Genomic DNA, 52,183 nt, shown 5'->3' with positions numbered 1-52,183 from the left:
CCGGAGGCCAGGGCGGGAGCCGGAGGCCAGGGCGGGAGCCGGAGGCCAGGGCGGGAGCCGGAGGCCAGGGCGGGAGCCGGAGGCCAGGGCGGGAGCCGGAGGCCAGGGCGGGAGCCGTAGGCCGGGGGCCAGGGGCCTGGGAGCCTCAACTGCGCGGCGGGGTGGGGCCGATGCGGAGCTCGAAGTCTCCGTCGTACTTCTCGTTGCCGGCGACCACGGCGAGTTCGACCACCTCCTCACACCGTTCGCCGCGCACGATCAGCGGGTCGTGGCGCAGATCGCGCATCAGGGCGGCGCACATGCCGATCATCACCAGGACGAACGGTGCGGCCACCAGGATCGTCAGGTTCTGCAGTCCGGCGAGCGCGTCGCCCTGCCCGCCGCCGATGAGGAGCATCACGGCCGCGACGGCGCCGGTGACCACGCCCCAGAAGACGACGACGAACCGGCTGGGTTCCAGGGCGCCGTTCTGGGAGAGCGCGCCCATCACGATGGACGCGGCGTCGGCGCCCGAGACGAAGAAGATCCCGACCAGGACCATCACCAGCAGGCTCATCGCCGTGGCGAGGGGGAACTGCTGGAGCACGGCGAAGAGCTGTCCCTCCGGCGTCGTCTCCGCACCGAGCCGCCCGCGCTCCTGGAGTGTCATCGCCGTGCCGCCGAAGACGGCGAACCAGCACAGGCTGACCGTGCTCGGCACCAGGATCACCCCGCCGACGAACTGACGGATCGTGCGCCCTCTGCTGATGCGGGCGATGAACATGCCGACGAACGGTGTCCAGGAGATCCACCAGGCCCAGTAGAAGACCGTCCAGGTGCCCAGCCATTCGGGGACGCCCGTGCCGCTGGAGGCCTCGGTGCGCCCCGCCAGCTGCGGAAGGTCCCCCGCATACGCGGCGATCGACGTCGGGAGCAGGTTGAGCACATCGATGGTCGGGCCGGCGATGAAGACGAACAGGACGAGGAGCACCGCCAGCACCATGTTGGTGTTGGACAGCCACTGGACGCCCTTCTCGACGCCGGAGACGGCGGAGAGGACGAACGCGAGGGTCAGAACGGCGATGATGCCGACCAGGAGTGCCGTGCTGACCTCGTCCATCCAGCCCAGTTCGGTGACGCCGCTGCCGATCTGGAGCGTGCCGAGCCCGAGGGAGGCCGCGGACCCGAAGAGCGTGGCGAAGATGGCCAGGATGTCGATGATCCGGCCGCCCGTGCCGTGGGCGTGCTTCTTGCCGATGAGGGGTTCGAAGACGGCGCTGACGGTCTGGCGCCTGCGCCGCCGGAAGGTGCTGTAGGCGATGGCGAGTCCGACCACGGCGTAGATGGCCCAGGGGTGCAGCGTCCAGTGGAAGAGGGTGGTGGCCATGGCGGTCTCCATGGCCTCGGCGGCGTCGGCCGGGCTGGTGCCGGGCGGCGGTGTGGTGAAGTGCGCGAGGGGTTCGCTGACGCCGTAGAACATCAGACCGATGCCCATGCCCGCGCTGAACATCATCGCGACCCAGGACACCGTGCGGAACTCCGGCGCCTCGCCCTCCTGTCCGAGCGGGATCCTGCCGTAGCGGCTGATGGCGAGCCACAGCGCGAAGATCACGAAGCCGGAGGCGGCGAGGACGAACGCCCAGCCGCCGTTGTGGATGAGGCCGGACAGCATGCTGCCGGAGACGCGCTCCAAGGTGTCCGTGGACACGGAGCCCCAGATCACGAAGGCGAGGGTGAGAACCGCGGTGACGCCGAAGACCACCCGGTCCGTCGGGGCGCCCCGGGAGTTCGCGGACAGGCCGGGGAGGTCCGCCGTCATCGGCTCTTCTCCCCGGCCGCCCGGTTCTCGTTCGTCGTGCGACTCGTCGTGCGGCACAGGTGGCACCTTTCGGGGGTTCGCGGAGCCCGGATTCGCTCTCCTTGAGCCCTCCTACCACATGTGACACAGGTCTCCTGGTATCAACAAGCGGTCACCGGCTGCCCGGATGTGAGGTGATATGCCGCCCTCTCGTCGAGCAGCAGCGCCGCGAGGGCGCGCCGGGACTGCCGCAGCGGTACGTACGCCCCGTCGCGGCCGGGCTTCGACAGGACGCCGTGCAGGGCGAGTTCGTCCTGCACGTCCGCGTACTGCGCGGCCGTGAGCCGGTAGCCGCAGGGCGGGTCCTGAAGAGTCTCCTCGGGTGCTGCCGGGTCGTTGTCGGCGCCGCCGAGATACACCGGTCCGCGGTCCATGAGGCCTGCGAGGCGTGCGGCGCCGGTCGCGGTCCCGATATGCGTCCGCCGCTCGTCGACGAAGCGGAACGCGCCGTCCAGCGCGGCGAGTTGGGTGTTGACCCGGCGCCGGTTGTTGAGTGCGGGATCGTGCTTCTCCGCGTCGGTGAGGGCGTCGATGCGGGTTTCGACGAGGAGCCCGACCGCGTGCTTGAGCCCGGCGGTGTTGCGCAGGATGCGTTCCTGGCCGTCGCCGGCGACCTGCTTGACCGGCTCACCGGTGACGGGGTCGGTCCAGATGCCGTAGATGCCACTGCTGAATCCGGCGTCGTGGGCCGCGGGCCGTACATACCTCTCGGAGAGGGTGTGCGCCTCCTCGTGCACCTTCGCCCGGGTGTTGAGGTTGCGCGGCCACAGGGCGAGCAGTTCCTTGTCGTAGTAGGACGGTGTCGCGTTGTACTCGTGCAGGTCGTGGACCACGTCGGGCCGTTGGTCGCGGATGACGGCGGCCAGGGCGCGGCCCTCGGCGGTCTTGAGCGCGATGTGGTCCCGGTTGATGTCGATGCCGTCCGCGTTGCCGCGGGTGTCGGCGGCGCGGCCGTCGGGGTTGGCGGTGGGGACGACGAGCACGGTCGTACGATCCAGGAAGCGCCGGGTCTTCGCGTCCTCGGCCCCGGCGAGATCGCGAACCGTGGTGAGGCAGGCCTCGCGGCCCGAGGGCTCGTCGCCGTGCTGCGTGCAGATCAGCAGCAGGGTGTTCGCGGTGGGCCGGTCGCCGCCGATACGGGCGAGTTGGAGCGGGCGGCCCTGTGCGGTCGTGCCGATGGTGCGCAGCGAGACCCGGTCACTCGCCCGGTCGACGGCGGAGAGGAACTGCCACTCCTCGGGCTGGCTGGTCCAGCGCGCGCCGCGCGAGGCTTCGAACCCGGTGCGGGGAAGGGGCAGGCTGTGCGCGTCGGGCGCTGCCCGGGCTGTTGCTGTCCGGGCGGGGGCCGCCGCCTCGGCGTGCGCGGCCGCCAGAGGTACGGCGAGTGCGCAGACGGCCACGGCGACGGCGCGGAGACGGCGGTTCATCGGCTGCCGCCTCCCGGGATCGGGTGGATCGGACGCGGTTCGGCGACACCGTCGAGCCGGGATCCGCGCGGGGCGCCGGCCGGCGGCGGCGCGGTGCCCGTCGTGGCGCTCAGGAACGCGTGGGCGCCGCCGGGGATCGGCAGCCGTGCGGCGGTGCGGGCCAGGTCGAGTGTGAGGCTCGGCCGCGTGGACTGGGGGTACCCCCCGCTCGCAGAGCTCGGGGGAGGGTCGATGAGGCCCTTGTCGGTGCCGCCGATGATGAGGGCCAGCCGGTGCCCCGCCGGCACGACATGGTCGGTGGCGTGCAGATCGAGGGTGATGGTGTACGCGGTGCCGGGCGTCAGCGGGCGGCCCGTGGCGGCGGATGCGTGGTTGCCGAGGTCGGCCCAGCCGCGGCTGACCACGGTGTGCTCGACGGCGGTCGTACGCGCCACGGTCTCCTTGAAGCAGGAGCTGTCGCCGGTGGTGCTCGCCCCCCAGCAGGTGCGCTCGGGCAGGGTGGTGATGCCTTCGCCGGCGGCGGTGTAGTCACGGATGGTGTCGGGGCCGAGGTCGACGAGGACCGCGGACAGATGCGCGGTCGTGGTCGTCGGGGTGGCGGTGACCGTGACCGTGGAGGAGCCGGAGAGCCGCAGTGCGCGACTGAGCGGTGGGGTGACGAATCCCGCCTTGGCCGGGGTGGAGCGGTCGATGTCGGCGGCCCAGTCGGTCTCGCCGAGGGCCGGGTCGTCGGTGAACGTCTCGATGGCGCCGGGCCGTGCGGGCTTCAGGACGAGGGTTCCGACCCCGGGTGCGGCGCCCTTGCCGGGGCGGATCGTGGTGACGGCGGTGGAGCGGGGCGGCCAGACGCGGTCGGTGGACCACTGGTCGGGGTCGCGTTCGATGTCGGCCATCGGCTCGCGGTCGATGCCGTTGTCGTAGCCGAGCAGGTAGTGGTCGAACCAGCGGTGCAGGGTGGCGACCCACTCGGCGCGGCGGAAGTCGAAGGGGTCGACGTGGCCGGTCCGGGACAGCCAGACCTTGCGCTCGACACCGTGTGCGGCGAGGGCGTCCCACCACTGGCCGAAGTGCTTCGGGCGGACGTTGAGGTCCTGCATGCCGTGGACGGCGAACACACTGGCCCGGACCTTGCGGGCGTCCGGGACGTAGTCGCGTTCGCTCCACAGCCCGGTCCAGTCGCCGGTGCGCGGCGCCTCGTCGACGAGGCGCCGCTGGACGGCCTGGCAGCGGGCGCGGGCGTCGGGGCTGTCGACGTAGTCCGAGAGCCAGTCGGGACCGGAGTCGTAGAGCGGGGCGCCTTTGGCGAAGTAGTAGTCGTACCAGGAGGAGATGGCGGCGATCGGGACGACGGTCTTCAGTCCTTCGACCCCGGTCGCGGCGACGCCGTTGGCGATGGTGCCGTCCCAGCTCTTGCCGATCATCCCGACGTTGCCGGTCGTCCAGCCGGCCGCGGCGCGCTCCGCGCCGGTGCGGCTGGTGTAGGCACGGGCGCGGCCGTTCAGCCAGTCGACGACGGCCTTGGCGGAGTGGATGTCGGAGCGGCCGCCGACGTCCACACAGCCGTCGGACCGGTTGGTGCCGGCGAGGTCGACGGCGACGAAGGCGTAGCCGCGCGGCACGAAATAGTTGTCGTAGTAGAGCGGGAACTGGACCGGGTTCCCGTTCGCGTCGTAGGTCTTCTTCTGGCTCTCGTTGCCGCGCCCACAGCAGGAGTAATACGGGCTGGCGTCCATGATGACCGGTAGCTTCCGGCCATGCTGCGCCGCTTCACGCGGCCGGACGATGTCGACCGCGACGCGGTCGGTCCTGCCGTCCCCGTCGCCGTCGAGCCGGGTGTCCACCCATACGGACTCACGGATCGCCTTGTCGTACGAGTAGACGGGCCTGCTCTCGCGCGGCGGCGCGGCGCTCTGGGCGCCGGCCGGCGGGACGAGGGCGGCGGTCAGGGCGGCGGTGGCCGCCACGATGAAGGATCTGCTCGAAAGGCGGGTGCCCCGCGCACGTATCGGCATGGGCGGAAGGTACTCCGGTCAACTCCTGTGCAACAGAGGGCAGTCAGGGACGAAAACCGACCGGAACGGACCGATGGGGCGGGGCACATCATGTCGGCCGAATGGCGATCGTGTGACAGCAGGGGGCCATGGACATGACCGGGCGTAGTGACATGAACAGGGTTCGAAGAGATCATCCGCCCCGACGACTTGGAGCATTCGTGCACCGCAGAATCCTCGTCCCGAGCGTGCTCACGGCCTCACTCCTGCTGGCGATCCCGGCATCGGCCGCTGACTTCTCGCCCGGGGCCCCGGGCATCGGCGACCCCTACTACCCGGCCAGCGGCAACGGCGGCTACGACGTGTCGCATTACGACTTGAGGCTCAAGTACCAGCCGAGGACGGACCTGTTGGAGGGTACGGCGACGATTCTCGCCACCACGAAGCAGGATCTTTCGCGTTTCAACCTCGATTTCGGACTGAAGGTCGGCGAGGTACGGGTGAACGGGCGGAAGGCGTCCTTCACCAAGACCGGCGACCAGGAGCTGGAGATCACCCCGGCCTCGCCCCTGGAGAAGAACAAGCCCGTCGCGGTCGTGGTGAGGTACGCCGGCAAGCCGTCCGAGCTGAGCATCGGCGGCTGGACCGCCTGGCACCGCACCCCGGACGGCGGCGTCGCCGCACAGGAGCCGCACTCGGCGGCGTGGTGGTTCCCGTCCAACGACCACCCGCTGGACAAGGCGACGTACGACATCTCCGTGGCCGTGCCGGACGGCAGCCAGGCGATCAGCAACGGCGTGCTGCAGTCGCAGTCCTCGCGCCTCGGCTGGACCCGCTTCACCTGGCGGTCGAACAAGCCGCAGGCGACGTATCTCGCCACGCTCGCGGTCGGCAAGTTCGACATCACGACCGGCAAGACCGCGAAGGGCCTGCCGGTCCTCAACGCGTACAGCGTGGACCTGGGCGACAACGCGGGCGCCGCGCGCGCGAGCATCGAGCGCACGACCGAGGTCGCGGAGTGGCTGGAGGAGGTCTTCGGCCCGTATCCGTTCAACGCGCTCGGCGGCTACGTTCCGAACGTCACCAGCGGCTACGCCCTGGAGACGCAGACCCGCCCCTTCTACAGCCCGCGGCAGTTCGCCAACGGAGCGAACGTCTCGGTGGTCGTGCACGAGCTGGCCCACCAGTGGTACGGGGACAGTGTCTCCGTCAAGGGCTGGAGGGACATCTGGGTCAACGAGGGCTTCGCCCGCTACAGCCAGTGGCTGTGGTCGGAGAAGGAGGGCGAGGGCACGGCGCAGGAGCTGGCCGACCACGTCTACGCGCTGCACCCGGCGGACGACCCGTTCTGGACGGTGAAGCCGGGCGACCCTGGCCCGGACAAGCAGTTCGACATCGCCGTGTACGACCGTGGCGCGCTCGCGCTGCAGGCGCTGCGGGTCGAGATCGGCGACGAGGACTTCTTCGCGATCCTCAAGGGCTGGCCGACCGTCAACGCCCACGGCAACGGCAGTGTGGGCGACTTCCTGAAGTACGCCGAGACGGTCTCGGGCAAGCCGCTCGCCGCGCTCTTCGACACCTGGCTGTACGAGCCGTCGAAGCCGGCCGTCCAGGCGTCGGCGCGAGCGCGGGTCGCGGCGCGCGCCGACGCCCGGCCTGCGCAGCCGAAGTCCTGGAAGAAGATCGCCGCCACGAACACGATCCACGACCACGGTCGCGCCGGGCTCCAGGGGCACGGCGGCCACGACCACTGACGCGGCTGCTCGACGGTGCCGTCGCCCCCTCGGGGGGCGGCGGCGCCTGCGGTTACCCTCGTGTGGATACGGTCCGACGCGCCGACGAGGAGCATCCGTTGCCCGATCCGACCACTGGTGCCCGGCCCACGCTGGAGGCCGTCGCCGCCCGCGCGGGCGTCTCGCGGGCGACGGTCTCGCGTGTCGTCAACGGCGGGGCAGGTGTCCGGGCGCCGCTGGCCGACCGGGTGCGCGAGGCGGTGGCCGAGCTCGGCTACGTACCGAACCACGCGGCGCGGACCCTGGTCACCCGGCGCAACGGCGCGGTCGCGGTGATCATCGCCGAGCCTGAGTTCAGGATCTTCTCGGACCCGTTCTTCGAGCGGCAGGTGCGCGGCATCAGCCGGGAACTGGCGTCGCACGACTCGCAGTTGGTGCTGCTGTGGGTGGAGGGGGCGGACGACCACGACCGGATCGCCCGGTATCTCGGCGGCGGTCATGTCGACGGCGCGCTCGCCTTCTCGCTGCACGACGACGACGAACTCCCCGCCATCGTGGTGGAGTCCGGCGTACCCGCCGTCTTCGGGGGCCGTCCCGGCGGGCCCCGCGGTCGCGACCGGGCCGTGCCGTACGTCGATTGCGACAACCGCGGCGGCGCCCGCGAGGCGGTGTGCCATCTGGTCGGGCTGGGCCGCACCCGGATCGCGCACATCGCCGGCCCGCTCGACCAGACCTCCGCGCTGGACCGCGTCGACGGCTACCGCGAAGCACTCGGCGGGGCCGCGGGTCCCGTCGCGCAGGGGGCCTTCACCGTGGAGAGCGGGGCACGCGCGATGGCGGAGCTGCTGGACGGGCACCCCGACCTCGACGCGGTGTTCGCGGCGAACGACCTGATGGCGTCGGGCGCGCTGCGCGTGCTGCGCGAACGGGGCCTCAGGGTGCCGGAGGACGTTGCGCTCGTCGGCTTCGACGACGTGGCCTCGGTCGCGGAGGCCACCGATCCCCCGCTGACGACGGTCCGTCAGGACATCGAGGGCAACGGCCGGCTGATGGTGCGGCTGCTGATGGACGTGTTGAGCGAGGGGACCGGTGCGCAGGACGGGGCGCCGCAGTCGGTGGTCACCCCGACGACGCTGGTGCGCCGGGCCTCGGCGTGACCGGTGCGCCGTGCGGGCCGCGCTGGATCAGCCCGGCCGCGCGCGCCTTCCGCCGCGCCTCGCGGGCAAGCGGCAGATAGCGCAGCCGCTCGGGAAGGACGGGCACCACGGCCCGTACGGCGAGGCCGAGGCGCCGCAGCCGCCGCTCCTGTCGGTCCGTCCACGGCAGGCCGATGGCCGCGCGCGCGTCGGGTGGCATCAGCCCGATGGTGACGAAGCGCCGGAAGCGGAGGAACGGCGGCAGGATCACCGGCCAGAAGGCGCGCAGCAGCAGCCTGAGCGGGAGCGGACCGCGGTCCGGCGGCGGCAGGGGCCGGCCGGTCGCCACGAGCTCCCGGACGACGACGGTCGCTTCGAGGTCATCGGCGAGGACCTTGCGGTAGTACGGCCAGAACTCCTCGATCGTCTGCGGCATGTCCCGGTCCTGGATGCCGAGGACACGGCCGACCCGCAGCCATTCCGCGTACAGCCGGCGCTCCTGGGCCTCGGTGAGCGGGCGGTGCAGATAGCGGGTCGCGTGCCGGTAGACGGGGAAGCCGGTCGCATGGACCCAGGCGTAGTTCTCCGGGCTGAGCGCGTGGTAGGGGCGGCCGTGGGTGTCCGTGCCCTGGATGGTCCGGTGGAGCTGCCGCAGCCGCCGGCCCTCCTCGGCCGCAGCGTCGCCTCCGTACACCCACAGCTGGAGCGAACGCAGCGAACGTTCGCCCCTCCCCCAGGGGTCGGTGCGGAAGACGGAGTGCTCGTCGACCCCGGCGCCGACGGCCGGATGCGCGACCTGCATCGTGAGTGCGGCGGGCAGCATCAGCAGCCCGCGGATGTCTCCCGCGAGGCTCCACAGCACGCCGCCGGGCGGCGGTGGCAGGGGGTCCGGCCTGTACATACGCACGCTCCAGGTCTCGGCGGACGGCCCGGTACCCGGTCCCTCCGGATTCCAGTATGGGCGAGACCGGACGCGTCACCTTGCCCGTGCGGCAGGGCATGGCCAGGCAAGTTGTTCAGACACGTTCCGAGGATGGTGTCGCTGCGGCAAGGATGTGGGCACCTGGCGGTTACCCAAAGGTAACTCCCGCTGCTTTGATGTGCGCGCCGGTCAATCCCCCACCTTCCATCGGGAGTTCCAGTGCCGCACTCCGCGCTCCGCCGTGTCTTTGGCGCAGCAGTGTCCACCGCGCTCGCTGCCGCCGCCCTCGGCGCGGCGGCGCCCTCCGTCTCCGCCGCACCCGCGGCCGGGACCGCTCGGTCAGCACAGACCGCTGAGGCCGCAGCGACGCCGTCGCTGAAGGTCCTGACGTACAACGTCTTCCTCTTCAGCAAGACCCTGTACCCCAACTGGGGCCAGGACCACCGCGCCACGGAGATCCCCAGGACGTCGTTCTTCCAGGGCCATGACGTCGTCGTCCTGCAGGAGGCCTTCGACAACTCGTCCTCCGACGCGCTGAAGGCCAACGCCTCCGCCCAGTACCCGTACCAGACCCCCGTGGTGGGCCGCTCCAGGACCGGCTGGGACGCGACCGGCGGGGCCTACTCGGCGACCACACCCGAGGACGGCGGTGTCACGATCCTCAGCAAGTGGCCCATCCTCCGCAAGGAGCAGCACGTCTACAAGGACGCGTGCGGCGCCGACTGGTGGTCGAACAAGGGCTTCGCGTACGTCGTGCTGGACGTCAACGGCACCAAGGTGCACGTGGTCGGGACCCACGCGCAGTCCACCGACCCGGGCTGTGCGGCCGGTGAGGCGGCACAGATGCGCAGCCGCCAGTTCAAGGCGGTCGACGCGTTCCTCGACGCCAAGAACATCCCCGCGTCCGAGCAGGTCGTCGTCGCCGGCGACCTCAACGTGGACTCGCGCACGGCCGAGTACGCGACGATGCTGGCGGACGGCGGCCTGGCCGACGCCGACTCCCGTACCGGACACCCGTACTCCTTCGACACACAGGAGAACTCGATCGCGGCCGACCGCTACCCGGACGACCCGCGCGAGGACCTGGACCACGTCCTGCACCGGGCGGGCCACGCGAAGCCGGCGGGCTGGAAGAACGAAGTGATCAAGGAGCAGAGCGCGCCCTGGACGGTCACCAGCTGGGGCACGTCGTACACGTACACGAACCTGTCCGACCACTACCCGGTCGCCGCCTTCGGGCAGTAGCGGCGAGAGGGCAGTCGCAAGGCCTTCGCAGCTGGTCAGAAGGCGCTTTTCGACAGTGGCTGCAGGGCTTTCAGGCTGCCATGGTGGTGTCCATGAAGGGTCACGGGCACACTCATGAACACGGGCGTGGACACCACCACCCTCACCATCATCACCACCACCACGGCGAGCGCATCGACGCCGCGCTCGAGGGCTCCGCGCAGGGTCTGCGGACGCTGTGGTTCTCGTTCGGGATCCTCGCTGCGACCACCGCCGTCCAGGCGGTGATCGCGGCGCAGTCCGGGTCGGTCGCGCTGCTGGGCGACACCGTCCACAACGCGACCGACGCCCTGACCGCGCTGCCGCTCGCGCTCGCCTTCGTGCTGGGCCGGCGGGCCGCCACCCGCCGCTACACGTACGGGTTCGGACGGGCCGAGGACCTGGCGGGCGTCTTCGTCGTCCTGGTGATCGCCGCATCGGCCGCCTTCGCGGGCTACGAGGCGGTCCGGCGGCTGCTGGAGCCGCAGGACGTCACCCACCTCCCCGCCGTCGCCGCTGCCGGGCTCGTGGGCTTCGCCGGCAACGAGTGGGTCGCCAGGGCCCGTATCCGTACCGGCAGGCGCATCGGCTCAGCGGCCCTGGTCGCCGACGGACTCCACGCACGCACCGACGGATTCACCTCGCTGGCCGTGCTGCTGGGCGCGGGCGGCTCCGCGCTCGGCTGGCGCTACGCGGACCCCCTGATCGGGCTCGTGATCACGGGCGCGATCCTCATGGTGCTGCGCGGCGCGGCGCGGGAGATCTGGCACCGGCTGATGGACGCCGTCGACCCGCAGCTGGTGGACCGTGCGGAGCAGGCGCTGTCGCACGTCGAGGGCGTACGCGGTGTGGGCGCCGTCCGCATGCGCTGGCTCGGGCACGCGCTGCGGGCCGAGACGTCGGTCGAGGTCGACCCGACGCTGACGGTCGTCCAGGCGCATGCGGTGGCGGTGGCCGCCGAGCATGCGCTGCTGCACGCAGTGCCGCGGCTGGCGGGCGCGACCGTCCACGTCGACCACGGGCATCCGAAGGGCCAGGACCCGCATGCGGCCCTGTCCCATCACTTCGCCTGACGCGTGTCCGGGCGCCACGGCGCCGGGGCCCCGGCTTCCGGACGGACCTGGCCCCCGTCGCCCTGCGCGCGGCGATGGAGGCCGCGAGGAAGCGCGGCGACCGGTCCCCGCGTGGTGTCAGCCGGGCCGGTGACCTCAAGCACGCCTGCACCTCGCCGGCGAACGTGCCGGCCGGGTCGGCAGCGCCCTGCGACGGCTGGGCCGTCCGGGTCGCGGCGGGGATTCATGGAGCCGGGGCAGTCGCCCGGCGGGCGCGCGGGCGGGCGCCTCTCGCGCCGAGAGCCGCCCCGATCACCCCGAACGGCAGCCCCCACGCCGGGACGAGGACGAGGACCCAGAAGACGGCGTCCTTCACATTCACGCCGATGGGCGCCGTCGCCTCGTCCAGGAACAGGCCCGCGTCGATGCCGTACCAGCGCACAGCCTCCACCAGCCAGCCGGAGAAGAGCAGCAGCGTGCCGACCGACACGGTCCACACCGCGGCCTGGACACCGGCAGGGAACGACCGGCCTGCCGCGGCCACGGCCGCCGATCCCAAGAAGGCGACCGCGACCATGGCGAGCATCGGGAGGAACGGCACGGTGGTGCTCCGGCCCTCCAGGAGCCGCGAAACCAGCAGGAACCCGCCGCCCAGGGCCAGGGCCGCGCCGACGCCGACGCGGCGCGCGAGCCGACTGGCGGTCAGTGCCCGCGGCGGGGCCAGCACCAGCCACAGGCAGCCGGCCAGTCCGACGGCCAGGACCACGGCGTGGACGGGCCCCAGAGACCGCGCGTCGGCCGGATCCTTCCCGAGCAGGTACGCGCTGAGGGCCACACAGCCGGCCACCCCCGCCAGCCCGGTCACGGTGACGGCAGCGCCCGACGCGGGCCGGCGCATCCGGGGTGATCGAGCCACGGCGAGAACGGCCAGGACGCCGGCGAGCACGACGAAGGTCACCGCGAAGGGCCGCATCGCGGGCAGGGCCTGCCCGACCGCCGAGACCGCGGTGACTGCCGCGGCGACAGTCAGCGCCCCTGCGACGAGTACGGGCAACTGGCTGCGGCGCGGCGGGAACAGCGCCGCCCTGGCGCAGCCGGCCGCGAACCGCCACCGCGAGGCCCGGTCCGGTACCTGGGCCAGCTCGGCGGTCATGGCCCTGCCCCAGTCGCGGAGGGTTCCAGGCAGTACGGCGACCGCGAGGGCCAGCAGCCGGGCCGGCCCGTCCATCCCCGACAGGGCGGCACCGGCACGGGTCCACCAGGCCCTCCACAGCCGCCTGGCCGCGATCAGCGACGGCGCGGCGAACACCGCCCAAATGATCACGACGGCCAGGGAGTCGTGCGTGTCCGGCGCGCCCATCGTGGCGAACGCCAGCGCGAGGAGCGCAGCGAACACCGCGCCCACGGCAGCCAGCACCACCAGCTCGTAACGGTGCTCCGTACGCATCACGCTCCCTCCCATCGCGGACGCGGCCGCACGCCGCCGGGAGCCGGAGCGGGCGAAGCGGGCGCCGACGCGGCCAGCTCGGCCGCCAGCGCCCGGCCGGGCCCGGTCAGCCGGTACATGTGCCGGGGCGGCCGGCCGGCCGGCGCATCGGTCTCCCAGGAGGCCTCCAGCAGCCCGCGGTCGGCCAGCCTCATCAGGATCGGGTACATCGAGCCGGGCTTGAGACCGAGCTGCTGACACAGCTCGTAGCCGTACCGCCAGGTGGAAGGGCTCTGCGCGAGCGCCAGCACTACGGCCGTGGTCTGCGCCGACGGGCGCCGAGAACGAGGCGACATGAATCAACTCTACATAGGTAGAGTTTCGAGCGACAGACCCGGAACACAGAACGCAGAACACGCAGAGGAAAACCCGCCGCGGCGCCCGCGGCGGGCGTACGACGTGACCTGCCCCGACTGCGCGAGCACGCCCGACGCGCAGCGCGCGACACCGGAAGAGGCGCGCATCGCCCACCCGCTGAGCGCATGCGGGACACTCCCCCGGCTCAACGCACCTAGGGGTATACCCGGGCCACGCTGTAGGCGTACAGGGCGACCATGCCGATCACGCAGAGGATGACGATCCACGAGGCGAAGCTCGTGTGCCGCCCCTGTCCCTCGGATCGCCCGGACCGCCCGGACCGCCCGGACCGCCCGGAACGCCGGGGGCGCTCGGGGCGTGCGGGGCCCCCTGAAGCTCGCGGCGCGGAGGGTGCGGCGTCGGCGGCCGTCTCGGCCAGGAGGCGGCGGCATATCGCGGCCAGTTCACTCGTCCCGGCAGCGAGGCTCGCGACCGCCTCCGAACGTGCAGGGGCGGTCGTGCCGCCGTCCAGTATCCGGCCGGCGCGCAGCAGGATCTCGTCCCTGCCGCCGCTCGGGGCGAGGCTGATCCAGCGCTGGACGTGCTCACCCCGGATGACCACGCCTCCGGCCCGCTCGCGGTACACGGTGTGCTCGCGCCACAAGACGTCGGCCAACTCGGTGGCCGTCTCCCTCAGTTGCGCGCTCATGTCCTCCCCGTTCATCGCGCAGCAAATCGAACAAGCACCGCACTCTAGCGTCAGGTACACACCAAGCCCGAGGGGGGTTACGGCTCGAAGTCGTACACCGTCACCGGTATGCCGCGCGCCACGAGCCGCTCCGTGATCAACGGCTCCACCCGTGACCACTTGCCGCCCGCCAGGCCGCAGCCGATCCGCGGCATGTGGACCGACGCGCCGAGCTCCACGGCCCTGTCGCCCAGTGCCCCGAGAGCCGTGTCGATCGCCTCGTACCGCACGGGCACCCCCTTGCTGCCCGTGCGCATTCCGCGCTGCCCCACCATGTTCGCCACCCACGCATACGGGCCGACCTGGACGAACTGGACCGCTCCCAGGCCGAAGTCGTTCCCCGCCCGCTCCCGGTGCCAGCGTCGGTACGCCGCCTCGGGCTCGGGCCAGCGCCGGGATATCGCGACGACGAAGCCCTTGCCCCAGCCGCCCAGATCGTTGCAGACGTGCGCGATCAGCTTGACGCCCTTGCCGTGCGGCGCGGTGGCGTCCCCTCGTACATATGTGATCCCCGACATGCCACCACCGTACGTGCCCCCTCCGACCATGGTGACCGAGCGCTCCAGTTGACCTCACGGGCCAACTGGAGTGCTCAGCTATGGGACGGCTTCAACGCGTAGCCACGCATCGCCATACGTCCATGTGCTGATGTGCCAGTGATCATCGTTGTCCGCCGCGGGAAGGCGCTACCCGCGCACGACGGTGAGGTGGTACGTCGTGTCGACCCAGAACCCGCCGGTCGTGCTGCCCTTGATCTCCAGGACGTACTGTCCCGGCGCCAGGGGAGCGATGCCCGCCCATATCCCCCAGGCGAGATGCATGCGCAGCCCTACCCGGAACAGCGGCGCGGTGAATTCCCTCAGTGAGAGCGGTACTCCGTTGAGGAAGGCCTTCGCCTCCTCCACCGAGAGGGTCAGCGGCTTCCGCGAGTAGTGCTTCGTGTGCTGGATGTTGAGAACAGGGAAGAACAGGGGGCGGTCGGAGGGCACCTCGCACCGCCGGACCACACGGCCCCCGTAGGTCCCGGAGAGGAACCACAGGTCCTCCGGCTGCTGCCAGGCAGCGTGTTCACCGGTCTCGTCGGCGACCGGGCTCATGTCGTCGGGCGCCGACAGCGCCCACTGCCACCAGCGTGCCGCCAGCACGCCGCCCTCCTGGTCACCGATCTCCCAGGAACCGCTGTTCCGAGCCGCGTCACTCACGCCCCACACCCCTCCCCCGGGGCCTGCCGCCCCGCCTGTCGAACAAGCGAACCCTACAGACGCGGCTCCGCCCCACCTCGACCCGAGGTCGTGGCCCGCCCCAGCGGCGGACAGGGCCGTGGGAGCCGGTCCGAAGGGGTGATGACATGTTTGTACATCGTTGTCAGTGCCCTCCGGCATAGTGCCGCCCGTGATCAACGAACTTGACAGCATCGACTGGTCGTCGATGACCCATGCGTACGGCCCGGCCGGCGACGTTCCTGCGTGGCTGAGGGCGTTGGGATCGCCGGACGCTGAGGTCCGCGAGAAGGCGCTCGGCGATTTCTACGGCGCGGTCCATCACCAGGGGGACGTGTACGCGTGCACGACGGCGAGCCTGCCGTTCCTGTTCGCCGTGGCCGACGACCCCGCCACGCCCGACCGTGCTTCGATCGTCGAGCTGCTGGTCAGCATCGGGCGCCATGCCGTCGAACGGTGCGAAATCGTGTACGTCGACGGACCGGACTACGCAGGGAGCGCGGTGGTGGTGCGCGAGCGCGCGGACGCTTTCGTCTCCTACGCGTCGGATGCCGATCCGCTGGTGCGCCGGGCGGCCATCGAGGGGCTGGGCCTGTTTGTCGATGATGCGGACCGGGCAGCCGCGCTGCTGCGCGACCGGTTGCCCGCCGAGGACCGGGTCGCAGAGCGGCTGCTGGTCGTGGAGACGATGGCCACGCTGGCGCTCCGCCTTCCGGCCGCCCGGGATGCCGCGACGGCCTGGCTCGACGCTCTGGCCGCCGATGCGGTGACGGACCCGGCGGTCCGGCTCGCCGCCGTCGTCCACGGCGCCCGCTGCACCCCGGAACGCATCGGTGTCGATACGGTGCCGGCGGCGATCGGCCTGCTGCGGCAGATCACGCCCACCCCGGTACCCGAGACTGGCGACGGGGCATGTGGATCCGGATCCGGGGAGTGCTTGTGCACGGCTCCCGAAGCGCCGGCGGCGGCGCAGGACGTGCCGCCCCAGATCGCTGCCGCGTTCGAGGACATCGACCGGCACAACCGCATTCACTCGCCGGCCACGTCCCTGCTTCGGACCTTCCATGCCGTGCTGGACTCCCGCGTGCCCGAGCGCACCGCCCTCCTCGCCGAGCAGCTTCGCAGCCCTGATCCTGGTACCCGCCACGACGCGATACGCATGGCCAAGGACCTGATGGGCTCCTGGCGCGGCGACCACACCGTCCTGGTCGTGATGGTCGCCGACTGCCTGGTCCTGGACGATCCGTACACCGCCGCCGAAGCGGCCGAGACTCTCGGTGGCTTGGAGGCCATCGCCGAACCCGCCCGCGAAGCCCTCGCCATGTACGTCACCGCACAGTGCGCCGCGCACGGGCCGGAGGTATGGGCCACGCCGAAACCGCTGCTGCGCCGGGCCCACCAGGAAGCCGTCAGGGCACTGGCCCGCCTCGGCGACATGCGCGCCCTTCCCGGCCTGCTGACGGCCCTGGACAGCGACGTCGACTCCTGGCGCGCCGTGCAGGTGGCCGGCCGTCTTCGCCCAGCCGCCGACCAGTTGGTGCCGCGGTTGTGCCGGCACCTCTACCGCATCGACCTGTCCGTGCAGTGGCCCCAGATGAGTGCGAACGCTCTGTTGTCAGCGCTGGCCGAACTGGGCGACCCGGCGGCTGTGCCCCCGATCACGCATACCGCCACCGCCGCGGTGCGCCACGAGGAGTGGCGTACCGCCGCCTCCGCCCTGGAAGCACTCGCCACTTTCGGTGCTGCGGCCGCACCCGCTCGTGAAGTGGTCCGGGCCTTGGCCGGGGCCGACGATGTGGGTGTCCGGGTGGCCGCCGCGGCCGCGCTGTGGGCAGCCGAGGGCGACCCGGCGGCCGTCGTGCCGCTGCTGAACGACCTGCTCGACAGCTACCGGCACCATGAGGCGGCAGACGTGCTGGGCCGGATCGGCCCGCCCGCCGCACGCGCGCTACCGCGCCTGCGGAAGATGCTGACCGCCGACTACGAGTGGACTCGCCTCCACGCCGCGACCTCCCTGTGGGACATCGGCGGCCCGGCCGAGGCCGTGGTCGTCGTGCAGACCCTGCTCACGGCCTGGGAGGAGAACGACGCCACATCGAACCACGTCCTGGCGTGCCTGAATCGAATGGGCGCCGCCGCGGCACCAGCCCTGCCTCGCATCCGCGCGGAGCTCGCCCTGCTCCGCCGCAGTGGCCGATTCAGAAGCATCCAGCACGACGAGGAACTGCAGCGCACCGGTTGCGCCATCCTCACGCGGCTGGCCTGAATCCTGACGGAGCCTGCCCCACCGGGCACTCGGGTCGGCAGGTGGCGGCGCACCGACTGTCGGCACGCCGGCTGAGTCACGCGTCGGCCGCGAAGCGCCTTCAGGTGCGTCGTGCGGCCCACACCGTGCGCTCGGTGCGTACCGTCAGGTCGTCCCGACGCAGGATGCTGTGGGGGCTGTCGGTGTCGAGGAGCTCGTCGAGGGCAGTGAGGTCCTCGGCTGCCAGTGCCTGGGCGACGCCGCCGCGCATGCGGCGCAGACTGTTGAGTGCGTAGCGGCCGACTGCCTCCGTGTGGGGTGGGCCGATGTTCACGGTGATGGTGCGTTCGGCCTCGATGGCGAAGCCGGTAGCGGTGAGTTCGGATCCCCAGTCGGCGCCGCGGTGCGGCACGTGCTCGGCGTGGTGCCGGTCGAGTGCGGCGTGGCAGCGTTCCTCGAGACCGGGACGGCCTTCGGGGGCGTCTTCGGGCAGGAACCTGGGGAAGTCGGCCAGCTCGACGACGGCGAACAGCCCGCCCGGCGTGAGCATGTCGTGGACCCGGCGCAGGGTGTCGTCAGGGTTGGCCATGTGGTGCATGGACGCTGATGCCCACACCAGGTCGGGCGTGGCGAGGTCGGGCCACGCTGCGTCGAGATCGGCCTGGACGGTGTGCACTCGATCGGCCAGGCCTGCTGTCCTGGCCTTCTCGAGCAGACGGTGCAGGTGGCCGGCCGAGGTGTCGACGGCGGTCACCTCGGCATGGGGGAAGCGCTTGAGCAGTGCGAAGGTGCCGGCCCCGGTCCCGCAGCCCAGATCCACGATGTGACGGGGGCCGGCTTTGACGGGCAACCATGCGGTGATGGAGGCGATGTGCTCGGCAAGCACTTCCGCGTCCAGGTCGAGGATCTCCGCCTGACCGTCGGCGTCGTGGTCCGCGCCGTGCTGATGGACCGGGTGGGCGCCGTGGTCGTGCGCCGTGTTGGGGGATGCGTGAGTCATGCCGGCCACGCTAAGAGGATCAAGGGCGGACGGCACGGCCGCTTCCCAAAAGAGCAAGACGATGGCCGCTCGGCCTGCTCGCTGCGCAAGACGTTGCTGACCTGCGGTGTGCTACGGCACCTTGCGGCACGCAGGAGCCGCTGAAGGGCAGCGCATTCATGGCGATGGGCGGCTCGCTTCACCGCTGCCCTCGTTGCGCTGGTGGCCGCGGCGGGCGTCGCGGTCGAAGATTCCGAGGACCTCGCACGGTCCGCCATCGGCGCCGATGGCGTGCGGGAGCATCGTGGGGAACTCGGCGGCCTGGTTGGTCTCCACGCGAAAGCGCCGGTTGCCCAGCAGCAGGATGGCAGTGCCGGAGAGGACGACGAGCCATTCGCGGCCGGGGTGGGCGCGCATGCGCGAGGGGCTGTCGGGCGGCGGGTTCGTCATGCGCTGGCGCACGACGGTCATGCCCGGGTCCGCGCGGATGGGCCACCGCATCAGCTGGTGGGCCGCGTCGATCATCGGGCTGGAGATGACATCGTCGGTGGCGGTCTCGACCAGCTGGTCGAGGGAGGTGTCCAGGGCGCGGGCGAGGGTGACGAGTTGGTCCAGCGCAAGGCGGCGCTGGCCGTTCTCGATGCGGCTGAGCGTGGACGGGCTGAGCCGCGCGCGGGTGGCCAGCTCGTCGAGGGACCAGCCCTGTGCCACGCGCAGTGCGCGGATCCGTTTGCGTACGAGGCTGTCGAGCTCACCATTGTCTTGCGCCATAAGCAACATTGTATGCCTAGAACGCAAGGCGTGCTTGGTGTGAACGCGTAAGGGCCCCTGGAGGCCTGCTCACCGCAAGGAATGGGGCGCCCATGCCTGTGACGACTTCCGAGGCCAGGACCGACACCCTGTCTTCGCCCGGTGAGACCGCCGACGCCGTGGTGATCGGCGGCGGCGCCCCTGGGCGGGCTCACGTACGACGCTCACAGTGATGCTTCGTACGCCTCGCGGATGGAGGCAGGGATACGCCCCTTGTCATTGACGACGTAGCCGTTCGCGCGGGCCCAGAGGCGTATCGCCTCGCCCTGCGGACTGCGATCGCGCATACGGTCCCCGGCGGATTCGCTCGCGTTGCCCGAGACCCCTTCCAGGTGGTCCGCCACATCCTGGAAGAAGGCGAACAGCGAGGTGTATGCGCCTTCTTCGGGACAGGACCCCTCGGTCCAAGATCCGATGCTTCCGGTGCGCGTGTCCAGGAACTTCCCGTAGAAGCCGTCGCTTTCCGCGGAAATCGGTACCCACTCCCTGCGCCAGGACGGGTAATCAGGGTCTTCGGACGGTTCCATCTCCTCCATGCCCAGGCCCAGCTCAGGCAAGCCGACGGCTATCCTGCCCGCCAACTCGGACGCTCAGTTCCGCCGACCCGAGCACTCATTCGCCGGCTGGAGCGCTCAGTCACAACAATCGGCCCGGACACTCCCGCCGCTTTCACAACACTGGTGAGACAGCAATACTGTTGCACCCGACGGTGCACGCACGGAGCGAGGGAGACCATGGCGACCGAGACCGAGGAGTTGACGCTGACCGTCGACGAACTGGCCGCGCGGGCCGGGGTCACCGTCCGCACGATCCGGTTCTACAGCACCCGCGGCCTGCTGCCGCCGCCGGTGATCGGCCCGCGCCGGGTCGGGCACTACGGCGCGGACCACCTGTCCCGGCTGGCGCTGATCGAGGAGCTGCAGCACCAGGGCATGACGCTCGCCGCGATCGAGCGCTACCTGGAACAGCTGCCGCCCGATCTGAGCGCGCACGACCTGGCGATCCACCGCGCCCTGGTGTCGTCCTGGGCCCCCGAGTCGGCCGATGAGGTCGCACGGGCGGACCTGGAGCGCAGGGCCGGGCGGCCGCTGTCGGACCAGGACGTCGACCGCCTCGCGGCGATGGGCGTCCTCGACCGCACCGACGTCCCCGACATGTTCCGGCTCGACGGCGGGCTGCTGCGGCTCGGTGTGGAACTCCTCGACGTCCCCATCGCGCACGAGACGATCCTCGCCTCGCGCACGGTCCTCCTGGAGCACGCCCGCGCGGCTGCACACGAACTGACCAGGCTGTTCCGGGACGAGGTGTGGGGGCCGTACCGGGAGCGGGAGTCGGACCCCGACCATGTCGCGACGATGAAGTCGCTGTCGGCGCACATGCAGCCGATGGTGATCCAGGCGCTGGTGACGGCGTTCCAGCGGTCGCTGCGCGAGGAACTGCGGGCCGCGTTCCAGTCGCAGCCCGAGTGAGGGCAGGGCCCCCGCGCGATCCACGGGGGCCCTGCCTTTCGCCGGCGGCGCCGGCTCACGCGTCGGTGAAGACCTCGCCCTTCTCGGCCTTCCGCACCAGCAGCGCCGGCGGCTCGAAGCGCTCGCCGTAGGCCGCGGCCAGCTCACGCGCCCGGGCGACGAAGCCGGGCAGGCCGCCCTCGTACCCGTTGATGTACTGGAGCACGCCGCCCGTCCAGGCCGGGAAGCCGATGCCCATGATGGAGCCGATGTTGGCGTCGGCGACCGAGGCCAGCACGCCCTCCTCGAGGCAGCGGACGGTGTCCAGCGCCTCGGAGAAGAGCATCCGCTCCTTCATGTCGATGAACGGAACCTGCACGTCCGGCTTCCCACTGTGCTTGCCCGGGGGGCGACCCCCGGAACCCCCGAAATACTCGCGCAGCCCCGGCCACAGCCCGGCCCGCTTGCCGTCCACGTAGTCGTAGAAACCGGCCCCGCCGCTGCGGCCCGTACGCCCGAACTCGTCGACCATCCGGTCGATCACCGCGTCCGCGGGGTGGCCCGCCCACGTACCGCCGGCCTCCTCCACGGCCCGCTTCGACTCGCCACGGATCTTGCGCGGGAGGGTGAGGGTCAGCTCGTCCATCAGCGAGAGCACCTTCGCCGGGTAGCCGGCCTGCCCCGCGGCCTGCTCGACCGAGGCGGGCTCGATGCCCTCGCCGATCATCGCCACACCTTCGTTGATGAACTGGCCGATGACGCGCGAGGTGAAGAAGCCGCGCGAGTCGTTGACGACGATCGGGGTCTTGTTGATCTGGCGCACCAGGTCGAAGGCGCGGGCCAGCGCCTCGTCGCCGGTCCGCTCGCCCTTGATGATCTCGACGAGCGGCATCTTGTCGACGGGCGAGAAGAAGTGGAGCCCGATGAAGTCGGCGGGCCGCTCGACGCCCTCCGCCAGCAGGGTGATGGGCAGCGTGGATGTGTTGGAGCAGAGCAGCGCGTCCGGCTCCACACGGCCCTGGATCTCCTGGAAGACCTTGTGCTTGAGCGCCGGGTCCTCGAAGACGGCCTCGATGACGGCGTCGCAGCCCGCCAGATCGGCCGGGTCGGCGGTCGGGGTGATCCTGGCGAGCAGCTCGGCGCGCTTGGCCTCGGTCGTGCGGCCCCGGCTGAGCGCCTTGTCGAGCAGCTTCTCCGAGTACGCCTTGCCGCGCGCGGCGGCGTCGGCGTCGACGTCCTTGAGGACGACCTCGATCCCCGCCCTGGCGCAGGAGTACGCGATGCCCGCGCCCATCATCCCGGCGCCGAGGACGGCGACCTTGCGGACGGGGCGCGGCTCGATGCCCTGGGGGCGGTTGGCGCCGGAGTTGACGGCCTGGAGGTCGAAGAAGAACGCCTGGATCATGTTCTTGGCGGTCTGGCCGGTGACCAGCTCGGTGAAGTACCGGGCCTCGATGGTCAGCGCGGTCTCGAAGTCCACCTGGGAGCCCTCGACGGCGGCCGCGAGGATGTTGCGCGGTGCCGGGTAGGGGGCGCCGTTCAGCTGCTTCTTCAGGTTGGCCGGGAAGGCGGGCAGGTTGGCGGCGAACTTCGGGTTCGACGGCGTGCCGCCCGGGATCCTGTAGCCCTTGACGTCCCAGGGCTGCTGGGACTCGGGGTGGGCGTCGATGAAGGCGCGCGCCTTGGCGAGCATCTCCTCGGGCGTGGCGGCCACTTCGTGGACCAGGCCGTTCTCCAGCGCGCGCTGCGGGGCGTACTGGGTTCCCTGCAGCAGCACCTTCAGCAGCGCGTCCGCGATGCCCATGAGGCGCACGGTGCGGGTGACGCCACCGCCCGCAGGGAGCAGGCCGAGCGTGACCTCGGGCAGGCCGATCTTGGAGCCGGGCGCGTCGAGCGCGATGCGGTGGTGGGAGGCGAGCGCGATCTCGTAACCGCCGCCGAGGGCCGCACCGTTGATGGCCGCGACGACCGGCTTGCCGAGGGTCTCGATGCGGCGCAGCGAGTTCTTGATGGCCGTGCCGGTGTCGAAGGCGAGCTGGGCGTCCTCGGGCCGGAGCCTGATCATGTCCTTGAGGTCGCCGCCCGCGAAGAAGGTCTTCTTGGCGGAGGTGTAGATGATGCCGCGGATCGAGTCCTTCTCGGCCTCGGCGCGGTCGGCGATCGCCGCGATGGAGTCCTTGAAGGCCTGGTTCATCGTGTTGGCGGACTGGTGGGGGTCGTCGAGGACGAGGGTGACGACGCCGGTCTCGTCCTGTTCCCAGCGGATGGTGGAACTCGTCGGTGTTGCTGCCATTGCTGCTCTCCGTACGGCGGGAAGGGGAAGGGACGGGACGGTCAGAGACGCTCGACGACGGTGGCGACGCCCATGCCGCCGCCGACGCAGAGCGTGGCCAGGCCGTACCGCTTGTCCTGGCGCTCCAGTTCGTCGACGAGCGTGCCGAGGATCATCGCGCCGGTGGCGCCGAGCGGGTGGCCGAGCGCGATGGCGCCGCCGTTGACGTTGACCTTGTCCAGGGAGAGCCCCATGTCCCGTACGAAGCGCAGCACGACCGCGGCGAACGCCTCGTTGATCTCGACCAGGTCGATGTCGTCGATGGTCAGTCCGGCCTTGGCCAGGGCCTTGCGGGTCGCCGGGGCCGGGCCGGTGAGCATGATGGTGGGCTCGGAGCCGGAGACCGCCGCGGAGACGATGCGGGCCCGGGGCGTGAGCCCGTACCGCTCGCCGACGGCCTTGGAGCCGATCGCGACGAGCGAGGCGCCGTCCACGATGCCCGAGGCGTTGCCGGCGTGGTGGACGTGGTCGATCTTCTCGACCCAGTGGTACTTCTGCAGCGCGACGGCGTCGAAGCCGCCCATGTCGCCGATGCCCGCGAACGAGGGCTTGAGCGCGGCCAGCGAATCGGCGGTGGTGCCCGGGCGCATGTGCTCGTCGTGGTCGAGCACGACGAGCCCGTTGCGGTCCTTCACCGGCACCACGGAACGGTCGAAGCGCCCGTCCTTCCAGGCCGCCGCGGCCCGCTCCTGGGAGAGCGCCGCGTACTCGTCGACGTCGCGCCGCGAGAAGCCCTCGATGGTGGCGATCAGGTCGGCACCGATGCCCTGCGGCACGAAGCCGGTGTCGAAGTTGGTCATCGGGTCGGCGAACCAGGCGCCGCCGTCGGACGCCATCGGCACCCGGGACATCGACTCGACGCCGCCGGCGAGCACCAGGTCCTCCCAGCCGGAGCGGACCTTCGCCGCGGCCAGGTTGACGGCCTCCAGACCCGAGGCGCAGAAGCGGTTCTCCTGCACGCCCGCGACCGTGTCCGGCAGTCCGGCCGCGATGGCGGCGATACGGGCGATGTCGGAGCCCTGGTCGCCGACCGGGCCGACGACGCCGAGCACGATGTCGTCGATCGCCGCCGGGTCCAGCTCCGGGTGGCGGGCGCGGATCTCGTGGATCAGCCCGACGACGAGGTCGATGGGCTTGGTGCCGTGCAGGGCGCCGTTGGCCTTTCCGCGGCCGCGCGGGGTGCGGATCGCGTCGTACACAAACGCTTCGGTACTCAAGACAGAGCCTTTCGCATCACGAATGAGAGCTGCGCAAACGGAGTGAGGAGTGGGAAGGGACGGGTGAGGACCGGGGTCAGGAGAGCAGGGAGCGGCCGATGATCTCCTTCATGATCTCCGTGGTGCCGCCGTAGATCGTCTGGATACGGCCGTCCGTGAACGCCTTCGCGACCCGGTACTCACTCATGTAGCCGTATCCGCCGTGCAGCTGGAGGCAGCGGTCGGCGACGCGTTTCTGCAGCTCCGTGGCCCACCACTTGGCCATCGACGCATGCACGGCGTCGAGCTCCCCGTTCGAGTGATCGACGATGCAGCGGTCGAGGAACGTGCGGGTGACGGCGCACTCGGTGGCCATCTCGGCGATCTCGAAACGGATGTGCTGGAGCTTCGCGAGCGAGCGCCCGAACGCCTCGCGCTCCTTCACGTACTGCGTGGTGATCTCCAGCAGGTACTCGGCCGCCGCGATCCCGGCGACCGCGATGTTCAGCCGCTCCTGGGCGAGATTGGTCATCAGATGGAGGAAGGCGCCGTGGAGATCACCGAGCAGGTTCTCCTTCGGGACGCGTACGTCGGTGAAGAAGAGCTCCGCCGTGTCCTGCGCCTTCTGGCCGATCTTGTCGAGGTTGCGGCCGCGCTCGAAGCCCTCCATGCCGCGCTCGACGACGAGCAGCGACAGTCCCTTGGCCCCGCCCTCGGGGGTCGTCTTCGCGACGACGATCACCAGGTCGGCGAGGATGCCGTTGGAGATGAACGTCTTGGAGCCGTTGAGCAGCCAGTGGTCGCCGCGGTCCTCCGCGGTGGTGCGGATGCCCTGGAGGTCGGAGCCGGCGCCCGGCTCGGTCATCGCGATGGCCGTGATGATCTCGCCGCTGCAGAAGCCGGGCAGCCAGCGCCGCTTCTGCTCCTCGGTGGCGAGCGAGGTGAGATACGGGCCGATGATGTCGTTGTGCAGCCCGATGGCGAGCCCGGCGGCACCGGCCCGGGCGAACTCCTCGGCGAGCACGGCGCTGTAGCGGAAGTCGGCGTTCCCGCCTCCGCCGTACTCCTCGGGCACGGCGAGCCCGAGGAGCCCCTGCCTGCCCGCCGCCAGCCAGGCGGCGCGCGAGACGATGCCGTCCTTCTCCCACTGCTCGTAGTGCGGCAGCACCTCCTTGGCGAGGAAGGTCCGGACGGTCTCGCGGAACGCGTCGTGCTCGGCGCCGAAGATCTGTCGTTCCATTCCGACTGTTCCCCTCATTCCGTTCATTCCCTTCACTGCTCCCCGCCCTGCTGCCGGATGCTCGGCACGTCCCAGTCGCGCGCCACCTCTTCCGTGTCGGCGCCCGGCTGCGCGGGCGGGCGTCGCACGGAACCCGGCGTCTCGGAGAACCGCGGCGCGGGGGCCGGCTGGGTGATCCCGCCGTGGTGGACGAAGGTGCCCCGCGCGGCGAGATGCGGATGGGACGGGGCTTCGCGCAGTGACAGCACGGGCGCGACGCACGCGTCGGAGCCCTCGAAGACCGCCGTCCACTCCTCGCGCGTCTTCGTACGGAAGCGGTCGGCCACGACCTGGCGCAGCTCGCCCCAGCGGGCGAAGTCCTTGCGGGCCGGAGCCTCGTCCTTGATGCCGAGCAGCTCGACGAACTCGTTGTAGAACTGCTGCTCGAGCGGCCCGACCGCCATGTACTGCCCGTCGGCGGTCTCGTAGTTCCCGTAGAAGGGGCAGCCGCCGTCCAGGAGGTTCGCGCCGCGGCGGTCCTGCCAGCCGCCCGCCGCCATCATCCCGTGGATCATCGTGGCGAGATGCGCGGCCCCGTCGACGATGGCCGCGTCCACGACCTGGCCGGTACCGCCGGGGGTGCGGGCGTGCTGCAGTGCGGCCAGCACGCCGATGACGAGATAGAGCGAACCGCCCGCGTAATCGCCGACGAGGTTGGCGGGTACGGCGGGCGGCTCGTCGGGCTTGCCGATCATGCCGAGGGTGCCGGTGACGGCGATGTACGCGATGTCGTGTCCGGCCCGCTGGGCGAGCGGCCCCTCCTGGCCCCAGCCGGTCATCCGTCCGTACACCAGCCGCGGGTTGCGGGCGTGGCACTCCTTGGGTCCGATGCCGAGCCGCTCGGCGACGCCGGGGCGGTACCCCTCGATCAGCACATCGGCGCGCTCGACCAGGTCCAGGACCTGCTCGGGCCCGCCGTCGGTCTTCAGATCGACGAGCACGGACCGCTTGCTGCGGTTGGTGAGGTCGTACGCCGGGTCGATCGCGAGTCCCGCACCGCCGGGGCGGTCGACCCTCACGACATCGGCGCCGAGGTCGGCGAGCAGCATGGCGGCGAACGGACCGGGTCCGATTCCCGCCAGTTCGACCACGCGAACTCCGGCCAGCGGACCGCTCGGCGGACCGTTCCCTGTCGCTGCCATCAAGCCCCCAGCACTATGACACAACTGATGTAACATCAGTGATGTTAAGAATGCGTTCCACTCCGCACAAGCCCTTCAGGCGAGCAAGCGCTTGGTTTTCTCGCCGGTGACAGTAGAGTCTGCTCGCCGGATCCGAGAACGGAGACTCCATGCGTATACCCCGCCCCGTCCGCGTCGCATCGCTCGTCGCACTTCCGGCGGCACTGCTGATCTCCTGCTCGTCCGTGGACGGTGCCGAGCCCGGCGGCGTCACGGACAGCCCGACGGCAGCCGCGGCTCCCACGGCGGCGGACGAGGCGCCGCCGGTCGACGCGGCCACGGTGGTGCCCACACCCGGACCCGAAAAGGTCCGCGACGCGTTCGCCGGACTCCAGGCCACGCTCGACGACAGCTGCACGACCGAGGGAAACTGCGCGTATGTCCTCGGGCGCGTGTACGACGAGTTGGAAGGGCTGGACGCCGCGATGAAGGCCGATCCCAAGGGCCCCGGGCACTTCCCCGAGCCCATCGCCTGGATCGCGGAGCTGCACAGGACCATCGGCGCGGACCGGAGCTACCCGAACCTCAAGAAGCACAAGGCGGAACTCCTGGGCACACGCGACCGGATCAACGTCTGGATGCAGGACCACCCCGACGACTACCGGTGACCTCGGGGATCTGGACGCGTGCGCGTCGTCGTCAAGTCCGCGTCGCCGCCAGTGCGCGTCGTCGTCAGCGCGCGTCCAGCTCCGCGATCAGCTTCTTCGTGGCGATGGTGCGGTAGCTCTCCTCGACCCAGTCGCAGAGCACGCCGGCACTGGGAGCGCCCTTCGGGGCCAGGGGAATCTGCACCCAGCCGGCCTTCCCCAGGCCGTATCCCGACGGCTCGGCACCCGGGCAGGACAGGGCGTGCGCATGCATCGCCTCGTCCTTCAGCTTGACCCCGATGCCGAGCGGATAGCTGCCGTCGTCCGTGCCCAGGAAGACGAAGATCTTCTTGTTGACCTTCACGACGGTGTCGCCCCACGGGAATTCCTCGCCTGCGCCCGGCAGACCCAGGGCAAAGGACCGCACCTTCTCCCATTTCGCCAGGGCCGCCTTCGGTGGTGCCGCCATCCCGCTCCTCCCGGTCGCACGGTCCGTCCGCTCTCACGCTAGCCTCGCCCAGCGACATCGGCGCGGGGCCACCAGGTGGAGGGGTCATTGAACAGGCAGAACGGACCGGAGCGGCCGTACGACATCGTGCTCTTCGGAGCCACCGGCTTCGTCGGGACGCTCACCGCGGAGTACCTCGCGACGCATGCGCCCAAGGACTGCCGCTGGGCCGTCGCCGGGCGCAGCGCGGCCAAGCTGGAGCGGCTGCGCGAGCGGCTCGCCACGATCGATCCGGCCTGTTCCGAGCTGCCGCTGCTCGTCGCCGACGCCTCGCACCCGGACTCGCTGCGCGAACTCGCCGAGTCCACCCGTGTCGTCGCCACGACCGTCGGTCCGTATGTCTGGTACGGGGAGCCGCTGGTCGCCGCCTGCGCCGAGGCCGGGACCGACTACGCCGACCTCACCGGTGAGCCGGAGTTCGTGGACACGATGTTCGTACGCCACGACGCGCGCGCCCGCGAGACCGGGGCCCGGCTCGTGCATGCCTGCGGATTCGACTCCGTACCGCACGACCTGGGGGCGTACTTCACGGTCCAGCAGCTTCCGGAGGACGTGCCGCTGCGGGTCGACGGCTTCGTCAGCGGTGTCGGGATGTTCTCCGGCGGTACGTTCGCGTCCGCCGTCACCGCGATGGGCCGGCAGCGCGAGGCCGTGCGGGCGGCGCGGGAGCGGCGGCTGCACGAGCCGCGGCTGGTGGGCCGCAGGGCCCGGGCTCCGCTCGGAACGCCCCGGTTCAGCAGGGAGACCGGCACCTGGGCGCTGCCGCTCCCGACGCTGGACCCGCGGATAGTGGCGCGGTCGGCGGCAGGGCTCAAGCGGTACGGTCCCGACTTCCAGTACCGGCACTACGCGTCGGTCAGGACGCTCCCGGTGGCACTCGGCGGCCCCGCGGCGCTCGGGGCCCTCGCGGCACTGGCCCAGCTCCCGCCCGCCCGCGAGTGGCTGATGGCCCGCTACGAGCCGGGCCGCGGGCCCAGCGCGGAACAGCGAGAACGGAGCTGGTTCAAGGTCCGCTTCGTCGGCGAGGGCGGGGGGCACCGGGTCTTCACGGAGGTGTCGGGCGGTGACCCCGGCTACGGCGAGACGGCGAAGATGCTCGCGGAGTCGGTCCTCAGCCTCGCATTCGACGAACTCCCCGCGACGGCAGGCCAGGTCACCACGGCTGTCGCCCTGGGCGACGCGCTGATCGCCCGGCTGCGCGCCGCGGGCATCGTCTTCCGGGTGGCGGACGCGCGGTAGGGGTGTGCGGCGGGGGGCGAGGGCGTCGCGCCTGCGGCGGGCCTTCTCCCCGCCCCGACTCATCTCGAACCGGCGCTCTGCCCCAGCCCCCGCAAGGCCTTCGGTGGCCGCGCCGTGTTCGGCGCCGGGCTGCCGCTCACCGCGAGCGGGCTGCTCGCCCTCGCCCTCGCCCTCGGGGCACTCCTACGCAGCACCGCGCTCGGCGTCGTCCTTGCCGTGACAGGCCCCGTGTCCGAGGGCTTCGCCCCCGAAACCCCGTGCCTCAATCGGCCGCCGAGGCTCCTACGGGGCCCGTCCGGCACCAGAGAACAGCCACGCGGGCCCACCGGACGGTGCCGACAGACCGGGTCGCGCAGCCCCAGTTCGAAAAGGGGCGGGGCAGGGCCGGGTCGAGTCGATGTGCGGCTCCGCCGCGTGGGCCCCCGCGCAGCAGCCGCGGACCCCGCACACGACGCCTAGTCCATCCCCCATCGGGCGATCGTGTACACCATCGAACCCAGCCACACGACCCCGATCACCAGCGCACCGAACAACACGGCGTTCACGCCCCGCTCGACGGGCCGGAAGTCGGCAGAGGCGGCGGAGGCGGCGCGGTGCTTGGGGATGGCTCGGTGTGTCGTCATACGGCCAGCCTGCCGATCATGAAGCGCGGCAGGCATCCGTACGGCTACTCAGATCGCCGCACTCCGCTACTCATGTCACCGTCGCCTCCCGCAGCACACGCCGGCACAGCGCGTCCGCACGCCGCGTGGACTCGGGCAGACGGAAGCGGGGAGCGAGGGCGAGCGTGTGCGCGCAGGCGTTGTCGAGCGAGACGCGGTGGCCGACCGAGACGTACACCGGCTTGACGCCGGCCTGGGTGCGCAGCGCCCTGCCGAGTTCCTCGCCGTCGTCCGCGAGGAGCGGCGAGACGTCCCCGCGCCGGTCGCCCGGCGGGTCGGCGGTGAAGGTGAAGGGGTTCTTGGCGACGCCGATCACCGGCAGTCCGGTGAGGACGCCGAGGTGGCTGGCGAGTCCGAAACGGCGGGGGTGGGCGCGGCCGTAACCGTCGCAGACGACGAGCCCGGGGCCGGCCTTCAGGGACTCCAGCGCGGCCAGCACGGTCGGGATCTCACGGAAGGCGAGGAGCCCCGGTATGTAGGGGAATGCGACCTTGCCGACCGCGGTGGCCTCCTCGACGACGGCGAGCGTGCGGGCATCGAGGACGACGGCGGCCGCGACGACGACGTCGCGTTCGTCGTCGTAGGCCACGTCCACTCCGGCGACCAGGCCGCTGCCGGGCGGCGGCCCGGGCTCGTCGAGTACGACGCGGGCGCGCAGCTCGTCCTGGACGGCGCGGGCCTCGGTCGCATCGGCGGGTGTCCTGATGGTGGTCATGGTGACCCCCACCTTAGACACCCGGCTAACCTGCCGATCATGTTCGTACTGGAATTGACCTACACCGCACCCGTCGAGCGCGTCGACGAACTCCTCGAGGCGCATGTGGCCTGGCTGGACGCCCTGTACGAGGACGGTGTCGTGCTCGCGTCCGGCCGCAAGAACCCGCGCGACGGCGGGGTCCTGCTGGCCGTCGGGGACGACCGCGCGCGGATCGAGGAGATCGCGGCGGCCGACCCCTTCGTCACCGGCGGGGTGTGCGCGTACCGGATCACGGAGTTCATCGCGACGAAGACCGCGCCGGCGCTGGAGCCGTACCGGCAGCAGCTGCCTGCGCGGAACTCCTAGAACTCCAGCCGGGCGATCCTGCCCTTCTCGCCCGAGGCCCAGCAGCCGAAGTCGGCCGTGCAGTCGACGGTGTCGAACGACCCGGTGTCGACGGTCCGCCAGCTGCGGCCGCCGTCCGTCGTCAGGTCCGTGCCGGTGGGGCCGACGGCAAGCGCGGCGGACCGGCTGTGCGGGAGCCAGGTGACTCCCGAGCGGTAGGCGGGCGGCGGGGTCGTCGCCTGCCGCCAGCTGCGACCGCCGTCCCGGGTCACCGCACCGGCCTGCGGGGACGCCTGGCCGGCCCGGTAGTCGCCGCCGACGGCGAGGCCGTGCGTGCGATCGCGGAAGGCGAGGCCGAACACGCCGCGGGCCGGGTCGCCGGCCGGGACGGTCGACTCGGCGGCTGTCCAGTGCAGTCCGCGGTCCGCGGAATGCAGGACGCGCGCGGTGGCGCCGCCTCCGGTCGCCAGCCAGACGTCCTTGGGGCCGGAGCTGACCAGGCACTGGCCGCTCGCCGCGAAGCCCGCCTCGCCGGGCTGGGCGGGCGGCATCCCCTCGCTCGGTAGCACCTTCCAGGACTTGCCGCCGTCGCCGGTCGACAGGATCCGGTACTTCCCGTCGACCGGATCGCTCATCGCGAGGCCGTGGCTGCTGTCGAAGAAGGTGATGCAGTCGTAGAAGGCCTTCGGATCGGTGTTGCGGAAGGACTCGGTCCAGGTCGCCCCGCCGTCGCCGGTGCGCAATACACGGGATGCCTCGCCCTCGCCGATGGCCAGGACGACGGCACGTCTGCCGTCGAAGGCCTCGATGTCCCGGAACTCCATCTCACCGGCGCCCGGCGGGGAGACGTTCCGCCAGCTCCTGCCGCCGTCGGTGGTGCGGAGCACCGTGCCCTTGGAACCCGCGGCCCACGCGGTGTCCCGGGTGACGGCGGCGAGCCCCCGGAACCGCACCTCCGTGCCGGTCTGCTTGAGCTCCCAGTGCGGTTGCCACCGCTCGCCGGCCTGCGCCGTGCCCGGGGCGGCGAGGGCCGCGGCAAGCGCCGCCCCGCACAGTCCCACCGACACCGTTCGTCTCGTCTTCCCCATGGACGTCATGGCGCGCGAACGTAGCCCACCACCGGCACCCGGTCCAGACCGCGTCCTGGGCCGGCCACACCGCCTCCGGCGGTGACGCAGCTCACTGCCCCGGCCTTTCCCGCCGATGCACGGATTTCGCCGTTCCACCGTCTTCCTCTGTGCGTGGAGACGTCGCCGCGCCGTAGCGAAGAGAGGGAGCGGGTCTTGTCCACCGTCATCGAGCAGGCCGTGCAGGCCCGTCTGGTCGCATCCGCGCCGCAGATGGAATCCGTGCCGGCGACCCTCCGCTACGACCCTGCGGATCCGTTCGCCGTCAGCATGGATTTCCCTCCTCCGGCCACCCTGGAGGGCACCCAGGTGTCCTGGGCGTTCTCGCGCGAGCTGCTCGCGGAGGGCATGGAGGCGCCGACGGGACTGGGTGACGTGCGGGTTCGGCCGTACGGATACGACCGCACGGTTCTGGAGTTCCACGCTCCCGAGGGCACCGCGATGATCCACGTCCGCTCCTCCGAGCTGCGGCGTTTCCTCGAGCGGGCGCAGGGGCTGATTCCTGCGGGCTGCGAGCACCTCCACCTCGACCTCGACGGGGACCTCGCCGAGCTGTTGCGCGACGCCTGCTGAGTAATTCGTTTGCCCCTGGCCCTGCCCGGGCGTACTTTCGATGACGGCCCTGTTGTCGTTGATCGGAGAAGGACATTGCTCGTCTGAGGTCTTGAGACACTGTGTGTCGCGGCATCTCCCGCGCGCCCGTGTGCGACCTCGGCGTACGAGCCGTCCCGTCCCTCCGGACCAGGGCCTTTGTGCTGTCCCGAGCTGTCCCGACCGGTGTCACCGGTGTCTCACCCGTTGCTCTCACCCCTTCCACCGCAACAGGGAGACCACCATGTCTACGCTCCCCACCTCCGTCACCTGCACCTCCCTCTCCTTCTCCTGGCCGGACGGCACCCCGGTCTTCGAGGACTTCCAGCTCGCCGCCGGCCCCGGCAGGACCGGCCTGGTCGGCCTCAACGGCTCCGGGAAATCGACGCTGCTGCGCCTGATCGCGGGCGAGCTCACGCCCACCGGCGGCTCCGTGCGGGTCGCGGGCGAAGTCGGGTACCTGCCGCAGAATCTGGTGCTCGACACGGCCCTGCGCGTGGACGAGGCGCTCGGCGTGGCCGCCACCCGCGCCGCGTTGCACGCCATCGAGGCGGGCGATGTGCGCGAGGAGCACTTCACGGCGGTCGGCGACGACTGGGACGTCGAGGAGCGCGCACGCGCCACGCTCGATCAGCTCGGCCTCGGGCACATCGACCTGGACCGGACCATCGGCGAGATGTCGGGCGGCGAGTGCGTCCTGCTGCGGCTCGCGGCGCTGCTGCTGGCCCGCCCGGAGGTGCTGCTGCTCGACGAGCCGACCAACAATCTGGATCTGTACGCGCGGGGTCGGCTGTACGACGCGGTCCAGGCCTGGTCCGGGGTGATGGTCGTGGTCAGCCACGACCGTGAACTCCTGGAGCGGGTCGACCAGATCGCCGATCTGCGGGACGGCGAGGTCGCCTGGTACGGCGGCGCCTACTCGGCGTACGAGGAGGCGCTCGCCGTCGAGCAGCAGGCCGCCGAGCGCATGGTCCGCGTCGCGGAGGCCGATGTGCAGCGGCAGAAGCGTGAACTGGCCGATGCCCAGGTGAAGCTGGCCCGTCGCAAGCGGTACGGGCAGAAGATGTTCGACAGCAAGCGTGAGCCGAAGATCGTGATGGGTGCGCGCAAACGGGAGGCCCAGGTCTCCGCCGGCAAGCACCGCATCATGCACACCGAGAAGCTGGAGGAGGCGAGGGAGCGGCTCGACGCGGCGGTCGAGGCGGTGCGCGACGACGACGAGATCCGCGTCGAGCTGCCGTACACCAAGGTCCATCCGGGCCGCGGCGTACTGCGGCTCTCCGGTGTGGAGCTGCTCCACGGGGGGCGGGTCGCGGGCGAGTTCGAGCTGCGCGGCCCGGAGCGGATCGCGCTCGTCGGGCGGAACGGCGCGGGCAAGACGACGCTGTTGCGCACGATCGCCGGGCAGTTGGAGCCGGTCGCGGGAGAGGTGACGGCCGAGGTGCCGTTGCGCTTCCTGCCGCAGCGGCTGGACGTGCTCGACGACGGGCTGAGCGTGGCGGAGAACGTGGCCCGGTTCGCACCCGCGGCGACGGACAACGCGATCCGGGCGCGGCTGGCGCGTTTCCTGTTCAAGGGGGCGCGGGCGGACCGTGCGGCCGGAACCCTGTCCGGCGGGGAGCGGTTCCGTGCCGCGCTGGCGGCGCTGCTGCTCGCCGAGCCGGCTCCCCAGCTGCTGATGCTGGACGAGCCGACGAACAATCTGGACATGGCGAGTGTGCGCAGTCTGACGGCCGCGCTGGAGGCGTACGAAGGTGCGCTGATCGTGGCGAGCCACGATGTGCGGTTCCTGGAGGCGCTCGGAATCACGCGCTGGCTGCTGCTCGACGGCGAGTTGCTGCCCACGACGGCCGACGAGGTGCGCCGGACACTGACGGAGGAGGAGCACTGACAAGGCAGCGGTGATCCCCGGGGTATCCGGGTGACCCCCGAGTGGGTCTTTACGGCACCGGGCAGGTACGGCTAATGATGGGCGCCGTCATCCCCCGAGGATGGGCGCCGTCATCCCCCGAGCCCGCTCAGGAGACCCCGTGCCGAGCAGAAAAGCCCTGATCCGACGCCCGAGCCCGCGCCTGGCCGAGGGCCTGGTCACCCATGTCGAGCGCCGCCCCGTCGACACGGAGGCGGCGCTCGCCCAGTGGGAGGCGTACGCGGACGCCCTGCGCGAACACGGCTGGGAGACCGTGGAGACCGAGCCCGCCGACGACTGCCCGGACGGGGTCTTCGTCGAGGACACGGTGGTGATGTTCCGGAACGTGGCGCTCATCGCCAGGTCCGGAGCCGAGTCCCGCAGACCGGAGACCACGGCCGTCGAGGAGTCGCTGGCCCGGCTGGGCTGCTCGGTGAACTGGGTGTGGGAGCCGGGCACGCTCGACGGCGGGGATGTGCTCAAGATCGGCGACACGGTGTACGTGGGCCGCGGCGGGCGGACCAATGCGGCGGGCGTCCAGCAGCTCCGGGCGGCGTTCGAGCCGCTGGGCGCGCGCGTGGTCCCCGTACCCGTGTCGAAGGTGCTGCACCTGAAGTCGGCGGTGACCGCACTGCCGGACGGGACCGTGATCGGGTACGAGCCATTGGTGGAGCAGCCGTCCCTCTTTCCGCGGTTCCTGCCGGTGCCGGAGGAGCCCGGGGCGCACGTGGTGCTGCTGGGTGGCGGAAAGCTGCTGATGGCGGCGAGTGCACCCAAGACGGCGGAGCTGTTCAAGGATCTCGGTTATGTCCCGGTTCTCGTGGACATCAGCGAGTTCGAGAAGCTCGAAGGCTGCGTGACCTGCCTCTCGGTGCGCCTCCGGGACCTCCATACATAACCGGACGTTACGGGACATGACGAGGCCAGGCTTGGCCCACGGCTTACCTGGCCTTTAACCTACGGTTTCGTAACCTACGAGGCCGTAGGTAATCCGCCTTCCCCAGGCCATCCGGCGGAGCGCCCACGGCCTCGGCGCTGCATGCGTCCCCCGATATGTTTCCGCGTCCCCAGGAGCACCCGTGACGATCACCTCTCCCCACCTCGGCAGTTCGGAAGCGTGGACCGACGCCCGGCTGCTGTACGCGCTGGAAGAGGTCGTGGAGAAGGAGCTCAACCGGCATCTCAAGGTCGTCAAGGACTGGATGCCGCACGAGTACGTTCCGTGGGCGGACGGGCGGAACTTCCCCGGTCTCTTCGAGGACGGCGAGCCCTGGGAGCCCGGCCAGTCCAAGGTCACCGACATCGGCAGGATCGCCCTCGTCGTGAACCTGCTCACCGAGGACAACCTGCCGAGCTACCACCACGAGATCGCGACGCTCTTCGGCCGTGACGGCGCCTGGGGCACCTGGGTGCACCGCTGGACCGCGGAGGAGGGCCGGCACGGCATCGTGATGCGCGACTACCTGCTCGCCTCGCGTGCCGTCGACCCGGACAAGCTGGAGCAGTTCCGCATGGCGCACATGTCGGAGGGCTTCGAGTCCGACAACCGCCACTCGATGCTGCACTCCGTGGCGTACGTCGCCTTCCAGGAGCTGGCGACGCGCATCTCGCACCGCAACACCGGGCATCAGTCGGGCGACCCGGTCTGCGACCGGATGCTGGCGCGGATCGCCACCGACGAGAACCTGCACATGGTCTTCTACCGGAACCTGCTGGGCGCCGCCTTCGAGCTCGCCCCGGATCTGACGATGCAGGCCGTGCGCGACGTCGTGGTCAACTTCCGGATGCCCGGGCACGGCATGCCGGGCTTCGAGCGGGCTGCGGCGCAGATGGCGATCGGCGAGATCTACAACCTGCGCATCCACCACGACGACGTGCTGCAGCCGGTGCTGCGGTTCCTGAAGGTCCTGGAGATCGACGGGCTCGGCCCCGAGGGCCTGCAGGCGCAGGAGGAACTGGGCCTGTACATGGGCGGACTGGACACAGAGGCCAGCAAGTTCGACGAGAAGCTCGCGGCGCGCAAGGCGCGGTTGGCGGCGCGCGCGGCGGGCTGACGCACGCGGCGGACCCAGGCGACAGGCCGGCGTACGCAGCCCAGGCTGCGGGCCGGCCCACGCGGCGGCCTGATCTACGCCAGGGGACCGACGCGGCGGCCTGATGTACGCGCGGGCACCGACGCGGCGACGGGGCAGGCAACGGGGCGCCCGCACGGCCGGAAGCGGCCGTACGGGCGCCCCGGCACCTCGGGGCGCTGGGGGTTCCTGCCCCGGGGACCCGGAGGATGCTCCCGGCCACTCCGGTGCGGAAGGGATGATTCCGCAGGGCGGGGCCTTTATGCAGGTGAGCGTCCCCGTACGCTGTGCCGCGTGAAGCCTGTGACCCGTATCCTCCTCGTGGCCGCGCCCGTCGCGATAGCCCTGTCCGTCGTCATCGGCGGAGGCGGCGAGTCGGACGTGCCGCTCGCCGACCGGCCGAACGTGGCGTCGCAGGCGCCGAGCCGCGCCCCGAACCCCCTGAAGGCGGGCTCGACGTCGGAACAGAAGGCGCTGGAGGCCCGCATCGCGAAGCTGCCGCCGGGCCTCGCCGACCCCGCGAAGAAGGAGATCGCCGCGCGGCTCGTGTCCAGCGCGGACAACTCCACGCTCGACTGGCGCGGCCAGTACGACGCGATCGAGGACCACGGCGACGGCAACGGCTACACCGCCGGAGTGGTCGGCTTCTGCTCCGGCACGAACGACATGCTCCAGCTGGTCGAGTCGTACACCACCGCCCACCCGGACAACGGACTCGCCCGCTACCTGCCCGCCCTCCGCAAGGTCGACGGCACCGACTCCCACGAGGGCCTCGACCCCGGGTTCACGGACGCCTGGGCGCGGGAGGCGCAGAAGCCCTCCTTCCGGACGGCCCAGGACGAGGCCCGGGACCGGATCTACTTCGACCCGGCCGTCCAGCTCGCGAAGATGGACGGCCTCGGCACGCTCGGCCAGTTCATCTACTACGACGCCATGGTGCTGCACGGCCCCGGCCTGGAGGCCGACGGCTTCTACGGCATCCGGCAGGCCGCGATGGACAAGGCGAAGACGGCGGCGGAGGGCGGCGAGGAGAAGGCGTACCTCAACGCCTTCCTCGATGCGGGCCGGGCCGTCATGCTGACCAGGCTCACCCGGTCCGAGCGCGACACGTCCCGTATCGACACCGAGCAGCGGGTGTTCCTCCGGAACGGGAACACGGAGCTGGCCGCGCCGCTGGAGTGGCGTACGAACGGGGAGACGTTCCGCATCCCGGCGAACTGACCGTCCGCCGGGGCGACGCTGCCGCTGCGACTGCCCCTGAACCTGAACCTGTCCCCGCCCGTGCCGTCACCAGTCTGCCGCGCGGTAGTCCTTGAGGAACACGCCGGCCACCGGCGCACCCGCCTCGCCCCGCACGATCGGGTCGTACACGCGCGCCGCGCCGTCCACGATGTCGAGCGGCGTGCGGGTGCCGGCCGCGGCGATCCGCGCCTTGCGCGGGGCCGGGTTCTCGTCGGTGATCCAGCCCGTGTCCACGCTGCACATGTGCACACCCTGCGCGGCGAGTTCCGCCGCAGTGGTGCGGGTCAGCATGTTGAGAGCGGCCTTGGCCATGTTGGTGTGCGGATGGCCGCCGGTCTTGTTGCGCACGGCGAACCGGCCCTCCACCGCCGACACGTTGACGACGTACCGGCGCGGCCGCGGTGACGCGAGCAGCAGCGGCAGCAGCCGGTCGCAGAGCAGCGCGGGCGCCACGGCGTTGACGAGCTGGGTCTCGAGCAGTTCGGCGGGGTCGAGCTCACCGATGCGTGCGGACCAGGAGTTGGAGGGTGCGGTGTCGGTCAGCAGACCGGCCTCGTCCGCGTCCGGCAGGACGAGGGAGAGGGAACCGGCCCGGCGGCCGACGGCGGCCATCGGCGCATACCCGGGCGCGGCGAGCACGCCACGCGGTGGCGGGCCTGCCTCGCCCGCGGCCAGCAGGGCGTACGACTCGGGCGGCCGCCGGATGGTCTGCGCCGCGTTGTTGACGAGTATGTCGAGCGGCCTGCCGTCCGCGCGGAGCCGGTCGCACAGGCCGAGCACCTGCCGCGGGTCGCGCAGGTCGATCGCGACGACGGGCAGCCGCTCGGACCACTCCTCGCTCCCCTCGACCGCCTGGAACCGGCGCAGCGTGTCCTGCGGAAAACGACTTTTGACGAGGACGTCGGCCCCGTCCCGGAGCATCATCAGCGCGAGTTGGAAACCGATCTTCACCCGGCCGCCGGTCAGCAGCACACGGCGGCCGGAGAGGTCGGTCCGCAGGGTGCGGCAGGCTGCGTTGTCACGGGCGCAGTCGGGGCAGAGCCGGTGGTAGAACGCGTCGGCCTGCCGATAGAGCGATTTGCAGACATAGCAGTGGCGGGGCTTCAGAAACTCCCCCACCGTCCCGTGCCGCAGCTCCAGCGCGGTGTCCTCACGGCGGTCGAGCGCACCGGTCGCGGTGGCTGCACTGAGCGCGGCGTCGGTCTCGGAGCGCGCCCGCTGACGGGCCTTGCGGCGTTTGTTCCGGCTTTCCCTGGCGAACGAGGCGGCGAGCTCCTCGCCCCGCATGCGTGTGGGATCGTCCAGCGGCAGCGTCCGCAGCCGGTCCACCGTGCGGCCGAACGCCGCAAACTCCTCATCCGTGATCAGGTCCCCCATGCCCGTTGATCGTAATGACACACGAGGGTCGTCAGCATCCGGTTATCGCGCCGGTCCGACGGCCGACGACAAGGCCGCCGGCGCGCCGGGCTCACCGAGCTCACCGAGGACGGCCGTCACCCGCTGCGCAGGCTCTGACCGCGCCTCAGCCGTCCCCGCTCCTTCTCGGACAGCCCGCCCCACACCCCGAACCGCTCGTCATGCGCCAGCGCGTACTCCAGGCACGCCACACGTCCCTCGCACGCGCCGCACAGCAGTTTGGCCTCGCGGGTCGAGGATCCGGGGGCAGGGAAGAAGAACTCGGGGCCGGCCTGGGCGCAGAGGGCTGATTCCTGCCACGAGAGTTCGGCGGCGGTCGTGGTCGTGGTCCTGCTGGTGGTCGAACTGGTCGTCATGGTGTTGATCGGCATGCGGAACACGGTGCCCGCAGCTCATAAACACCGCATCAATGAACACTCAACGAAACAGCGGCGGTTGCCCTGAGGCCTTTCGAGCGCCCCTGTCAGGCGGCCCTGGCGGGCCGTCAAGATCTGGAGTCGGGAGGGATTTCGCCGCTGCGTCCACCAGGCCGCCGACACCGGTGTCGGCCTCCGTGGCGTGAGGGTTGTGTGCGGTGGTGTTGGCCATGGTCGAGCCGTTCGGCCGGCAGGTCGCGCTCGGCGGGTATGAGGGCGGTGGGCGGGGTTGCCGCGGAGGGGCCTCGCGCAGGGCGACGGCCCGCGGGCCGGGGCAGCGCCTGTTTGTCGGCGAGACCGTTCCGGAACCCACCGCACCCTTGGACACCGCATTCCTGCCTTCGCTCACGAAGAGCTCCGCGGCGGCCCGGAGGAGGCGTTCCAGAGCGCTCGCCACAGGTGTCCGTTCTATGCGCTTTGCAATGTTTCCGGCGATAATAGAGATTGCGTAGCATTGCCCAGAAATCACCGCCGTCCAGCTGGAACCGGGCGACATGCGACTCATGGGCCTCCGCATCCTCGTCGTAGACGTCGGGTGCGTCGTCGTCGAACAGGTACACGGGCCAGAAGTCCGGCTCGGCCCTACGGGCCGCCAGTGCGTCATCGAGTGGCGTACGGTCACGCCAAACCGCTCCGCTGACGTTGCGGACGGAACAGACACGGAGAGCTTCGCACCCAGACATCCTGGAGCGGGGGTGCATGAGTGATCCGAGCTTTGCGGATCAGCGCGGGACTTCCCCAAGACCGCTCAGCCCTGCGGCACGCTCTTGATGACCGCGAAGCGCGCCCCGAACGGGTCCGCCAGCTTCGCGATGCGGCCCACGTCCTCCAGGTCGAGCGGCGCCAACCGGACCTTGCCGCCCAGCTTTTCGGCCTGGGCGACGGATGCGTCCGTGTCGTCGACCTCGAAGTACGGGAGCCAGTACGGACCGTCGGCCGCCTCCGTGGCGTCGGTCTCGAGGGGGACGAGGCCCGCGAACATGCCTTCTGGGCCCGCACCGGCCGGGTTGACCGTCGTATAGGTGTCGCCGCCCGGGATCGGGACGCCGAACTCCTCCCAGCCGAAGATCGAGCGGTAGAAGCCGAGGGCGGACTCCGTGTCGGGCGTGTAGAGCTCCGCCCATCGCAGCGAACCCGTCTCGTTCAGTACGTCCAGGCCCTTGTTGGTACCGGGCTGCCAGGTCGCGAAGCCCACGCCTGCCGGGTCGGTGAAGATCGCCATGCGACCCAGGTCGAAGACGTCCATCGGCTCGGCCACGACCGTCCCGCCCCCGTCGCGCACCCGCTTGGCCGTGGCGTCCGCGTCGGGCGACTGGAAGTAGAGAGTCCAGGCGGTGGCACCCTGCTCGGGCGGCACGGTCATCGCCCCGGCAGCCGTCTTCCCGCCGAGCTGGAACATCCCGTAGCCGCCCGCCTGGGGGCCGGCCGACTGGAAGGTCCAGCCGAAGAGGCCGCCGTAGAAGGCGCCGGCGCCCTCGATGTCGGGCGTGCCGAGTTCGATCCAGTTCGGGGAGCCTGTGACGTAACGGGTGGTGAGCATGGTGCGTCGCCCTTTCCTCGGGTTCCGCTAACGAGTCTGCTACCGATCCCGGCCCGCCGCACGCAGTGCCGAGCGCGCCGCGTGGTGCCCGCACATTCCGTGCACACCCGAGCCCGGCGGGGTCGCGGCCGAGCACACATAGACCCGCGGGATCCCGGTGCTGTACGGGTCCAGAGTGGCGCGGCGCGGCCGCAGGGCGAGCTGGAGAGGGCCGGTGGCGCCGGTGATGATGTCGCCGCCGACGTGGTTCGGGTTGTACGCCTCGGTCGCAGAAACCGACCGTACGGCCGTCGCGACGATCCGCTCGCGGACGCCCGGAGCGAAACGCTCGAACTGCCGGAGCACGGCCTCGGTCGCGTTACCGGGATAGCCGTTCGGCACGTGTGCGTACGCGTACACGGGATGGACGTCGCCGCGCGATCTGCCCGGATCGGCGAGATACTGCTGCGCGACGAGCACGAAGGGCCGTTCGGGCATCCGCCCCCGGTTGATCTCCCGTTCCGTGTCCGCGACCTCCGCCGCCGAGCCGCCCAGGTGCAGGGTCCCGGCGCGCCGGCAGGCCTCGTCCCGCCAGGGCACACCGCCTTCGACGGCGAGATCGACCTTGTAGGCGCCCGGCGCGTACCGGAAGTGTGTGTACGCCCGCCGTACGCGCGGCGGCAGTCTGTCGCCCGCGATGCGCAGGACGGCCTCGGGCGCGAGATCGAGCAGGAGGGTGTCGTACGGCGGGAGCCGGTCCAGCGAGTCGACGCGTACGCCGGTCTCGACCGTCCCGCCGAGCTCCTTGAACCGGGCGATGAGCGCATCGCTGACGGCGCGCGAGCCGCCGCGGGCGACGGGCCAGCCGCAGGCGTGGCCGGCGGCGCCCAGCATCAGCGGGATCGCGCTGGTCAGCGGGCGGTTCTGGGGGTGGAAGCCGTGCGCCGCGAGCCCGGCGAACAGCGCGCGGCCGGCAGCGGTGCGCCATCGCCGGACGAGCACCGTCGCCGGCAGCGCGGCCAGGAGCCCGTACCGCGCGAGGTGCACGGGGTGGGCCGGTACGTGGGCGATCGGCCGCATGATGTCCGCGAGCAGGGCGTCGAATCCGTCCGCGAGCGGGGCGAAGACGGCGCGCCACTCTGGGCCGTCCACCGGGCCGAGCGCGGCGGCGGTCGCGTCGAGGGAGCGCAGCAGCACCCCGGGCGGCCCCGAGTCCAGGGGGTGCGCCAGATCGACCTCGGGCCAGGCCCACTCCAGGCCGTACCGCTCGAGGCCGAGCGAGCTCAGGAACGGTGAGGCGACTCCCGTGGCGTGCACGGCGCAGCAGTGGTCGTGGATCAGCCCGGGCAGCGTGAGTTCGCCGGAACGACAGCCTCCGCCCGGCTCGTCCGCAGCCTCCAGGACGGTGACGCGCATGCCCGCCTGGGCGAGAGTGATCGCGCCCGCAAGGCCGTTCGGGCCGGATCCGACGACGATCGCGTCTGCCATGCGGTACAGCGTACGGATCGTGAGGTGCGGTCAGGTGTCCTGGACGTGGGCGATGACCGCCTCCAGGTGCTGTGGAGCGGCCGTCACGCGCGCCGGTCGTCGACGAAGGGTCCGTCTGGACCGGCAGGGACCTTGCAAGGGCCGGCGGCGGCCCCGCGACCATGCCCGGTCGCCGGGCGTCGCGACCGTCCCGCCGATCCCATGGTGATCGCCGGGGATCCGCGACGTCGCACGCCGTCGCCCGCCGTCCCTGTGATCACTCGTCATGGTGGTCCGGGCCGGATCCGCTACCAGGTGCGTCACCCGCTGCGGCAAGGTGGTGGGATGCGCCTGCGGACCATGCCCCTTGCTCTTCTCGCCCTCCTCACCGCGACCGGCTGTGTCTCCGTGTCGGGGCCGCCGGCGTCGCCGCCCGCGCCGAGTCTCGCTCCGGCGGGCGACCGCTCGTCCGCGCCGCTCGCACCCGGACAGACGTCGGCGCGCCAGGAACTCGGGGACACGGCGCCCGAGAAGTCGCAGCAGCAGAACACGGACAAGGGCACGGGCACGGGCACGGGTGAGCAACGGCCGGACCAGGACCCGGCCCCGGGCACGCCGGACCGTACGGGTCCGGACGGCGACAGGTCCGCAACCGTTCCGCCCCGCCGCGCCGGCCACCCGGAGCTTCCCGGCCGTCGCACCCCGCCCAAGGTCCGGCTCCCGCGGACGGACCGGCCCGGCGTGCGTCCGCCGACCCGGCCGCGGCCCGACTACGACATGCGGAAGCTCTGCGCCCGCTCCGAGGGGGTCGCGGATCCCTCCCTGACCGCCTTGTGCCGGGACACCTACGGTCGCTGACGCGCCCGCGCGGCCGCGGCGCGGCTTCAGTGCTCGTGCGGCTCGTGGCCCGGGATCGTCCCGTCCGGTTTCGCGACCAGGAACAGCCCGGCCATCCCCATGTCCGAGTGGCTCTGCACATGGCAGTGGTACATCCAGGCTCCCGCGCCCACATGCTCCCCCGCGATGATCTGGAAGCCGAACGAGTCGGCCGGCCCCGTGATCTTGTTGTCAATGACGCGTGACGGGTCGTCAGGGCCGGTGAGCAGTCCGGTCCTGTTGTCGGCCCAGCGGTGACCGTGAATGTGGAACGTGTGGTAGTACTCGCCGTGCGTGATCATGACGATCTCGACCCGGTCCCCCACCGTGGCCCGGAATTCCGGGCTCTGGTGGGCCGGTTTGTTGTTGATCATCATGTCGTTGAAGACGATCGTGAACTGCTTGTCCGGGAGGATGTCGCCCTTCCGCCGCACCACCACCGGGCCGTACAGCCCCTTGCGGATCCCGCCCGTCCCGTGGTCGGTGCCGACCACGTGGTCGTGGTAGTGCCAGTAGCCCGCGCTCCCCGGCCGCCAGGTGCCGTCCTTCCGCCGCCCCGGGGTGTGGGTGCGCCAGGTGTACGTGCGCGTGCCGCCCGGCTCCACATGACTGCGGCTCAGCTTGGTGCCGTCGCTCGCGATGTCGTAGTCGACGCCGTGGACATGGAGGCTGACCGGGACGTCCATCGTGTTCTCGAACTCGATGTGGAGGGTGTCGCCCTCGATGAGCTCGATCATCGGCCCGGGCACCGTCGCCTTGCCCTTCTCGAGGCCGTAGCCCATCTGACCGTCCGGCAGTTTCTCGGCGTACAGCTTGAGATGGCGTACAGCACCGCCGGCCGGGGCAGTCTTCGGGGCGTCCCCTTCGGCGGAGGTCGCAGCAGGGGCGGCGGCGAGCGACAACGATGTCGCGCCGGCCGCCGCGGCTGCGCCTCCGGCGAGCAGGCGCCAGTTGAAGCTCCGTCTGTCCATGCGAACTCCCCAGTGCCGAAAGGGTCATTGAGCCGGGTGGAAATCAGGCCGGGTGGCACACGGTAGTCGCGTGATCTTCGTTTCTCCACACCCAGGACAAAGTTCGTCGTATCGCGGCCATACCTATTGGCGTCTCGCCAAAAGAGGTCTAGCTTCAACGGCTGTTGCTGTGACCAATGAGGGGTGGGTGAACACATGCACCACATGCACCGTGCACCACATCACCGGTCGAGATCCCGGCGCGCGACGACCGCCGCCCTGCTGGCCGGGGCACTGGGCGCGTCCCTGCTCGGTGGGAACGCGGCCGTGGCGAGGCCCGACCCAGGAGAACCGACAACGTTGTCCCTGCCGTCGCCGCCGGGCGGCGCCAACGTCCGGGTCCTGGTCTTCCACGCCTCGGCCACCGAGGAACCACCGACCGTCGACGCAGGCATCGCGGCGATCGAGCAGATCGGCCTGTCGGGTCCTGCCGCGGGCCGGTTCCGTACCGAAGCCACCGACGACGCCTCCGTGTTCACCAATGCCAGAAAGCTGGGACGGTACAACGCCGTGGTCTTCCTGACCGGCGGAGGCGACGTTCTCGACCCGGAGCAGGAGGCCGGCCTGGAGGCGTACATGGAGGCGGGCGGCGGCTTCGTCGGCATCCATGACGCAGCCCGCACCGAGCCGTACTCGGACTGGTTCACCGGTCTGGTGGGCGCCCGGCCGACCGCCTCCCCGGCGTCCGTGCAGCGCGCGGTCGTCGAGGTGGGAGACCGCCTGCACCCCGCCACCAAGAGCCTGCCGCTGAACTGGAAGCGACCCGACAAGTGGCTCAACTGGGCAGTGAACCCGTCCGGTTCCGTGCACACCGTGGCCCGGGTCAAGGAGAGCTCGTACCAGCCGGGCCAGGGCGCCAACGGCTGGGACCATCCGGTGTCCTGGTGCCGTGACTACGACGGCGGCCGCTCCTTCTTCACCGGTATGGGCGGCACGGTCGACTCGTACGCCGAGACCGACTTCCGCGACCATCTGCGCGGCGCCCTGGCGTGGACGACGCGGACGTCCCGCGCCGACTGCAAGGCCACCATCACCGCCAACTACACGGCGGAGCGCGTCACCCAGCCCAACCAGCCCGGGCAGAACGACCAGATCGGCGAGCCGCACGGTCTGGTGGCGGCCCCCGACGGGCGGATCCTGTACATCGGCCGCGGCGGCGCGGACTCGTCCAAGCCGGTCGTGACCGACTGGAACAACCCGGACATCGGCAAGGGCCAGGGCGAGATCCACGTCTACGACCCGAAGACGAAGCAGGTGACCCTCGCGGGCGCGCTGACGGTCTTCGGCAACAAGGGCGGCGGCGACGAACTCACCAAGAACGAGGAAGGGCTCCTCGGCATCGAGCTCGACCCGGACTTCGCGTCCAACGGCTGGGTGTATCTGCACTACACACCGCACTCGAAGATCAACCGTGACACGCACATGGCCGAACGGTACGTGTCACGTTTCACCCTCGACCTCGCCGACAACAAGCTGGACCTGGCGAGCGAGAAGGTGCTCCTGAAGTGGCCCGTGCAGATCCACAGCTGCTGCCACGCGGGCGGTGGGATGGCCTTCGACTCGAAGGGCGATCTGTACATCGCCACCGGCGACAACAACTCCTCCGGCTTCAGCGGCGGTTATTCGGGCAACAACCCGGAGCCGAACTTCAAGGGCGTCTCCTTCGCCGACGCGCGGCGCACGGCCGGCAACACCAACAACCTCAACGGCAAGATCCTCCGCATCCACCCGGAGGACGACGGCACCTACACGCTCCCCGCGGGGAACCTCTTCACCGGCGAGGAGCCCGACGAGGGCGGCGGGAAGACCCGCGGCGAGATCTATGTGATGGGAGTGCGCAACCCGGCGCGGATCTTCGTCGACAGGACGACCGACATCCTCTACGCGGGCTGGGTCGGCCCGGACGCCGGTTCGCCGTCCACCACCTGGGGTCCGGCCAAGTACGACACGTTCGCCGCGATCACCAAGCCGGGCAACCACGGCTGGCCGTACTGCATGGGCAACAACCAGCCCTACCGGGACCGCAATCTGCCGGACCCGAGCCGACCGCTGGGCTGGTACGACTGCGCCAAGCCGAAGAACGAGTCGCCGAACAACGACGGGCTCGTGAACCTGCCGCCCGTCACACCGAACACCATCTGGTACTCGCCGCAGGGCGGCGGCCCCGACTATCCGCGCGACGCCGCCGGCGTCCCCAGCTACAAGGTGGAGGAACAGAAGCTGCTGCTGCCGTGGCTCAAGGGCGGCGGCCAGGCGACGATGAACGGGCCGGTCTACCGCTACGACGCGGCGGGCGACTCGGCGGTGAAGTGGCCGTCGTACTGGGACGGGAAGTGGTTCGTCGGTGACTTCTACGACGGCGACCAGCCGCGCCACGCGGTGCTGACCGACCCGAAGACGGTCGGCAAGGGCGGAATCCCCGTGCACGCCGAGTCCCTGAAGAAGATCGTCCCGGGCGGGACGAACGGCATCCGCAACCTCATGGACTGGAAGTTCGCGCCGGACGGCTCGCTGTACGTCCTGGACTACGGACGTGGCTTCTTCACCTCGGACCCCAAGTCCGCACTGTGGCGTGTGACCTACAAGGGCGGCGAGGCCACCCCGGCCGCCGATCAGCTCGCGAGGAAGGCGGCGCAATGAGACACCGACCGGGACACCGGCCACTGCGTCTGTGGGCGGCGCTGCTCGCGGCGCTCGCCATGGTCGTCGGGCTGACGTCGACGGCCGCGTACGGGAGGACCGACGACCGGGAGGCCGCGGCGCAGGTCCTCACCTGGACGGCGGGCGATCCGATCGACCGCTATCTGTCCTTCCCCACCACGGCGGTCGCGGGGCCGACAACCATCGTCTTCGAGAACAGCACGGCGACCGGCAACACCACCGGGATGCCGCACACGCTGACGTTCGACGTCTCCGACCCCGAGTACAACAACGACGTCCCGCTGAACATCCTGGCCAACCCCAGTGACGCCCAGGGCGGGAAGCACACGGCGGAGGTCACCCTCACGCCCGGCCGCTACCGCTTCTACTGCTCCATCCCCGGACACGGGCAGATGCAGGGCATCATCACCGTGACCGAGGGCGGCGGCGAGGACACCACCGCGCCGGAGACCGAGGCGAACGTGGAGGGCGAGCAGAACACGGACGGCGCGTACATCGGGCACGCCACGGTGACCGTGTCGGCGACGGACGCCGGCTCGGGCGTGGACAAGGTCGAGTACGCGGTCGGCGCGGACGGCCCCTGGCAGCCGTACACGACTCCGGTGATGGTCCACGAGGTCGGCACCCACAAGATCCGCTACCGGGCGACCGACAAGGCGGGCAACGTGGCGGCCGAGAAGGCCGTCGACTTCACCGTCGTCGCCCCGCCGACGGACGACAGGACGCCGCCCGAGACCTCGGCGACCGTGAGCGGCGAGAAGGACGACCAGGGCCGGTACCTGGGCATGGCGACGGTCACCGTCACCGCGTCGGACACCGGCTCGGGCGTCAACACCATCGAATACGCGCTCGGGGCCGACGGCGCCTGGCAGGCGTACACCGCGCCGGTCATGGTCCACGAGGTGGGCACGCACAAGGTGCGCTACCGGGCGACCGACAGAGCGGGCAACGTGGCGGCCGAGAAGGCCGTCGACTTCACCGTCGTCGCCCCGCCGACGCAGGACAAGACCCCGCCGGAGACCTCGGCGACCGTGACCGGCGACAAGAACTCGGACGGCGCGTTCATCACGAGCGCCACCGTGACCGTGTCGGCGACCGACGCGGACTCCGGTGTGGACAAGGTCGAGTACTCGCTCGACGGCGGCCCCTACCTCGCGTACACCACCCCGGTGATCGTCGACCGGGTCGGTTTCCACACCGTGCAGCACCGGGCGACCGACAAGGCCGGCAACACCTCCTTGGCGAAGCAGGTGTCCTTCACCGTCGCGGAGGGCGGCGGCGTTCCGGCGCCCAACTGCCCGGAGTTCGACGAGCGGCTGACCGTCATCGTCGGCACGGTCGACACGGGCGTCCCGAACCGGGTCACCCGCTCCCGCTGCACCATCAACGAGCTGATCGAGGACGAGAAGGACTGGACGTCCCACGCGCTCTTCCTCAAGCACGTCGACAGGGTGCTGGACCAGTTGCTCGCGGACGGGGTGATCGACCAGCGCGAACACAAGAAGATCTACCGGGCGGCCAAGCAGTCCGGCATCGGCAAGCCGGGCCAGACCAGCGGCTACCGCGATCTGTTCGACGGCACGGCCGCGTCGTTCGCCACGTGGCAGCACGTCGGCGGCGGTTCGTTCGGGCTCAACCCCGACGGCTCCATGACGAGCGGCACGACCAAGGGCGGCCTGGGCATGCTGTGGTTGCCGCAGCGGCAGTACGGCGACTTCTCGCTGAAGCTCCAGTGGCGTGACGACGCCCCGGGCACGGGCAACGCCAACAGCGGTGTCTTCGTCCGCTTCCCGTACGTCCACGGCAACCCCGAGGAGTCGAGGCCCGAGTGGGTCGCGATCAAGTACGGCCATGAGGTGCAGGTCCTGGACCGGCCCGACGGCGACATGTACAAGACGGGCTCGATCTACGGCTTCGACCGCGTCGGCCTCGGCGGCGCCGGAGTCACCCCCAAGGGCACCTGGAACGACTACGAGATCCGCGTGGTCGGCCAGCACTACGAGGTCTACCGCAACGGTGTCCTGATCAACGAGTTCGACAACACCGGCGGCCAGGAGTTCGTCCCGCCGCGGGCCGACGACCCGGGCACGGACGGCCGTCGGTACGCGCAGGGGTACATCGGCCTCCAGGTCCACGGGACGACGGATGTGATCTCGTACCGCAACATCCGGATCAAGGAGCTTTAGCTCCGGCGTTCCGGTGAGACAGCGGCCCCCTTCCCGCCACCCGGGAAGGGGGCCGCCGTCACTCGGACTTGTCGGCGCCGGACTCCTCGGCGCCGGACTTGCCGTCCGGCTTCCCGTCGAGGGGCTTCTTGCCTTCCGGCTCCTCGGCGCCGGACTTCTTGGCGTCGGACTTCTCGGCCCCGGACTTCTCGGCCCCGGACTTCTTGGCGCGGCTCGGTTGGACCCGCTTCGGTTCGCCCGGCATCTTCGGGTACTCCGGCGGGTACGGCAGATCGCCGAGGCCGTGCTCGGCCTCGTCCCGGCGGGCGAGCTCCAGCAGGCTCTCCAGGCTGAAGCGGTGGTCGTCCATGTCGGAGTGGACGTCGCCCACCTCGGCGTACCTGCCGGGCATCGACGTGATGTCGAAGTCCTCCGGTACGGCGTCGTCGACCTCGTCCCAGCGCAGCGGTGCCGAGACGGGGGCGTGCGGGCGGGGGCGGACGGAGTAGGCGGACGCGATGGTGCGGTCGCGGGCGGTCTGGTTGTAGTCGACGAAGATCCGCTCGCCGCGCTCCTCCTTCCACCACTTGATGGTCACCCGGTCCGGCATCCGGCGCTCCAGCTCCCGGCCGCAGGCGATCGCGGCGCGCCTGACCTCGGTGAAGGTCCAGTGCGGCTCGATCGGGACGAAGACGTGGATGCCGCGCCCGCCGGACGTCTTGGGCCAGCCGAGCAGGCCGTGCTCGTCCAGGACCGCGCGCAGCTCGTGGGCGGCGCGCACGGCGTCGGCGTAGTCCGTGCCGGGCTGGGGATCGAGGTCGATGCGCAGCTCGTCGGGGTGATCGGTGTCGTCGCGGCGCACGGGCCACGGGTGGAAGGTGACGGCTCCGAGGTTGGCGGCCCACAGCACGGCGGCGGGTTCGGTCGGGCACATCTCGTCGGCGGCCCGGCCGCTGGGGAAGGTGATGTGGGCGGTCGGGATCCAGTCCGGGAGGTATTTCGGGGCGCGCTTCTGGAAGAAGGACTCGCCGGTCACTCCTTCGGGGTAGCGCTCAAGGGTGGTGGGGCGGTCGCGCAGGGCGCGGGTGATGCCGGGGCCGACGGCGAGGTAGTACTGGACCATGTCCAGCTTGGTGTAGCCGTGCTCCGGGAAGTACACCTTGTCAGGGTTGGACACACGGACGGTCCGCTCCCCGACCTCCAGTTCCACCGCTCCGGCCATGCCCGTCAGCGTAGGCCGTGCCACGACGCCCTGCATACCGGACAATCGCTTCGTGACTCCAGCCACGACTGAGGAAGTCGCGGGCTTCCTGTGCCGGTGGCTAGGCCACGTCGCAGAGGACCGGCCCGGCCCTGTTGAGGACGTTCATTGCGCCGACGTGGTCCGCGTCGGCGAGGAACCCGCAGGAGACGCATGCGAACGAAGCAACGCGACCCACCCCCGATCCACGATCGAACCGGCTGATCACCCTACCGGCCGTCACTGACGACGCAGCGGGCTCCGCCGCTTCGCGGCTCCGCTCCAAGGATTCGATTCCCCCACCGGCTGAAGCCGGTGGTCCACTCGAAAGAAGGTCTGATGGATCTGCCGGTGATGCCGCCCGTGAAGCCGATGCTCGCCAAGTCCGTGGCGAAGATCCCGCCCGGGATGCAGTACGAGGCCAAGTGGGACGGCTTCCGTGCGATCGTCCACCGGGACGGCGACGAGGTGGTGATCGGCAGCCGCACGGGCAAGCCGCTGACCCGTTACTTCCCCGAGCTGGTCGTCGCGCTCCGGGAGAACCTGCCGGAGCGGTGTGTCGTCGACGGCGAGATCGTGATCGCGCACGAGGGCAGGCTGGACTTCGACCGGCTCACCGAACGCATCCATCCGGCCGACTCACGGGTGCGGATGCTCGCGGAGACGACCCCGGCGAGTTTCGTGGCCTTCGATCTGCTGGCGCTCGGCGACGAGTCGCTGCTGGAGACCCCGCTGGCCGAGCGGCGCGCCACGCTCACCGAGGCACTCGGGGACGCCCGCGACCCGGTCCATCTGGCGCCCGCCACGACGGACACGGCGGTGGCCGCGGAGTGGTTCGAACGGTACGAGGGCGCCGGCCTCGACGGGGTCATCGCCAAGCCGCTCGACCTTCCGTACCGCCCGGACGCCCGGCTGATGTACAAGATCAAGCACGAGCGGACGGCGGATGTCGTCGTCGCCGGCTACCGCTTCCACAAGAGTGGGCCGGTCGTGGGCTCGCTGCTGCTCGGCCTGTACGACGCCGGAGGCACCCTGCAGCATGTGGGCGTCTGCGCCGCGTTCTCGATGAAGCGCCGTGAGGAGCTGGTGGCCGAGCTGGAGCCGCTACGGCTGGACGATGCGGCGGAGCACCCGTGGGCGCGCTGGTCCGATGAGGCGGCGCACGAGTCGGCCCGGCTGCCCGGGGCGCCGAGCCGCTGGTCGGGCAAGAAGGACCTGTCGTGGGTGGCGCTGAGGCCGGAGCGGGTGGTGGAGGTCGCGTACGACCACATGGAGGGCGACCGCTTCCGGCACACGGCCCAGTTCCGGCGCTGGCGCCCCGACCGCACCCCCGAAAGCTGTACGTACGCCCAGCTGGAGGAGCCGGTGCGGTACGACCTCTCGGAGGTGCTGTCGGGAAGGGACTGAGCCGTCAGCCGGTGGTGGGCGGGCAGGTGCCGTCGCCCGGGGTCTCGCCCGGGTCCGGCGAAGGGGTCTCGGTGGCCGACGGGTCCGGGGCCGGTGTCGTGCAGGGGCGGCGGGCCGGCCCACTCGACCGTTCGCCATGGAGATCGTGCTGCGGGCCCGGCACCTGCGGGACCGTGCGGGCCGCAACGGCCGCGGGCCGGCGGCCCGTACGGACTCCCGCACACCCGCCCCGCAGTGAGACCGGATGGCGACGGCATGCGCCACCAGCCGCCGCATCAGCCGCTGTCCTTGATCCTGGTGGTGCACCCTCTCGCCGCGCTCGACCTCCTTCACCCACGACGGGACCACGCCGAGAAGCCCGGCGAGGACGGGTCGGCTCATGCCGCGACGCTCGCGGAGGGCCCGCGAACACAGCGCGTGAGGGGCACCCCGGTGAGCCTGCCGA

General features: G+C 71.1%; 44 protein-coding genes and 1 pseudogene (1 of these 45 only partly in view). 18 read left to right on the top strand and 27 right to left on the bottom strand.

The window, feature by feature from the left end:
- Positions 1-145 precede the first annotated feature (145 nt).
- The 3 genes from ACWCP0_RS22245 to ACWCP0_RS22235 all read right to left on the bottom strand — a co-directional run bounded on the left by ACWCP0_RS22245 (position 146) and on the right by ACWCP0_RS22235 (position 5,276).
- The gene (locus ACWCP0_RS22245; RefSeq protein WP_451080597.1) at positions 146-1,798 is read right to left on the bottom strand and encodes a BCCT family transporter; all 1,653 of its coding nucleotides are present in this window, start codon (positions 1,796-1,798) and stop codon (positions 146-148) included.
- Between the two features lie 140 nt (positions 1,799-1,938).
- Positions 1,939-3,264 carry a M14 family metallopeptidase gene (locus tag ACWCP0_RS22240; RefSeq protein WP_451080537.1) on the bottom strand — a complete coding sequence of 442 codons (1,326 nt, stop codon included), beginning with the start codon at positions 3,262-3,264 and terminating at the stop codon, positions 1,939-1,941.
- Positions 3,261-5,276 carry a Xaa-Pro dipeptidyl-peptidase gene (locus ACWCP0_RS22235; RefSeq protein WP_451080536.1) on the bottom strand — a complete coding sequence of 672 codons (2,016 nt, stop codon included), beginning with the start codon at positions 5,274-5,276 and terminating at the stop codon, positions 3,261-3,263. The genes ACWCP0_RS22240 and ACWCP0_RS22235 overlap by 4 nt, the downstream gene beginning before the upstream one ends.
- 200 nt (positions 5,277-5,476) lie before the next feature.
- Between ACWCP0_RS22235 and ACWCP0_RS22230 the strand changes: the two genes are divergently transcribed.
- On the top strand, positions 5,477-7,009 hold the full coding sequence (locus ACWCP0_RS22230) for a M1 family metallopeptidase (RefSeq protein WP_451080535.1): 1,533 nt from the start codon (positions 5,477-5,479) through the stop codon (positions 7,007-7,009).
- 98 nt (positions 7,010-7,107) lie between these two features.
- A complete protein-coding gene (locus ACWCP0_RS22225; protein WP_451080534.1) occupies positions 7,108-8,145 on the top strand; it encodes a LacI family DNA-binding transcriptional regulator in 1,038 nt (345 codons plus the stop codon).
- Here ACWCP0_RS22225 and ACWCP0_RS22220 read toward each other — a convergent pair.
- Positions 8,108-9,025 carry an oxygenase MpaB family protein gene (locus ACWCP0_RS22220; protein WP_451080533.1) on the bottom strand — a complete coding sequence of 306 codons (918 nt, stop codon included), beginning with the start codon at positions 9,023-9,025 and terminating at the stop codon, positions 8,108-8,110. The two genes, ACWCP0_RS22225 and ACWCP0_RS22220, sit on opposite strands and share 38 nt — an antisense overlap.
- 240 nt (positions 9,026-9,265) lie before the next feature.
- Here ACWCP0_RS22220 and sph point away from each other — a divergent pair, with 240 nt between their 5' ends.
- Entirely contained in the window at positions 9,266-10,291 is a 1,026-nt protein-coding gene (gene sph / locus ACWCP0_RS22215; protein ID WP_451080532.1) for a sphingomyelin phosphodiesterase, read from the top strand.
- Between the two features lie 92 nt (positions 10,292-10,383).
- Entirely contained in the window at positions 10,384-11,382 is a 999-nt protein-coding gene (locus ACWCP0_RS22210; protein ID WP_451080531.1) for a cation diffusion facilitator family transporter, read from the top strand.
- Between the two features lie 223 nt (positions 11,383-11,605).
- Here the strand turns inward: ACWCP0_RS22210 and ACWCP0_RS22205 are convergent, their stop codons facing one another.
- The 5 genes from ACWCP0_RS22205 to ACWCP0_RS22185 all read right to left on the bottom strand — a co-directional run bounded on the left by ACWCP0_RS22205 (position 11,606) and on the right by ACWCP0_RS22185 (position 15,094).
- Positions 11,606-12,808, bottom strand: coding sequence for a hypothetical protein (locus ACWCP0_RS22205; RefSeq protein ID WP_451080530.1), 1,203 nt, complete (start codon positions 12,806-12,808; stop codon positions 11,606-11,608).
- Positions 12,808-13,143, bottom strand: a complete 336-nt coding sequence (locus tag ACWCP0_RS22200) for a PadR family transcriptional regulator (RefSeq protein ID WP_451080529.1) — start codon at positions 13,141-13,143, stop codon at positions 12,808-12,810. Before ACWCP0_RS22200 ends, ACWCP0_RS22205 begins: the two co-directional genes overlap by 1 nt.
- Before the next feature lie 215 nt (positions 13,144-13,358).
- Complete coding sequence (locus ACWCP0_RS22195; RefSeq protein WP_451080528.1) at positions 13,359-13,853, bottom strand: hypothetical protein; 495 nt, start codon at positions 13,851-13,853, stop codon at positions 13,359-13,361.
- A 77-nt stretch (positions 13,854-13,930) separates the two neighbouring features.
- Complete coding sequence (locus ACWCP0_RS22190; RefSeq protein ID WP_451080527.1) at positions 13,931-14,410, bottom strand: macro domain-containing protein; 480 nt, start codon at positions 14,408-14,410, stop codon at positions 13,931-13,933.
- A 168-nt stretch (positions 14,411-14,578) separates the two neighbouring features.
- A complete protein-coding gene (locus ACWCP0_RS22185; protein WP_451080526.1) occupies positions 14,579-15,094 on the bottom strand; it encodes a hypothetical protein in 516 nt (171 codons plus the stop codon).
- A 190-nt stretch (positions 15,095-15,284) separates the two neighbouring features.
- Between ACWCP0_RS22185 and ACWCP0_RS22180 the strand changes: the two genes are divergently transcribed.
- A complete protein-coding gene (locus ACWCP0_RS22180) occupies positions 15,285-17,378 on the top strand; it encodes a HEAT repeat domain-containing protein (RefSeq protein WP_451080525.1) in 2,094 nt (697 codons plus the stop codon).
- A gap of 100 nt (positions 17,379-17,478) precedes the next feature.
- Here the strand turns inward: ACWCP0_RS22180 and ACWCP0_RS22175 are convergent, their stop codons facing one another.
- From ACWCP0_RS22175 to ACWCP0_RS22165, 3 genes are all read right to left on the bottom strand, one after another.
- Entirely contained in the window at positions 17,479-18,357 is an 879-nt protein-coding gene (locus ACWCP0_RS22175; protein WP_451080524.1) for a class I SAM-dependent methyltransferase, read from the bottom strand.
- A 156-nt stretch (positions 18,358-18,513) separates the two neighbouring features.
- On the bottom strand, positions 18,514-19,107 hold the full coding sequence (locus ACWCP0_RS22170; protein ID WP_451080523.1) for a helix-turn-helix domain-containing protein: 594 nt from the start codon (positions 19,105-19,107) through the stop codon (positions 18,514-18,516).
- Positions 19,108-19,310: 203 nt separating this feature from the next.
- On the bottom strand, positions 19,311-19,703 hold the full coding sequence (locus ACWCP0_RS22165) for an Lsr2 family DNA-binding protein (RefSeq protein ID WP_451080522.1): 393 nt from the start codon (positions 19,701-19,703) through the stop codon (positions 19,311-19,313).
- Positions 19,704-19,880: 177 nt separating this feature from the next.
- On the opposite strand from ACWCP0_RS22165, the gene ACWCP0_RS22160 reads away from it, so the two are divergent.
- A complete protein-coding gene (locus tag ACWCP0_RS22160; RefSeq protein ID WP_451080521.1) occupies positions 19,881-20,615 on the top strand; it encodes a MerR family transcriptional regulator in 735 nt (244 codons plus the stop codon).
- A 55-nt stretch (positions 20,616-20,670) separates the two neighbouring features.
- On the opposite strand, the gene ACWCP0_RS22155 is transcribed toward ACWCP0_RS22160, so the two are convergent.
- From ACWCP0_RS22155 to ACWCP0_RS22140, 4 genes are all read right to left on the bottom strand, one after another.
- Positions 20,671-22,887, bottom strand: coding sequence for a 3-hydroxyacyl-CoA dehydrogenase NAD-binding domain-containing protein (locus tag ACWCP0_RS22155; RefSeq protein ID WP_451080520.1), 2,217 nt, complete (start codon positions 22,885-22,887; stop codon positions 20,671-20,673).
- 41 nt (positions 22,888-22,928) lie between these two features.
- Entirely contained in the window at positions 22,929-24,143 is a 1,215-nt protein-coding gene (locus ACWCP0_RS22150; RefSeq protein ID WP_451080519.1) for an acetyl-CoA C-acetyltransferase, read from the bottom strand.
- Between the two features lie 76 nt (positions 24,144-24,219).
- Positions 24,220-25,362, bottom strand: a complete 1,143-nt coding sequence (locus ACWCP0_RS22145) for an acyl-CoA dehydrogenase family protein (protein ID WP_451080518.1) — start codon at positions 25,360-25,362, stop codon at positions 24,220-24,222.
- A 32-nt stretch (positions 25,363-25,394) separates the two neighbouring features.
- Positions 25,395-26,543: a CaiB/BaiF CoA transferase family protein gene (locus tag ACWCP0_RS22140; protein WP_451080517.1), complete on the bottom strand. Its 1,149-nt coding sequence runs from the start codon at positions 26,541-26,543 to the stop codon at positions 25,395-25,397.
- 149 nt (positions 26,544-26,692) lie between these two features.
- On the opposite strand from ACWCP0_RS22140, the gene ACWCP0_RS22135 reads away from it, so the two are divergent.
- Positions 26,693-27,190: a hypothetical protein gene (locus ACWCP0_RS22135; protein ID WP_451080516.1), complete on the top strand. Its 498-nt coding sequence runs from the start codon at positions 26,693-26,695 to the stop codon at positions 27,188-27,190.
- 64 nt (positions 27,191-27,254) lie between these two features.
- Here the strand turns inward: ACWCP0_RS22135 and ACWCP0_RS22130 are convergent, their stop codons facing one another.
- Positions 27,255-27,638: an MmcQ/YjbR family DNA-binding protein gene (locus tag ACWCP0_RS22130; protein WP_451080515.1), complete on the bottom strand. Its 384-nt coding sequence runs from the start codon at positions 27,636-27,638 to the stop codon at positions 27,255-27,257.
- Between the two features lie 87 nt (positions 27,639-27,725).
- On the opposite strand from ACWCP0_RS22130, the gene ACWCP0_RS22125 reads away from it, so the two are divergent.
- Entirely contained in the window at positions 27,726-28,916 is a 1,191-nt protein-coding gene (locus tag ACWCP0_RS22125) for a saccharopine dehydrogenase family protein (protein ID WP_451080514.1), read from the top strand.
- Between the two features lie 455 nt (positions 28,917-29,371).
- Here ACWCP0_RS22125 and mmpA read toward each other — a convergent pair whose 3' ends face one another.
- Together mmpA and ACWCP0_RS22115 are read right to left on the bottom strand one after the other, a co-directional pair.
- A complete protein-coding gene (gene mmpA, locus ACWCP0_RS22120) occupies positions 29,372-29,539 on the bottom strand; it encodes a morphogenic membrane protein MmpA (protein WP_451080513.1) in 168 nt (55 codons plus the stop codon).
- Between the two features lie 70 nt (positions 29,540-29,609).
- Positions 29,610-30,293: an endonuclease V gene (locus ACWCP0_RS22115; protein ID WP_451080512.1), complete on the bottom strand. Its 684-nt coding sequence runs from the start codon at positions 30,291-30,293 to the stop codon at positions 29,610-29,612.
- Between the two features lie 39 nt (positions 30,294-30,332).
- Here ACWCP0_RS22115 and ACWCP0_RS22110 point away from each other — a divergent pair, with 39 nt between their 5' ends.
- A complete protein-coding gene (locus ACWCP0_RS22110; RefSeq protein WP_451080511.1) occupies positions 30,333-30,641 on the top strand; it encodes a YciI family protein in 309 nt (102 codons plus the stop codon).
- On the opposite strand, the gene ACWCP0_RS22105 is transcribed toward ACWCP0_RS22110, so the two are convergent.
- Positions 30,638-31,717 carry a WD40/YVTN/BNR-like repeat-containing protein gene (locus tag ACWCP0_RS22105; RefSeq protein ID WP_451080510.1) on the bottom strand — a complete coding sequence of 360 codons (1,080 nt, stop codon included), beginning with the start codon at positions 31,715-31,717 and terminating at the stop codon, positions 30,638-30,640. The genes ACWCP0_RS22110 and ACWCP0_RS22105 overlap by 4 nt on opposite strands.
- A gap of 186 nt (positions 31,718-31,903) precedes the next feature.
- Between ACWCP0_RS22105 and ACWCP0_RS22100 the strand changes: the two genes are divergently transcribed.
- The 5 genes from ACWCP0_RS22100 (at position 31,904) to ACWCP0_RS22080 (ending at position 37,540) form a co-directional block, all read left to right on the top strand.
- Positions 31,904-32,320, top strand: coding sequence for an SsgA family sporulation/cell division regulator (locus ACWCP0_RS22100; RefSeq protein ID WP_451080509.1), 417 nt, complete (start codon positions 31,904-31,906; stop codon positions 32,318-32,320).
- 262 nt (positions 32,321-32,582) lie between these two features.
- Positions 32,583-34,229 carry an ABC-F family ATP-binding cassette domain-containing protein gene (locus ACWCP0_RS22095; protein ID WP_451080508.1) on the top strand — a complete coding sequence of 549 codons (1,647 nt, stop codon included), beginning with the start codon at positions 32,583-32,585 and terminating at the stop codon, positions 34,227-34,229.
- Between the two features lie 139 nt (positions 34,230-34,368).
- Positions 34,369-35,145 (top strand): dimethylargininase, encoded by a 777-nt coding sequence (ddaH, locus tag ACWCP0_RS22090; protein WP_451080507.1) that lies wholly within the window; start codon positions 34,369-34,371, stop codon positions 35,143-35,145.
- 181 nt (positions 35,146-35,326) lie between these two features.
- A complete protein-coding gene (locus ACWCP0_RS22085) occupies positions 35,327-36,301 on the top strand; it encodes an acyl-ACP desaturase (protein WP_451080506.1) in 975 nt (324 codons plus the stop codon).
- Between the two features lie 321 nt (positions 36,302-36,622).
- Positions 36,623-37,540 carry a chitosanase gene (locus ACWCP0_RS22080; protein ID WP_451080596.1) on the top strand — a complete coding sequence of 306 codons (918 nt, stop codon included), beginning with the start codon at positions 36,623-36,625 and terminating at the stop codon, positions 37,538-37,540.
- Positions 37,541-37,606: 66 nt separating this feature from the next.
- On the opposite strand, the gene ACWCP0_RS22075 is transcribed toward ACWCP0_RS22080, so the two are convergent.
- The 4 genes from ACWCP0_RS22075 to ACWCP0_RS22060 form a co-directional block, all read right to left on the bottom strand.
- Positions 37,607-38,938, bottom strand: a complete 1,332-nt coding sequence (locus ACWCP0_RS22075; RefSeq protein ID WP_451080505.1) for an SDR family NAD(P)-dependent oxidoreductase — start codon at positions 38,936-38,938, stop codon at positions 37,607-37,609.
- A 116-nt stretch (positions 38,939-39,054) separates the two neighbouring features.
- Complete coding sequence (locus ACWCP0_RS22070) at positions 39,055-39,348, bottom strand: WhiB family transcriptional regulator (protein WP_451080504.1); 294 nt, start codon at positions 39,346-39,348, stop codon at positions 39,055-39,057.
- 793 nt (positions 39,349-40,141) lie between these two features.
- The gene (locus ACWCP0_RS22065) at positions 40,142-40,933 is read right to left on the bottom strand and encodes a VOC family protein (protein ID WP_451080503.1); all 792 of its coding nucleotides are present in this window, start codon (positions 40,931-40,933) and stop codon (positions 40,142-40,144) included.
- Positions 40,934-40,972: 39 nt separating this feature from the next.
- The gene (locus ACWCP0_RS22060) at positions 40,973-42,400 is read right to left on the bottom strand and encodes a phytoene desaturase family protein (protein ID WP_451080502.1); all 1,428 of its coding nucleotides are present in this window, start codon (positions 42,398-42,400) and stop codon (positions 40,973-40,975) included.
- A 324-nt stretch (positions 42,401-42,724) separates the two neighbouring features.
- Here ACWCP0_RS22060 and ACWCP0_RS22055 point away from each other — a divergent pair, with 324 nt between their 5' ends.
- Complete coding sequence (locus ACWCP0_RS22055; RefSeq protein ID WP_451080501.1) at positions 42,725-43,237, top strand: hypothetical protein; 513 nt, start codon at positions 42,725-42,727, stop codon at positions 43,235-43,237.
- Between the two features lie 26 nt (positions 43,238-43,263).
- Here ACWCP0_RS22055 and ACWCP0_RS22050 read toward each other — a convergent pair whose 3' ends face one another.
- On the bottom strand, positions 43,264-44,226 hold the full coding sequence (locus ACWCP0_RS22050; RefSeq protein WP_451080500.1) for a multicopper oxidase domain-containing protein: 963 nt from the start codon (positions 44,224-44,226) through the stop codon (positions 43,264-43,266).
- Positions 44,227-44,430: 204 nt separating this feature from the next.
- Between ACWCP0_RS22050 and ACWCP0_RS22045 the strand changes: the two genes are divergently transcribed.
- Entirely contained in the window at positions 44,431-46,905 is a 2,475-nt protein-coding gene (locus ACWCP0_RS22045) for a ThuA domain-containing protein (protein ID WP_451080499.1), read from the top strand.
- Complete coding sequence (locus tag ACWCP0_RS22040) at positions 46,902-49,112, top strand: OmpL47-type beta-barrel domain-containing protein (protein ID WP_451080498.1); 2,211 nt, start codon at positions 46,902-46,904, stop codon at positions 49,110-49,112. Before ACWCP0_RS22045 ends, ACWCP0_RS22040 begins: the two co-directional genes overlap by 4 nt.
- Before the next feature lie 58 nt (positions 49,113-49,170).
- On the opposite strand, the gene ligD is transcribed toward ACWCP0_RS22040, so the two are convergent.
- Positions 49,171-50,313, bottom strand: coding sequence for a non-homologous end-joining DNA ligase (gene ligD, locus ACWCP0_RS22035; RefSeq protein WP_451080497.1), 1,143 nt, complete (start codon positions 50,311-50,313; stop codon positions 49,171-49,173).
- A 357-nt stretch (positions 50,314-50,670) separates the two neighbouring features.
- Here ligD and ACWCP0_RS22030 point away from each other — a divergent pair, with 357 nt between their 5' ends.
- A complete protein-coding gene (locus tag ACWCP0_RS22030) occupies positions 50,671-51,738 on the top strand; it encodes an ATP-dependent DNA ligase (protein ID WP_451080496.1) in 1,068 nt (355 codons plus the stop codon).
- Between the two features lie 279 nt (positions 51,739-52,017).
- Here the strand turns inward: ACWCP0_RS22030 and ACWCP0_RS22025 are convergent.
- Positions 52,018-52,183: pseudogene (locus ACWCP0_RS22025) on the bottom strand (helix-turn-helix domain-containing protein); its annotated part runs 5 nt beyond the window's last position; the annotation flags it as partial.

It is taken from the genome of Streptomyces sp. NPDC001970, from assembly GCF_053594115.1.
This window is presented reverse-complemented; position numbering and strand designations above follow the sequence as displayed.

Bases quoted from the DNA above. Each gene is read 5' to 3' on its own strand.
- ACWCP0_RS22240 (WP_451080537.1), bottom strand. From the start codon at position 3,264: ATGAACCGCCGTCTCCGCGCCGTCGCCGTGGCCGTCTGCGCACTCGCC.
- ACWCP0_RS22130 (WP_451080515.1), bottom strand. From the start codon at position 27,638: ATGGCGGCACCACCGAAGGCGGCCCTGGCGAAATGGGAGAAGGTGCGG.
- ACWCP0_RS22235 (WP_451080536.1), bottom strand. From the start codon at position 5,276: ATGCCGATACGTGCGCGGGGCACCCGCCTTTCGAGCAGATCCTTCATC.
- ACWCP0_RS22145 (WP_451080518.1), bottom strand. From the start codon at position 25,362: ATGGAACGACAGATCTTCGGCGCCGAGCACGACGCGTTCCGCGAGACC.
- ACWCP0_RS22115 (WP_451080512.1), bottom strand. From the start codon at position 30,293: ATGACCACCATCAGGACACCCGCCGATGCGACCGAGGCCCGCGCCGTC.
- ACWCP0_RS22075 (WP_451080505.1), bottom strand. From the start codon at position 38,938: ATGGGGGACCTGATCACGGATGAGGAGTTTGCGGCGTTCGGCCGCACG.
- ACWCP0_RS22205 (WP_451080530.1), bottom strand. From the start codon at position 12,808: ATGCGTACGGAGCACCGTTACGAGCTGGTGGTGCTGGCTGCCGTGGGC.
- ACWCP0_RS22245 (WP_451080597.1), bottom strand. From the start codon at position 1,798: ATGACGGCGGACCTCCCCGGCCTGTCCGCGAACTCCCGGGGCGCCCCG.
- ACWCP0_RS22030 (WP_451080496.1), top strand. From the start codon at position 50,671: ATGGATCTGCCGGTGATGCCGCCCGTGAAGCCGATGCTCGCCAAGTCC.
- ACWCP0_RS22135 (WP_451080516.1), top strand. From the start codon at position 26,693: ATGCGTATACCCCGCCCCGTCCGCGTCGCATCGCTCGTCGCACTTCCG.
- ACWCP0_RS22105 (WP_451080510.1), bottom strand. From the start codon at position 31,717: ATGACGTCCATGGGGAAGACGAGACGAACGGTGTCGGTGGGACTGTGC.
- ACWCP0_RS22045 (WP_451080499.1), top strand. From the start codon at position 44,431: ATGCACCGTGCACCACATCACCGGTCGAGATCCCGGCGCGCGACGACC.
- mmpA (WP_451080513.1), bottom strand. From the start codon at position 29,539: ATGACGACACACCGAGCCATCCCCAAGCACCGCGCCGCCTCCGCCGCC.
- ACWCP0_RS22220 (WP_451080533.1), bottom strand. From the start codon at position 9,025: ATGTACAGGCCGGACCCCCTGCCACCGCCGCCCGGCGGCGTGCTGTGG.
- ACWCP0_RS22195 (WP_451080528.1), bottom strand. From the start codon at position 13,853: ATGAGCGCGCAACTGAGGGAGACGGCCACCGAGTTGGCCGACGTCTTG.
- ligD (WP_451080497.1), bottom strand. From the start codon at position 50,313: ATGGCCGGAGCGGTGGAACTGGAGGTCGGGGAGCGGACCGTCCGTGTG.
- ACWCP0_RS22155 (WP_451080520.1), bottom strand. From the start codon at position 22,887: ATGGCAGCAACACCGACGAGTTCCACCATCCGCTGGGAACAGGACGAG.
- ACWCP0_RS22095 (WP_451080508.1), top strand. From the start codon at position 32,583: ATGTCTACGCTCCCCACCTCCGTCACCTGCACCTCCCTCTCCTTCTCC.
- ACWCP0_RS22190 (WP_451080527.1), bottom strand. From the start codon at position 14,410: ATGTCGGGGATCACATATGTACGAGGGGACGCCACCGCGCCGCACGGC.
- ACWCP0_RS22140 (WP_451080517.1), bottom strand. From the start codon at position 26,543: ATGGCAGCGACAGGGAACGGTCCGCCGAGCGGTCCGCTGGCCGGAGTT.
- ACWCP0_RS22055 (WP_451080501.1), top strand. From the start codon at position 42,725: ATGCGCCTGCGGACCATGCCCCTTGCTCTTCTCGCCCTCCTCACCGCG.
- ACWCP0_RS22200 (WP_451080529.1), bottom strand. From the start codon at position 13,143: ATGTCGCCTCGTTCTCGGCGCCCGTCGGCGCAGACCACGGCCGTAGTG.
- ACWCP0_RS22065 (WP_451080503.1), bottom strand. From the start codon at position 40,933: ATGCTCACCACCCGTTACGTCACAGGCTCCCCGAACTGGATCGAACTC.
- ACWCP0_RS22210 (WP_451080531.1), top strand. From the start codon at position 10,384: ATGAAGGGTCACGGGCACACTCATGAACACGGGCGTGGACACCACCAC.
- ACWCP0_RS22170 (WP_451080523.1), bottom strand. From the start codon at position 19,107: ATGGCGCAAGACAATGGTGAGCTCGACAGCCTCGTACGCAAACGGATC.
- ACWCP0_RS22070 (WP_451080504.1), bottom strand. From the start codon at position 39,348: ATGCCGATCAACACCATGACGACCAGTTCGACCACCAGCAGGACCACG.
- ACWCP0_RS22175 (WP_451080524.1), bottom strand. From the start codon at position 18,357: ATGACTCACGCATCCCCCAACACGGCGCACGACCACGGCGCCCACCCG.
- ACWCP0_RS22160 (WP_451080521.1), top strand. From the start codon at position 19,881: ATGGCGACCGAGACCGAGGAGTTGACGCTGACCGTCGACGAACTGGCC.
- ACWCP0_RS22040 (WP_451080498.1), top strand. From the start codon at position 46,902: ATGAGACACCGACCGGGACACCGGCCACTGCGTCTGTGGGCGGCGCTG.
- ACWCP0_RS22050 (WP_451080500.1), bottom strand. From the start codon at position 44,226: ATGGACAGACGGAGCTTCAACTGGCGCCTGCTCGCCGGAGGCGCAGCC.
- ACWCP0_RS22060 (WP_451080502.1), bottom strand. From the start codon at position 42,400: ATGGCAGACGCGATCGTCGTCGGATCCGGCCCGAACGGCCTTGCGGGC.
- ACWCP0_RS22110 (WP_451080511.1), top strand. From the start codon at position 30,333: ATGTTCGTACTGGAATTGACCTACACCGCACCCGTCGAGCGCGTCGAC.